This window comes from Bradyrhizobium sp. P5_C12, assembly GCF_054049735.1.
In genome coordinates this window covers 56,048-102,085 of sequence record NZ_JBFULU010000028.1, presented here as the reverse complement: position 1 = coordinate 102,085, position 46,038 = coordinate 56,048, and the positions used below count along the sequence as shown (strand labels likewise).

General features: G+C 64.5%; 38 protein-coding genes (1 of these 38 running past the window's edge). 16 read left to right on the top strand and 22 right to left on the bottom strand.

Annotated elements, in window-relative coordinates; all coding sequences use genetic code 11:
• The coding region (locus ACXJMY_RS23910; RefSeq protein WP_456621798.1) for an ABC transporter permease subunit at positions 1-280 on the bottom strand (280 nt) is incomplete at its 3' end.
• A 7-nt stretch (positions 281-287) separates the two neighbouring features.
• A complete protein-coding gene (locus ACXJMY_RS23905; protein ID WP_456621797.1) occupies positions 288-1,328 on the bottom strand; it encodes a branched-chain amino acid ABC transporter permease in 1,041 nt (346 codons plus the stop codon).
• Between the two features lie 174 nt (positions 1,329-1,502).
• Between ACXJMY_RS23905 and ACXJMY_RS23900 the strand changes: the two genes are divergently transcribed.
• Positions 1,503-2,012, top strand: a complete 510-nt coding sequence (locus ACXJMY_RS23900) for a MarR family winged helix-turn-helix transcriptional regulator (protein ID WP_456621796.1) — start codon at positions 1,503-1,505, stop codon at positions 2,010-2,012.
• Between the two features lie 267 nt (positions 2,013-2,279).
• Here ACXJMY_RS23900 and ACXJMY_RS23895 read toward each other — a convergent pair whose 3' ends face one another.
• The 9 genes from ACXJMY_RS23895 to ACXJMY_RS23855 all read right to left on the bottom strand — a co-directional run bounded on the left by ACXJMY_RS23895 (position 2,280) and on the right by ACXJMY_RS23855 (position 12,216).
• Entirely contained in the window at positions 2,280-3,563 is a 1,284-nt protein-coding gene (locus ACXJMY_RS23895; RefSeq protein WP_456621795.1) for a glycerate kinase type-2 family protein, read from the bottom strand.
• A gap of 194 nt (positions 3,564-3,757) precedes the next feature.
• Positions 3,758-4,987 carry an ABC transporter substrate-binding protein gene (locus ACXJMY_RS23890; RefSeq protein WP_456621794.1) on the bottom strand — a complete coding sequence of 410 codons (1,230 nt, stop codon included), beginning with the start codon at positions 4,985-4,987 and terminating at the stop codon, positions 3,758-3,760.
• Between the two features lie 249 nt (positions 4,988-5,236).
• Positions 5,237-6,463 carry an ABC transporter substrate-binding protein gene (locus tag ACXJMY_RS23885; protein ID WP_456621793.1) on the bottom strand — a complete coding sequence of 409 codons (1,227 nt, stop codon included), beginning with the start codon at positions 6,461-6,463 and terminating at the stop codon, positions 5,237-5,239.
• A 130-nt stretch (positions 6,464-6,593) separates the two neighbouring features.
• Positions 6,594-7,829 (bottom strand): ABC transporter substrate-binding protein, encoded by a 1,236-nt coding sequence (locus tag ACXJMY_RS23880; protein ID WP_456621792.1) that lies wholly within the window; start codon positions 7,827-7,829, stop codon positions 6,594-6,596.
• A gap of 36 nt (positions 7,830-7,865) precedes the next feature.
• Positions 7,866-8,882 carry a branched-chain amino acid ABC transporter permease gene (locus tag ACXJMY_RS23875; RefSeq protein WP_456621791.1) on the bottom strand — a complete coding sequence of 339 codons (1,017 nt, stop codon included), beginning with the start codon at positions 8,880-8,882 and terminating at the stop codon, positions 7,866-7,868.
• 2 nt (positions 8,883-8,884) lie between these two features.
• The gene (locus tag ACXJMY_RS23870; RefSeq protein WP_456621790.1) at positions 8,885-9,763 is read right to left on the bottom strand and encodes a branched-chain amino acid ABC transporter permease; all 879 of its coding nucleotides are present in this window, start codon (positions 9,761-9,763) and stop codon (positions 8,885-8,887) included.
• Positions 9,764-9,775: 12 nt separating this feature from the next.
• Positions 9,776-10,489, bottom strand: coding sequence for an ABC transporter ATP-binding protein (locus ACXJMY_RS23865; RefSeq protein WP_415025699.1), 714 nt, complete (start codon positions 10,487-10,489; stop codon positions 9,776-9,778).
• Positions 10,486-11,283, bottom strand: a complete 798-nt coding sequence (locus tag ACXJMY_RS23860; RefSeq protein WP_456621789.1) for an ABC transporter ATP-binding protein — start codon at positions 11,281-11,283, stop codon at positions 10,486-10,488. Before ACXJMY_RS23860 ends, ACXJMY_RS23865 begins: the two co-directional genes overlap by 4 nt.
• Before the next feature lie 66 nt (positions 11,284-11,349).
• A complete protein-coding gene (locus ACXJMY_RS23855; RefSeq protein WP_456621803.1) occupies positions 11,350-12,216 on the bottom strand; it encodes an IclR family transcriptional regulator in 867 nt (288 codons plus the stop codon).
• Positions 12,217-12,346: 130 nt separating this feature from the next.
• Between ACXJMY_RS23855 and ACXJMY_RS23850 the strand changes: the two genes are divergently transcribed.
• The 6 genes from ACXJMY_RS23850 to ACXJMY_RS23825 all read left to right on the top strand — a co-directional run bounded on the left by ACXJMY_RS23850 (position 12,347) and on the right by ACXJMY_RS23825 (position 21,009).
• A complete protein-coding gene (locus ACXJMY_RS23850; RefSeq protein WP_456621788.1) occupies positions 12,347-14,443 on the top strand; it encodes a 3-hydroxyacyl-CoA dehydrogenase NAD-binding domain-containing protein in 2,097 nt (698 codons plus the stop codon).
• A gap of 132 nt (positions 14,444-14,575) precedes the next feature.
• The gene (gene pimA, locus ACXJMY_RS23845) at positions 14,576-16,258 is read left to right on the top strand and encodes a dicarboxylate--CoA ligase PimA (RefSeq protein WP_456621802.1); all 1,683 of its coding nucleotides are present in this window, start codon (positions 14,576-14,578) and stop codon (positions 16,256-16,258) included.
• Positions 16,255-17,442, top strand: a complete 1,188-nt coding sequence (locus ACXJMY_RS23840) for an acetyl-CoA C-acyltransferase (protein ID WP_456621787.1) — start codon at positions 16,255-16,257, stop codon at positions 17,440-17,442. The genes pimA and ACXJMY_RS23840 overlap by 4 nt, the downstream gene beginning before the upstream one ends.
• 138 nt (positions 17,443-17,580) lie before the next feature.
• Positions 17,581-18,771, top strand: a complete 1,191-nt coding sequence (gene pimC / locus ACXJMY_RS23835) for a pimeloyl-CoA dehydrogenase large subunit (RefSeq protein WP_456621786.1) — start codon at positions 17,581-17,583, stop codon at positions 18,769-18,771.
• Positions 18,772-18,963: 192 nt separating this feature from the next.
• A complete protein-coding gene (pimD, locus tag ACXJMY_RS23830; RefSeq protein WP_456621785.1) occupies positions 18,964-20,106 on the top strand; it encodes a pimeloyl-CoA dehydrogenase small subunit in 1,143 nt (380 codons plus the stop codon).
• A gap of 129 nt (positions 20,107-20,235) precedes the next feature.
• Entirely contained in the window at positions 20,236-21,009 is a 774-nt protein-coding gene (locus tag ACXJMY_RS23825; RefSeq protein ID WP_456621784.1) for an SDR family NAD(P)-dependent oxidoreductase, read from the top strand.
• A 15-nt stretch (positions 21,010-21,024) separates the two neighbouring features.
• Here ACXJMY_RS23825 and ACXJMY_RS23820 read toward each other — a convergent pair whose 3' ends face one another.
• Positions 21,025-21,747 carry a hypothetical protein gene (locus ACXJMY_RS23820; RefSeq protein WP_456621783.1) on the bottom strand — a complete coding sequence of 241 codons (723 nt, stop codon included), beginning with the start codon at positions 21,745-21,747 and terminating at the stop codon, positions 21,025-21,027.
• Positions 21,748-21,920: 173 nt separating this feature from the next.
• Complete coding sequence (locus ACXJMY_RS23815) at positions 21,921-23,279, bottom strand: MBOAT family O-acyltransferase (protein WP_456621782.1); 1,359 nt, start codon at positions 23,277-23,279, stop codon at positions 21,921-21,923.
• Between the two features lie 193 nt (positions 23,280-23,472).
• On the opposite strand from ACXJMY_RS23815, the gene glpK reads away from it, so the two are divergent.
• Both glpK and ACXJMY_RS23805 read left to right on the top strand, forming a co-directional pair.
• Complete coding sequence (gene glpK, locus ACXJMY_RS23810) at positions 23,473-24,975, top strand: glycerol kinase GlpK (protein ID WP_456621781.1); 1,503 nt, start codon at positions 23,473-23,475, stop codon at positions 24,973-24,975.
• A gap of 235 nt (positions 24,976-25,210) precedes the next feature.
• A complete protein-coding gene (locus ACXJMY_RS23805; protein ID WP_456621780.1) occupies positions 25,211-25,804 on the top strand; it encodes a GNAT family N-acetyltransferase in 594 nt (197 codons plus the stop codon).
• A gap of 100 nt (positions 25,805-25,904) precedes the next feature.
• Here the strand turns inward: ACXJMY_RS23805 and ACXJMY_RS23800 are convergent, their stop codons facing one another.
• From ACXJMY_RS23800 to ACXJMY_RS23785, 4 genes are all read right to left on the bottom strand, one after another.
• Complete coding sequence (locus ACXJMY_RS23800; RefSeq protein WP_456621779.1) at positions 25,905-27,059, bottom strand: BBP7 family outer membrane beta-barrel protein; 1,155 nt, start codon at positions 27,057-27,059, stop codon at positions 25,905-25,907.
• A 199-nt stretch (positions 27,060-27,258) separates the two neighbouring features.
• Complete coding sequence (locus ACXJMY_RS23795; protein WP_456621778.1) at positions 27,259-27,486, bottom strand: hypothetical protein; 228 nt, start codon at positions 27,484-27,486, stop codon at positions 27,259-27,261.
• A 2-nt stretch (positions 27,487-27,488) separates the two neighbouring features.
• The gene (locus ACXJMY_RS23790; protein ID WP_456621777.1) at positions 27,489-27,911 is read right to left on the bottom strand and encodes a DUF6636 domain-containing protein; all 423 of its coding nucleotides are present in this window, start codon (positions 27,909-27,911) and stop codon (positions 27,489-27,491) included.
• Between the two features lie 10 nt (positions 27,912-27,921).
• On the bottom strand, positions 27,922-28,869 hold the full coding sequence (locus ACXJMY_RS23785) for a threonine/serine dehydratase (protein WP_456621776.1): 948 nt from the start codon (positions 28,867-28,869) through the stop codon (positions 27,922-27,924).
• Positions 28,870-29,024: 155 nt separating this feature from the next.
• Between ACXJMY_RS23785 and ACXJMY_RS23780 the strand changes: the two genes are divergently transcribed.
• Positions 29,025-29,654: a glutathione S-transferase family protein gene (locus ACXJMY_RS23780; RefSeq protein ID WP_456621775.1), complete on the top strand. Its 630-nt coding sequence runs from the start codon at positions 29,025-29,027 to the stop codon at positions 29,652-29,654.
• A gap of 22 nt (positions 29,655-29,676) precedes the next feature.
• On the opposite strand, the gene ACXJMY_RS23775 is transcribed toward ACXJMY_RS23780, so the two are convergent.
• From ACXJMY_RS23775 to metF, 3 genes are all read right to left on the bottom strand, one after another.
• Positions 29,677-30,684, bottom strand: a complete 1,008-nt coding sequence (locus ACXJMY_RS23775; protein WP_456621774.1) for a DUF3592 domain-containing protein — start codon at positions 30,682-30,684, stop codon at positions 29,677-29,679.
• A gap of 458 nt (positions 30,685-31,142) precedes the next feature.
• Positions 31,143-35,003 (bottom strand): methionine synthase, encoded by a 3,861-nt coding sequence (metH, locus tag ACXJMY_RS23770; RefSeq protein WP_456621773.1) that lies wholly within the window; start codon positions 35,001-35,003, stop codon positions 31,143-31,145.
• A gap of 6 nt (positions 35,004-35,009) precedes the next feature.
• Positions 35,010-35,951 (bottom strand): methylenetetrahydrofolate reductase [NAD(P)H], encoded by a 942-nt coding sequence (gene metF / locus ACXJMY_RS23765; protein WP_456621772.1) that lies wholly within the window; start codon positions 35,949-35,951, stop codon positions 35,010-35,012.
• A gap of 397 nt (positions 35,952-36,348) precedes the next feature.
• On the opposite strand from metF, the gene ACXJMY_RS23760 reads away from it, so the two are divergent.
• Complete coding sequence (locus tag ACXJMY_RS23760; RefSeq protein WP_456621771.1) at positions 36,349-37,365, top strand: LLM class flavin-dependent oxidoreductase; 1,017 nt, start codon at positions 36,349-36,351, stop codon at positions 37,363-37,365.
• 142 nt (positions 37,366-37,507) lie between these two features.
• Here the strand turns inward: ACXJMY_RS23760 and ACXJMY_RS23755 are convergent, their stop codons facing one another.
• Together ACXJMY_RS23755 and ACXJMY_RS23750 are read right to left on the bottom strand one after the other, a co-directional pair.
• Positions 37,508-38,365, bottom strand: coding sequence for a prephenate dehydratase (locus ACXJMY_RS23755; protein ID WP_456621770.1), 858 nt, complete (start codon positions 38,363-38,365; stop codon positions 37,508-37,510).
• A 37-nt stretch (positions 38,366-38,402) separates the two neighbouring features.
• Positions 38,403-39,143, bottom strand: coding sequence for a 3-deoxy-manno-octulosonate cytidylyltransferase (locus tag ACXJMY_RS23750; protein WP_456621769.1), 741 nt, complete (start codon positions 39,141-39,143; stop codon positions 38,403-38,405).
• 219 nt (positions 39,144-39,362) lie between these two features.
• On the opposite strand from ACXJMY_RS23750, the gene ACXJMY_RS23745 reads away from it, so the two are divergent.
• The 5 genes from ACXJMY_RS23745 to ACXJMY_RS23725 all read left to right on the top strand — a co-directional run.
• Positions 39,363-39,917 (top strand): c-type cytochrome, encoded by a 555-nt coding sequence (locus ACXJMY_RS23745; protein WP_456621768.1) that lies wholly within the window; start codon positions 39,363-39,365, stop codon positions 39,915-39,917.
• 210 nt (positions 39,918-40,127) lie between these two features.
• The gene (locus tag ACXJMY_RS23740; protein WP_456621767.1) at positions 40,128-42,029 is read left to right on the top strand and encodes an extracellular solute-binding protein; all 1,902 of its coding nucleotides are present in this window, start codon (positions 40,128-40,130) and stop codon (positions 42,027-42,029) included.
• A gap of 14 nt (positions 42,030-42,043) precedes the next feature.
• Entirely contained in the window at positions 42,044-43,918 is a 1,875-nt protein-coding gene (locus ACXJMY_RS23735; RefSeq protein ID WP_456621766.1) for an extracellular solute-binding protein, read from the top strand.
• Between the two features lie 2 nt (positions 43,919-43,920).
• Positions 43,921-45,030, top strand: coding sequence for a microcin C ABC transporter permease YejB (locus tag ACXJMY_RS23730; RefSeq protein ID WP_456621765.1), 1,110 nt, complete (start codon positions 43,921-43,923; stop codon positions 45,028-45,030).
• Positions 45,030-46,038, top strand: partial view of an ABC transporter permease gene (locus ACXJMY_RS23725; protein WP_456621764.1) — the 5' portion only. 170 nt of this gene lie beyond the right edge of the window; 1,009 of the gene's 1,179 nt are visible here — the first part of the coding sequence; it begins with the start codon at positions 45,030-45,032; its stop codon lies beyond the right edge, outside the window. Before ACXJMY_RS23730 ends, ACXJMY_RS23725 begins: the two co-directional genes overlap by 1 nt.

Below are 46,038 nucleotides of genomic sequence, written 5' to 3'. Positions count from 1 at the left end.
GCAATCCGCTGACCACGAGCGACAGCGGCAGCGTCAGCCACGGCGACAGGCCATAGGTCGTCGACAGCACCGCCGTGGTGTAGGCGCCGAAGCCGACGAAGGCGGCCTGCCCGAACGAGGTGAGGCCGCCGACGCCGGTGAGCAGCACGAGGCCCATCGCGACCAGCGCGGTGAGGCCGATATTGTCGAGCAGCACGATCCAGAACGGCGGCATGCCGGGGACAAACGGGATCGCCGCCATCACGAGCGCGAAGATGAGAATGGGAAGTCGGCTCTGCATCTTGGCGTCAGTCCTTCTCTTCCTCGACCGCGGGCGCGGCGAGCGAGCGCAGCAGCAGCACGGGGATCAAGAGCATGAAAACGATCACTTCCTTGTAGTTGGAGGCATAGAAGGACGAGAACGCCTCGACGATGCCGACGACGAGTGCGGCGACCGCCGTCAGGGGATAGCTGACGAGGCCGCCGATGATCGCGGCGACGAAGCCTTTCAGGCCGATCAGGAAGCCCGAGTCGTAATAGAGCGTGGTCATCGGCACGATCAGAATGCCCGAGAGCGCGCCGATGACGGAGGCGAGCAGGAAGGCGATCTGTCCCGACAGCGTGGTGCGGATGCCGGCGAGCCGCGCGCCGAGCCGGTTGACGGCGGTGGCGCGCAGCGCCTTGCCGTAGAGCGTCAGGCCGAAGAACAGCCACAGGCCGACGATGAAGGCGATGGTGATGCCGTAGACCGTGATGCTCTGGCCGGTGAAGCGCAGCGAGCCCGCGGTGAAGGCGCCGGACAACACGGCAGGGCCGCGCTGGCCTTCGGCGCCGAAGAACAGGAGGCCGAGCCCCTGAAGCGCCAGATGGACGCCCACCGATGCGATCAGCAGCACCAGCACGGAGGTGTGCGCCAGCGGCTGGAACGCGATCCGGTAGAGAAACAGGCCGATCATCGCCACGATCACCAGCGACAATGCGATGCAGATCGCCACCGGCGGCTTCTGGCCGGCGAAATACAGCGTCACCGCCAGCACGATCGCCGGCAGCACGATGTTGGTGAGGAAGGCGCGCAGGACCAGCCGCGCATGCAGCGCCTTGCGCGCCACGAACAGGTCGAAGGCGAAGGCGCCGATGCCCATGGCAAGCGCAAGCTTGGCCGTGCCCGGCATCTGGCCGGCGGCCAGGGAGGCATAGGTCAGCGCGCCATAGGTGACGAATTCGCCCTGCGGGATCAGGATGACACGGGTGACGGCGAACACCAGCACCAGCGCCAGGCCGAGCAGCGCATAGATCGCGCCATTGGTGATGCCGTCCTGCAGCAGGAACAGCATGATGGTGGTGTTCAAGACCGGACGCTCCCCCTCAAGATCCGGACCCGTCCCCCGATTGCGGTGGATGGTCCGACTACAGCCATTGAAAAACGCTGACGATATTTGATATGGTCCATAACAATTATCAAATATAATCTCAAGGGTGGCGAACGACCCTCCCGAACTTAACGGGATTGCGAGCACGAGGCGATGACCGTTTCCAAAACCTCCGAAAAACCCGCCGACGCGGCCAAGGGCCGCAAGGACGCGGCCGAGGCCCTGCCTGAAGCCCTCCAGCTCGGCGAGCTCTCCGAGCAGCTCGGCTATGTGCTGAAGCGGGCGCAGCTCAAGGTATTCGAGAATTTCCTGCGCTGCATGGCCTCGCTCCAGCTCACGCCGGCGCAGTTCTCCGTGCTGCTGCTGGTCGAGAAGAATCCGGGGCGCAATCAGACCGAGATCGCTTCGACGCTGGGCATCCTGCGCCCGAACTTCGTGGCCATGCTCGACAATCTCGAGAGCCGCGACCTTTGCACGCGGATCCGCTCCACCAACGACCGCCGCTCGCACATCCTGGTGCTGACCGACAAGGGCAAGGCCGTGCTGACCCGGGCCAAGAAGCTCGTCGCCACCAAGCACGAGTCGCGGCTGAACGATTTGCTCGGGCAAACCAACCGCGAAGCCCTGATCGCGATGCTGTCGAAGATCGCCAACGAGTTTTGAGGCCCGGCTGTCGGGCCGCTCGGCAAGCCGGCTTGTGGCAAGCCTAATCCACACCCTCCGCTGTCATCGCCCGCCTTGTGCGCAATTGCGCACTGGGGCGGGCGATCCAGTACTCCGAGACGGTTGTGATTGAATCGATAGGCCGCGGCGTACTGGATTCCCCGCCTGCCGCCTACGCTAAAGCTTCGCCGCCCCTGGACCTCAACCTCGGCGAAGCCTTGGCGTAGCCGGGGCGCGGGGAATGACAGTGAGACCTGGGCAGGCGCCTCAATCCACCAAAATCACCCGGATGTCGTTCACGTTGGTCAGCGTCGGGCCGGGCTGCAGCAAATCACCCGTCGCCTCGAAGAACGTCGTCGCGTCGTTGTTGTCGAGATAGGCCTGCGGCACCAGCCCCTGCGCCGTCATCTTCGCGAACGTCGCCGCGTCGATCAGCGCGCCGGCGGGGTCGGTGGGGTTGCCGGCGCCGCCGTCGGCGCCGTCGGTATCGCCGGCAAGCGCTGAAATGCCGGCCGTGTCCTTCAGCAGGTCCGCGAGCGCCAGCGCGTATTCCTGGTTCGGACCACCGCGCCCATTGCCGCGCACGGTCACCGTGAGCTCGCCGCCGGAGAGGATAGCGATACGCTTGCCCTGCGCGCGCGCCTGAAGCGCGAGCCCGGCGTGATCGGCGGCGACCTCGCGCGCCTCGCCCTCGAGATCGGCGCCGAGATCGATGGTCTCGTAGCCGGCGTCGCGCGCGAGCTTCACCGCGGCGTCGAGCGATTGCTTCGGCCGCGCGATCAGCTCGAACTGCGCGCGCGCAAAGGCGGCTTCGCCCGGCTTGGCGCTTTCGTTGCGCTCGTCGTCGAGCGCGCGGCGCACGGCATCGTCGATGTCGAGCCTGTACTTCGCCACGATCGCCCGCGCATCCGCCAGCGTGGTCGGGTCCGGCACGGTGGGGCCGGAGGCGATCGCGGACGGGTCGTCATGCGGCACGTCGGAGATCGCGAGCGTGACGATCTCGGCGGCATTCTTGCCGGCGCGCGCCAGCCGCCCGCCCTTGATCCGCGACAGATGCTTGCGCACCGTGTTCATCTCGCCGATCGGCGCGCCGGAGCGCAGCAGCGCCTTGTTGACCGCCTGCTTCTGCGCGAAGCTGATGCCGTCCGCCGGCGCGATCCAGTTCGCYGAGCCGCCGCCGGTGAGCAGCACCAGGAGCAGATCGTCCGGGCCGGCCTCGCCCGCGAGCGCGAGCGTATCGGCCGCGCCCTTCAGGCCGGCTTCATCAGGCACGGGATGGCCGGCCTCGACGACGCGGATGCGGCGCGTCGGCAAGCCGTAGCCGTGACGGGTGGTGGCGATGCCGACCAGCCGCTCCGGCGCGAGCTTGAGCGTGTCGAGATAATGCCGCTCCGCGGCCGCGGCCATCGCGCCCGCGCCCTTGCCGGCGGCAAGACAAATCACGCGTCCTTTGGGCGCGGGCCGCAGATGCGGCGCCAGAATCGTGCTCGGATGGGCGGCGGCAACGGCGGCGTCGTAGAGCGCGCGGAGCAGGGGACGTCGGTCGGTCATGACGATGGCCTTGAGCAGACTGAAGAGACTGGCGGCAAGCGCGCCAGTCTCCTGCCTACCGCATCATGCGCCAAAGCGTAAGCGGGCTTTACCATCATTCGATTGTGCAATCGCGTGATCATAATCGCTGCACAAGCAAAAACCCCCTGCGAGACCCGCGCAGGGGGTTTTCCGTTGTCGCGTCCGTCAGGCGGCTAGCCGCCGACGTCGGCGCTGATCACGTCGCCGAACAGCTCCCACTTCTCGCCCTTGAACTTCTCGAGCTGAAGCTGGCTGATCGGCGCGAAATCGGTCGGCGAGGTGTTGATCTTCACGCCCGGCAGCAGCGCCTCGGTGCGGAAGTCCTTCAGGTTCGCCGCCTGCTTCATGACGTTCTCGCGCGTGAGATTGTCGCCGCACTGCTTCAGCACCTGGACCAGCGTCTGTGCCACGGCATAGCCGACGATGGTGCCCTTATCGAGCTTGTCGCCGTCGGGGAAGTATTTGGCCATGAACGCCAAAAACTCCTTCATGCCGGGATCGTTGTTCCACGCGGGATCCGACACGTCCTTCAGATAATCGGCCGAGATGATGTCCTGGCCGTTCTCGAAGCCGGCCGGCTTCATCACGCTGCCGACGGAGGCCGAGACGTTGTTGAGGAAGTGCAGCGGCTTCCAGCCGATCTCGGCGTTCTTCTTGATCGCCTGCGCTGCGAATTTCGGCGTCGTGATGTTCATGAAGACGTCGGCGCCGGTCGACTTCAGCTTGACGATATGGTTGTCGATGGTCGGCTCCGAGGTCTCATAGCTCTCTTCGATGATGATCATCGAGGCGGCCTTGGCGCCCAGGCCGTCCTTCAGGCCCTTGAGATAGTCCTTGCCGTAATCGTCGTTCTGGAACAGCACCGCGATCTTAGCGTCCGGCTTGTTCTTCAGGAGCCACTTCGCGTAGATCTGCGTCTCGCTCTGGTAGTTGGGCTGCCAGCCCATGGTCCACGGGAAGGCCTGCGGATCGTTCCACTTGGTGGCGCCGGTGGCGACGAACAGCTGCGGCACCTTCTTCGAGTTCATGTATTTGTGGATCGCCGAGTTCGGCGGCGTGCCGAGCGAGTTGAAGATGAACAGCACCTCGTCGCTCTCGACCAGCTTGCGCGCCTGCTCCACCGTCTTCGGCGGCGAATAGGCATCGTCATAGCTGATGTAATTGATCTTGCGGCCGTTGATGCCGCCTTCGTCGTTGATCTTCTTGAAATAGGCGGCTTCGGTCCGCCCGATGATGCCGTAGGCGGAGGCCGGTCCGCTGTAGGGCATGATGTTGCCGATCTTGATCTCGGTATCGGTCGCGCCGGTATCGTATTTCTTCTGGGCCGATGCAGTGGTGGCCGAGGCCGCAATGAGCGCAAGCGCCAGTGACGCGGCCGCAAGTTTGCCGGTGACAGCGGGCATTCCTATCTCCCTATTTTCTTGGTGTGTGCGCCCCTTTTCTTGTCTTGATTGTTTTTGGCGACGCTGCCCGCAATTGAATACGATTTGTCCTGCGCCTTCAACAGAAAGCCCCTGCGACGGCGTCGCAGGGGCTGCTCCTTTAGTAGCCATTAACCGGCCTGGAGACCGCAGCCTTGGTGTGCGACTGCGAGACAGCGCGACTGTCTTGAGTTGCTTAACGAGCGAGTGTCGATTTTTAGTTGAGTCAGCTCAATGACCTATCTCGCTCGAGATGATGTCGCCGAACGGCTCCCATTTTCTGCCCTTGAACCGCATCATCTGGAGCTGCTCGATCGGAGCAAAATTGTCCGGCGCGGTGTTGATCCTGATGCCGGGCAAGAGCGTATCGGGCGCGAAATCCTTGAGACTTGCCGCCTGCCTCATGACGTTCTCGCGGGTGAGGTCGTCGCCGCACATCTGCAGCACCTTCACCATGGTCTGCGCGGCGGCATAGCCGAACACCACGCCGGCATCGAGCTTGTTGGCCTTGGGATCATACTGGGCGAGGAAATTGTAGAACTTCTTCATGCCGGCATCGGCATTCCATTGCGGGTCGGAGCCGTCCTTGATGTAGCTCGCCGACAGGATGCCCTGCGAGATCTCGAGGCCCGCCGGCTCGATCACGCCGCTGACCGAGGCCGAGACGTTGGAGATGATGTGCATCGGATGCCAGTTGATCTCGGCAGCCTTCTTGATCGCCTGCGCCGCGAATTTCGGGGTGGTGATGCTGATGAGGACGTCGGCGCCGGCGGCCTTCAGCTTCACGACGTGCTCGTCGACCGCCGGCTCCGAGGTCTCGTAGCTGTCCGCGAGCACGATCATCGACGCCCTGGCGCCGAGGCCGTCCTTCAATCCCTTCAGATAGTCCTTGCCGAAATCGTCGTTCTGGTAGAGCACGGCGATCCTGGCGTCCGGCTTCTCCTTCATGATGTACTTGGCATAGATCCGCGCCTCGCTGACGTAGCTCGGCTGCCAGCCCATGGTCCAAGGATATTGCTTGGGATCGTTCCACTTCGAGGCGCCGCTCGCCACGAACAATTGCGGCACCTTCTTCTCGTTCATGTATTTGCGGATGGCGCCGTTGGTGGAGGTGCCGAGCGAGCCGAAGATCAGCAGCACCTCGTCGCTCTCGACCAGCTTGCGCGCCTGCTCCACCGTCTTCGGCGGCGAATAGCCGTCGTCATAGGAGATGAACCTGATCTTGCGGCCGTTGATGCCGCCCTCGGCATTGATCTTGTTGAAGTAGGCCTCCTCGGTCTTGCCGATCGCGGCATAGGCGGAGGCCGGGCCGCTATAGGGCATGATGTTGCCGATCTTGATCTCGGTATCGGAAGCGCCGCTGTCGTATTTCTTCTGCGCAAGAGCCGGGCTGCTCATCGCAGTGCACAACGCGAGCACGGCCGAAAGGACCGCAACCTCTGAACGAACGGCAGCCATTTATCTCCTACCCCGAATTGGATGGGCGCCGCATTGAACAAGATTGACGCCCGACGTCAACAAAAAGCCCCCGCGATCGCTCGCGGGGGCCTGCCGGCTTGAATTAGGCCTGGACTAATACGTCAACGGGTCACTCGGAGGCGACGTCGCCGCTGATGATCTCGCCGAACAGTTCCCACTTCTCGCCCTTGAAGCGCTGCATCTGGAGCTGCGCGATCGGGGCGAAGTCGGTGGCGCCGGTGTTGATCTTGACGCCGGGCAGCAGGGTGTCCGGTGCAAAATCCTTCAAGGACGCCGCCTGCTTCATGAGGTTGGCGCGGGTGAGATCGTCACCGGACATTTCCAGCACCTTGGCGAGCGTCGAGGCGGCGCCATAGCCRTAGACCATGCTGGTGTCGGACTTGTCCGCGCCCGGCATGTACTTGTCGACGAACTCGTTCCACCGCTTCATGCCGGGGTCGTTGTTCCACTGCGGATCGGTGGAGTCCTTGGCATAGGCCGCCGACAGCACGCCCTGCGCGTTCTCGAAGCCGGCCGGCTTCATCACGCTGCCGACCGAGATCGACACGTTGGTGAGGATCTGGAGCGGCTTCCAGCTGAGCTCGGCGGTCTTCTTGATGGTCTGGGCTGCGAACTTCGGCGTCGCATAGATCAGCAGCACGTCGGGATTGGCGGCCTTGATCTTGACGATGTGGCCGTCGATCGACGGCTCGGACACCTCATAGCTCTCCTCCATGATGATCATGGAAGAAGCCTTGGCGCCGAGGCCGTCCTTGGTGCCCTTGAGGTAGTCTTTGCCGAAATCGTCGTTCTGATAGAGGATCGCGACCTTGGCGTCGGGCTTCTCCTTCATCAGCCATTTCGCGTAGATCTGCGCTTCGCTCTGGTAGGAGGGCTGCCAGCCGATGGTCCAGGGGAAGTTCTTCGGGTCGTTCCACTTGGTGGCGCCGGTCGCGACGAACAGCTGCGGGATCTTCTTGGCGTTGAGGTATTTCTGGATCGCGCTGTTGGAGGGCGTGCCAAGCGGGTTGAACACGGCGAGAACCTCGTCGCTCTCGACCAGCTTGCGGACCTGCTCGACCGCCTTGKGCGGCGAATAGCCGTCGTCATAGGTGACGAAGTTGATCTTGCGGCCGTTGATGCCGCCCTTGTCGTTGATCATCTTGAAATAGGCTTCCTCGGTCTTGCCGATGATGCCATAGGCCGACGCCGGACCGCTGTACGGCATGATGTTGCCGATCTTGATCTCGGTGTCGGTCGCGCCGGTGTCGTATTTCTTTTGAGCAAATGCCGCGCCGGAGTTGAAAGTGATGGCCGCCGTTGCCGTGACCAGCGCGGCGGCTCGCAGTGTTCTTCCAAAAAGCAATTCGGTCTCCTTCGTCGATGACAGTGTTGGTGAGAGTTAGTTCTTTCTGAGCTTGCCGAGGAGCTGCTGGCCCATGATCGCGACCTGCCTTGCGCCATGCGGCACGAGGTAGATGACGAGGAACAGGAGCACGCCGAACACCGCGCCGGAGAGGCCCTTGGAGATGCCCTCGGCGATGTTCGGCACGAAGATGATGAAGGCGGCGCCGACGATCGAGCCGGGCAGCCAGCCGACGCCGCCGACGACCATGCCGAGGAACAGCTGGATCGAGAGTGTAATGGTGAAGCTGTCCGGTGCCACGAATTGCACCGCGATTGCACTGAGGCCGCCGGCGACGCCGGTGATGCCGGCGGAGACGCCGAAGGCGAGCGTCTTGTAGAGCGCGACATTGACGCCCATCGAAGAGGCCGCGATCTCGTTGTCGCGGATTGCCATGAAGGCGCGGCCCGAGCGGGAGCGCAGCAGGTTCACCGAGAAGATGTAGATCGCAAGCACGATCGCGAGCGTGAAATAGTAGAGCCACATGTCTTGCGACATCGGCAGGCCGAATGGCGCGTCGGGCTTGGTCACAACGAGGCCCTGCACGCCGCCGGTCCAGTGCTCGAGGAAGTTCAGCTTCAGGAGCTGCGGCATGGCGGTGGCGAGCGCGAAAGTTGCGAGCGCAAGGTACACGCCGGATAGCCGCAACGCCGGCTGGCCGAACAAGAAACCGAAGCCGAAGCAGAGCGCGCCCGCGACCGGCAGGCAGAGCACGTAATTGATGTTGAACGCCTCCATCATGACCGCGGTGACATAGGCGCCAACGGCGTAGAACGCGCTCTGGCCGAGCGAGAACTGGCCGCTGCCACCGGTCAGGATGTTCAACGCCAGTACGGCGAGCCCGAGATACAGCAACTGGGTCAGCTGGAAGATGATGAAGTTCTTGGCGAACAGCGGCACGGCCAGGAGCAGCAGCAGCACCACAACCGAGGTGCCGGTGCCCAGGGTCATGGCCCGCTTCGGAACGGCCTCGACCGCCTGGTGGCCTTCAACGACTTCTTCTACAGCGCTCATGATCAAACTCGCTTGACGATGTGCCGGCCGAACAGACCAGCGGGTTTGACGACCAGGACGGAGATGATCAGCGCGAGCGCGATCGGAAGCTTCAGCTCGTTGCCGACGCCGGGGATGTAGGTGCCGGCGAGATTCTCGAAGACGCCGACCAGGAAGCCGCCGACCACGGCGCCGAACGGGCTGGTCAGGCCGCCGAGCACGGCTGCTGCAAAGCCGTAGATCAGCACGCCGCCCATCATGTTGGGCTCGAGGAACACGACCGGGGCGATCAGCATGCCGGCGATCGCGCCGATCGCCGACGCCATGCCCCAGCCCAGCGCAATCATCCAGGAGGTGTTGATGCCGACGAGGCGAGCCGATTCAGGCACCGAGGCGGCGGCCCGCATGGCGAGGCCGATCTTGGTGTACTGGAAGAAGAAGTAGAGACCGATCAGCAGCAGCACGGTGACGCCGATCATCCCGGCCTGGTGGGTCGAGATCAGCTGGCTGCCGAGGAACGGCGAGGAGCCGAACGGGGTCGGATACTGCTTGATGGTGAAGTCCCAGATCAGGCCGGCCGATGAGTTGATGATCGCAAACAGCGCGATGAAGCCGGCGACGTTGGTCAGCACCGGCGCCTTCGCGAGCGGCTTGAACAGGATGCGCTCGATGGCGATGCCGCCGACAAAGGACAAGGCCAGCGTGATCACGAAGGCGGCCCAATAGGGTATGCCCCACTGCATCAGCTGCCAGGAGATGAAGGTCGAGAACATCGCCATCTCGCCCTGCGCGAAGTTGAGATGGTCGATCGCCTGGTAGATCATGACCACGGCGAGCGCCATGCAGGCGTAGATCGCGCCGGTGGCAATCCCCGCCAGGACCTGGTTGGTGAAAAGCTCCATCGTGCCGGCTCCTCAGTAACCCAGATAGGATTTGCGGATTTCTTCGTTGTTCGCGATGTCCTTGGCGTTGCCCGACATCACGATGCGTCCGGTCTCGATCACATAGGCCTGGTCGGCGAGCTCGAGCGCGAGCTGCGCGTTCTGCTCGACCACCAGGATCGATACCTTGTCCTCGCGGTTGATCTTGCCGAGGATGCCGAACAGGTCGCGCACCACCAGCGGCGCCAGCCCGAACGAGGGTTCGTCGAGCAGCATCAGCCGCGGCCGCAGCATCAGCGCGCGGGCGACCGCGAGCATCTGCTGCTCGCCGCCGGACAGCGTGCCGGCCTGCTGGGTGTGCCGCTGCTTCAACACCGGGAAATGCGCATACATCCGCTCGATGTCGGAGATGATGCCGGCATTGTCCTTGCGGGTGATGGCGCCGAGCTGGAGGTTTTCCTCCACCGTCATGGTGGTGAAGGTGCCGCGGCCCTGCGGAACATGGGCGATGCCGAACCGCACGATGCTTTCGGTGGAGCGGTTGTTCAGCGGCTTGCCGTCGAACTCGATTCCGCCGGTGGAGCGCACCATGTTGCAGATCGCGCGCAGCGTCGTGGTCTTGCCGGCGCCGTTGGCCCCGAGCAGCGTCGTCAGCGAGCCCTCGTTGAGCGAGAAGGACAGGCCGTGGAGCGCCTGGACCTGGCCGTAATAGGCGCGCAGGTCCTTGACGTTGAGCAGCGTCGTCATTGGTCCTTGCTCCCGAGATAGGCCTTGATGACGTCGGGGTCCACCTGCACCTGCGCGGGCGTGCCTTCCGCGAGCTTCTTGCCGAAATTCAATGCGACGACGTGGTCGGCGATCGACATCACCAGGCCCATGTGGTGCTCGACCAGCAGCACGGTCATGTGGCGCTCGTCGCGGATGCGGCGGATGAGGTCGCCGAGCACGTAGACTTCCTCGTGGTTGAGGCCGCCGGCCGGCTCGTCGAGCAGCAGGATCTTCGGGTCCGCCGCGAGCGCCCGCGCCAGCTCGACGCGCTTCTGCGTGCCGAAGGGCAGGCCGGAGACGACGGTGTGGGCGACGTCCTCGAGCTTGAGATAGGCGAGGATCTCGTGGACCTTGTTGTTGACGCTGGCCTCGCTGCGCCGGACCCACGCAAGCCGAAGCGAGTCGCTGATGATGTCGCTGGAGGTCTTGGAATGGGCGCCAACGCGGACGTTGTCCATCACCGAGAGGTTCGGAAACAGCGCCACGTTCTGGAAGGTGCGGCCGATCCCGATCTCGGCGATCCGGTGCGGCGGCCGCGACAGGATGCTCACGCCTTCCATCAGGATGTCGCCGGACGACGGCTGGTAGAGCCGGGACAGGCAATTGAAGAGCGTGGTCTTGCCGGCGCCGTTGGGGCCGATCAATCCCAGGATCTGGCCCTTGTGCATGTCAAAGGACACGCCGTTGAGCGCAATGATGCCGCCGAACACGACGCTGACGTCGCGAACCGCGAGCAGGGGCGATGTCCCCTGCGCGAGCTGTGCCTGCGTCATCTCGTCTCGCCCAACTTGTTCAGTGAGCGGAGGAGCGATGCGAACCGCTCCCTGCAATGACGAAGGCTATCTGATCCCCTCGACCACACGCGCAACTTTTCCTCCTGATTTCAGCTTTTTGCTGTCTTGTTTTTTTGAATGCGGCATCAGACCCCCGAGTGCCGCTTCGATGTTCCTTACCATCGCCAGCAGACGCGGTCCAATGTCGTTGATCAAGCGCTCTTCCGTGAAACGGAATGCGGGCGCACCGCAGTTGAAAGCATAGGGCCCGGTTCCGTCGTTCAGCTTGAGTGCTACTCCGGCGGCGCCGATATCGTCGTGCCAGTCGCCGACCGAAATCGCAAAACCGTGTTTCGCGACGGTCTCGCCGGAACGTTCCAGTCCGTCGCGCATCTTGGGCCAGCGGCTGCCGTAATGTTCGCGCAGGACACGCGACAATTCTGCGCGATCGTCTTCGTCGAGCGCCCAGAAATAGGCGCGCCCCATCGCGCTGGTTGCAATCGGCACGCGCGAGCCGACGTCCAGTTGAACGCCGACCGTCTCGCTACCGCGGCTCTGGCCGAAATAGATCATGCTGTGACGGTCGCGGCCGCCGACGGCGACCGCGCCTCCCGTCGCGCGCATCAGTTCCTCGCGAAACGGCTCGGACAAATGCCGAACACCGAGATTGGCCAGCGCCGCGTAACCAAGCGCCATCGCGGCCGGCGCGAGCTGATACTTCTCGAACCGGGGAACCGGTGTAAGATAACCGAGCTTCGTCAACGTATAGGTCAACCGCGAGACGGTCGGCTTGGGCAGGTTGGTGCGGGCCGCGATCTCCTGATTGCCGAGAAGACCGTCGCTGGGCTGGAATGCGCGCAATACATCAAGTCCGCGGGAAAGCGCGACGACGAAATTCCGATCGGTCGCAGTCTTCTTTCCTGTACGCTTCATCCCTGATCTGCTTCTTGCGCGGAGTCGTTGACAACGTCCGTGCTTCAAAATAACCCTGCCGTCAAGATGCGGAATTAAATTCCGCAGTGCGAAATCGAATAAAAGTAAATCCCCACCAAGGAGGGACACCGTGAGCGAAGTGGTCAAGCTTGAGCGTCATGACGAAATCGGGATCGTCACGGTCAACAGCCCTCCGGTCAATGCGCTGAGCGCCGCAGTCCGCGGCGGTATTCTCGAGTGCATCAAGGCCGCGGTTGCGGATCCCGCGATCAAGGGCATCGTGCTGACCTGCGCCGGCCGCACCTTCATTGCCGGTGCCGACATCACCGAATTCGGCAAGCCGCCGAAGCCGCCCGCCCTCAACGACGTGCTCTCCGAGATCGAGAATTCACCGAAGCCGGTCGTTGCCGCGATCCACGGCACCGCGCTTGGCGGCGGCCTCGAGGTCGCGCTGGCCTGTCATTTCCGCGTAGCGGTCAAGGAGGCCAAGCTCGGCCTGCCCGAGGTCAAGCTCGGCCTGCTGCCGGGCGCCGGCGGCACCCAGCGCCTGCCGCGCGCGGTCGGGCCGGAGCTCGCGGTCAAGATGATCGTCGGCGGCGATCCGATCGGGGCGACCGAGGCGCTCAAGAACGGCCTGATCGAGGAGATCGTCGAAGGCCCGGCCTCCGGCGGCGAGGCTTTCGTCCGCAAATTGCTGGCCGAGAAGCGTCCGCTACGTCGCCTGCGCGACGACGATTCCAAGATCGCCGCAGCCAAGGCCGACCGCTCGATCTTCACCAATGCGGTCGCTGCCATGACCAAGAAGTCGCGCGGCCTGGAAGCGCCGTTCGCGGCGGCCGATGCCGTCGGCTACGCCATCGACCTGCCGTTCGACGAAGGCCTGAAGAAGGAGCGCGAGGGCTTCCTCAAGCTCGTCGCCAGCGACCAGTCCAAGGCGCAGCGCTATGCCTTCTTCGCCGAGCGCGAGGCCAGCAAGATCGCCGGCGTCCCTGAAGGCACCAAGTCGCGCCCCGTCAACCGTGTTGCCATTCTCGGCGCCGGCACCATGGGCGGCGGCATCGCGATGTCCTTTGCCAATGCCGGCGTTCCCGTCACCCTGATCGAGACCGGCGAGGAGCAGCTCAAGCGCGGCATGGGCATCATGCAGAAGAACTGGGAAGCAACTGCCGCGCGGGGCGGCATTCCCGCTGATGCGCCCGCCAAGCGCATGGCGCTGATCAACGGCGTCGTCGGCATCGAGAACGTCGGCGATGCCGACCTCGTCATCGAAGCCGTGTTCGAGACCATGGCGGTGAAGAAGGAAGTGTTCGGCAAGCTCGACCAGTACGTTAAGCCGGGCGCGGTGCTCGCCTCCAACACCTCCTATCTCAACATCGACGAGATCGCGAAGGCGACCAAGCGTCCGCAGGACGTCCTGGGCATGCACTTCTTCTCGCCGGCCAACGTCATGAAGCTGTGCGAGATCGTGCGCGCCGACAAGACCGCGCCGGATGCGCTGGTGACTGCCGTGACCATCGCGCGAAAAATCGCGAAGGTGCCGGCCGTGGTCGGCGTCTGCGACGGTTTTGTCGGCAATCGCATGCTGGCGCAGCGCGGCAAGCAGTCCGAAAAGCTGTTGTTCGAAGGCGCCCTGCCGCAGCAGGTCGATGCCGTCGTAACAAAATTCGGCATGCCGATGGGACCGTTCGCGATGGGCGACCTCGCCGGCCTCGATATCGGCTGGCGTTCGCGGAAAGACCGCGGCATCAAGTCGGAAATCGCGGACGCGCTGTGCGAAGCCGGCCGCTTTGGCCAGAAGACCGGCAAGGGCTATTACAAATACGAAGCCGGCTCCCGCGCGGCGCTGCCCGATCCCGAAGTCGAGAAGCTGATCGACGAGACGCTTGCCCGTCTCGGCCGCAAGAAGCGCGTCGTCAGCGACGAGGAGATCCTCGAGCGCATGATGTATCCGATGATCAACGAGGGCGCGAAGATCCTCGAAGAAGGCATCGCGGCGCGCCCCTCCGACATCGACGTGGTCTGGCTCTACGGCTATGGCTGGCCGATCTACCGTGGCGGCCCGATGTTCTGGGCCGACACCGTCGGCCTCAAGCACATCGCCGACCGCCTGGCGTTCTACGCCAAGGAGACCAACGACCCCAGCCTCGAGCCCGCGCCGCTGCTGAAGAAGCTCGCGGCGGAGGGCAAGACCTTCGCGTCCCTGGCGGCGGCGTCGAAGGCGGCGTGATGGCGGTTCGCGTCATTCCGGGGCGATGCGTAGCATCGAACTATGGTGCGCAGTTGCGCACCTGAGAATCTCGAGATTCCGGGTTCGCCCTCCGGGCGCCCCGGAATGACGTCCGTGTGGTTTAAGGAAGCGATGACCCATCCCGGCGAACAGTTCTATCCCGAGGGCGTGCGTTGGGACGACACCATCGTCCAGGGCACGCTGCCTGACCTGCTGTCGAAAGCCGCCGCCGATTACGGCCCGCGCACCGCGCTGGAATTCCGCGACCGTCCGATCAGCTACACCGAGCTCGCCGCKATGGCCGAGCGTGCTGCGGCGGCTTTCCTGCGCGCCGGCTATGGCAAGGGCGCGTCGATCGCGCTGTTCCTCGGCAACACGCCGGATCATCCCGTCAATTTCTTCGGCGCGCTGAAGGCAGGCAGCCGCGTTGCCCATCTGTCGCCGCTCGACGGCGAGATCGCGCTGACCCACAAGGTCTCCGACTCCGGCTCGCGGGTGCTGGTCACGTCCAACCTCGCGGCGCTGCTGCCGACCGCGCTGAAATTCCTGGACAAGGGCCTGATCGACCGCCTTGTCGTCTGCGAGGACGACAATTGGGGCAAGGTCGGCACGCCGCAGGCCGCGATTCCGAACGATCCCCGCATCGTCACCTTCAAGGCCTTCGTCGAGGGCGCCGCCGCCCCGGCGCGATGGCCGGAAGTCTCGGCGGACGACGTCGCGCTGCTGCAATATACCGGCGGCACCACCGGCCTGCCCAAGGGTGCCATGCTGACGCACGGCAATCTCACATCGGCGGTGTCGATCTACGACGTCTGGGGCAAGCCGACGCGTGCCGCGCGCGGCGACGTCGTCGAGCGCGTGATCTGCGTGCTGCCGCTGTTCCACATCTATGCGCTCACCGTGGTGCTGTTGTCCTCGCTCAGCCGCGGCAATCTGATCTCGCTCCACCAGCGCTTTGATGTCGAAGCGGTGATGCGCGACATCGAAGTGAAGCGCGCCACTTATTTCCCGGGCGTGCCGACGATGTGGATCGCGATCGCGGCGCTTCCCGATCTCGACAAGCGCGACTTCTCCTCGCTGGCCACCATCGGCTCCGGCGGCGCGCCGCTGCCGGTGGAGATCGCAAACTTCTTCGAACGCAAGGTCGGCAAGAAGCTCCGCAGTGGCTGGGGCATGACCGAGACCTGCTCGCCCGGCACCGGCCATCCGCCGACGGGTCCGGACAAGCCCGGCTCGATCGGCCTGATGCTGCCCGGCATCGAGCTCGACGTCGTCGCGCTGGAGGACCCGACACGCGTGCTGCCGCCCGGCGAAGTCGGCGAGATCCGCATCAAGGGTCCGAACGTCACCAGGGGCTATTGGAACAAGCCCGGGGGATCCGCGGAGGCTTTCATCGACGGCCGCTTCCTCACCGGCGACATCGGCTATGTCGATACCGACGGCTATTTCTTCCTGGTCGACCGCAAGAAGGACATGATCATCTCCGGCGGCTTCAACGTCTATCCGCAGATGATCGAGCAGGCGATCTACACCATATCAGGCGTGCACGAAGTGATCGTGCTCGGCATCCCCGACCCGTACCGCGGCGAGGCCGCAAAAGCCTTCATCAAGCTCAGGCCGGATGCAAAACCGTTCTCCCTCGACGAGCTGCGCACGCGGCTCGCCGGCAAGCTCGGCAAGCACGAATTGCCGGCGGAGGTCGAGTTCGTCGACGACCTGCCGCGCACGCCGGTCGGAAAACTGTCGCGCCACGAATTGCGCCAGCAGCAGAAATCGTCACAATCCACCAAAACCGTATCAGGAGGTCGCTCGTGACCGACGCCGTCATCGTTTCCACCGCACGCACGCCGATCGGCAAGGCCTATCGCGGCATGCTGAACAACACCGAGGGCGCAACCCTGCTCGGCCACGCCATCGGCGAGGCCGTCGCGCGCGCCAAGGTCGATCCGAAGGAGGTCGAGGACGTCGTGATGGGCGCAGCCCTCCAGCAGGGTTCGACCGGCGGCAACATCGCGCGCAAGGCGCTGCTTCGCGCCGGCCTTCCCGTCACCGTCGCCGGCACCACCATCGACCGGCAATGCGCCTCGGGCTTGCAAGCCATCGCGCTCGCCGCGCGCTCGGTGATCTTCGACGGCGTCGAGATCGCAGTCGGCGGCGGCGGCGAGTCGATCAGCCTCGTGCAGAACGACAAGATGAACGGTTTCCACGCCCAGGACCCGGCGCTGCTCAAGATCAAGGGCGAGGTCTACATGCCCATGATCGACACCGCCGAAATCGTCGCCAAGCGCTATGGCATCTCGCGCGAGAAGCAGGACGAATATTCGCTGGAGAGCCAGCGCCGCACCGCCGCCGCCCAGCAGGGCGGCAAGTTCAAGGACGAGCTGGCGCCGATCACGACCCAGATGGCGGTGACCGACAAGGCCACCGGCGCAGTCTCCTTCAAGGACGTGACCTTGTCGCAGGACGAAGGCCCGCGCCCCGAGACCACCGCCGAAGGCCTCGCCGGCCTCAAGCCGGTGCGCGGCGAGGGTTTTTCGATCACCGCCGGCAATGCCAGCCAGCTCTCCGACGGCGCCAGCGCCTCCGTGATCATGAGCGACAAGGAAGCTTCCAGGCGCGGGCTGAAGCCGCTCGGCATCTTCCGCGGCTTCGTCTCCGCCGGCTGCGAGCCGGACGAGATGGGCATCGGCCCGGCGTTCGCGGTGCCGCGCCTGCTCAAGCGTCACGGCCTCACCGTCGACGACATCGACCTCTGGGAGCTCAACGAAGCCTTCGCCGTGCAGGTGCTGTATTGCCGCGACAAGCTCGGCATCGACCCCGACAAGATCAACGTCGACGGCGGCGCGATCGCGGTCGGCCATCCCTACGGCATGTCGGGCGCGCGGCTGACCGGCCACGCCCTGATCGAAGGCCGCCGCCGCAAGGCCAAGTACGCGGTCGTCACCATGTGCGTCGGCGGCGGCATGGGCGCGGCGGGGTTGTTCGAGGTGTTGCAGTAGCCGTCGTCCCGGCGAAGGCCGGGACCCATACTCCGCAGGAGTGTGGGGCACAGGCGATAATGGCCTGTGCAGGACAATGAAGATTTGTGGTTATGGGTCCCGGCCTTCGCCGGGACGACGAGGAAACAGGAGGATCCGATGGATCTCGCATTCACGAAGGAAGAGCAGGCGTTTCGCGAGGAAGTGCGGGCATTCTTCCGCGACAACGTGCCGCCGGATACGCGGCGCAAGCTGGTCGAAGGCCGCCACCTCTCGAAGGACGAGATGGTGACGTGGTGGCGCATCCTCAACAAGAAGGGCTGGGGCGTCAGCCACTGGCCCAAGCAATATGGCGGAACGGGGTGGACCTCCGTGCAGCACTACATCTTCAACGAGGAGCTGCAGTCCTATCCGGCGCCGCAGCCGCTCGCCTTCGGCGTCAGCATGGTCGGCCCGGTGATCTACACCTTCGGCAACGAAGAGCAGAAGAAGCAGTACCTGCCGCGCATCGCCAATGTCGACGACTGGTGGTGCCAGGGCTTCTCCGAGCCCGGCTCCGGCTCGGATCTCGCCTCGCTCAAGACCAAGGCCGAGCGCAAGGGTGACAAGTGGATCATCAACGGCCAGAAGACCTGGACCACGTTGGCCCAGCACGCCGACATGATCTTCTGCCTCTGCCGCACTGACCCGTCTGCGAAGAAACAGATGGGCATCTCCTTCATCGTCTTCAGCATGAAGTCGAAGGGCGTCACGGTGCGCCCGATCCAGACCATCGACGGCGGCGTCGAGGTCAACGAAGTGTTCTTCGACGACGTCGAAGTTCCCTACGAAAACCTGATCGGCGAGGAGAACAAGGGCTGGGATTACGCAAAGTTCCTGCTCGGCAATGAGCGCACCGGCATTGCCCGGGTCGGCGTCTCCAAGGAGCGGCTGCGTCGCATCCGCGACCTCGCCTCCAAGGTCGAATCCGGCGGCAAGCCGATCATCCAGGACGCCGCGTTCCGCGACAAGCTCGCGGCTTGCGAGATCGAGCTGAAGGCGCTCGAGCTGACGCAGCTCCGCGTCGTCGCCGACGAGGGCAAGCACGGCAAGGGCAAGCCCAATCCGGCCTCCTCGGTGCTGAAGATCAAGGGCTCCGAGATCCAGCAGACCACCACCGAGCTCTTGATGGAAGTGATCGGTCCGTTCGCCGCGCCTTACGACGTGCACGGCGACGACGGCTCCAACGAAGCCATGGAGTGGACCGCCCAGATCGCGCCGAGCTACTTCAACAACCGCAAGGTCTCGATCTACGGCGGCTCCAATGAGATCCAGCGCAACATCATCGCCAAGGCGGTGCTGGGGCTGTGATGCTTTCTTCCCCCTCTCCCCGTTCTTACGGGGAGAGGGTTGGGGTGAGGGGCCTCTCTCCGAGCAGGGACTGTCGAGAGAGCGGTACCCCCTCACCCGGATCGCAAGGGCGATCCGACCTCTCCCCGCAGGCGAGGAGAGGTGAAGAGGCACCCCGCGCAACGCAGACATTTGTGACTTGAGGAAACAGAAATGGATTTTGATTTGACCGAGGAGCAGCGGCTTCTCAAGGACAGCATCGACGGCCTCTTGACCGACTCCTACGATTTCGAGAGCCGCAAGAAGTACATGAAGGAGAAGGGCGGCTGGAGCCAGGCGGTCTGGGGCAAGCTCGCCGAGCAGGGCCTGCTCGGTCTGCCGTTCAGCGAGGCCGATGGCGGCTTCGGCGGTGGCGGCGTCGAGACCATGATCGTGATGGAAGCGCTCGGCAAGGCGCTGGTGCTCGAGCCTTATCTCGCCACCGTGGTGATCGGCGGCGGCTTCCTGCGCCATGCCGGCAGCGATGCGCAGAAGGCCGCGCACGTGCCCGGCATCGTCGACGGCAGCAAGACGCTGGCGTTCGCCCAGCTCGAGAAGAACTCGCGCTACGATCTGTTCGACGTCACCACGACGGCGAAGAAGAAGGGCGACGGCTGGATCATCGACGGCGAAAAATTCGTCGTGCTCAACGGCGAGAACGCAGACACGCTTCTCGTCACCGCCCGCACCAAGGGCGACCGCCGCGACAAGACCGGCATCGGCGTGTTCCTGGTGCCGGCGAATGCCAAGGGCATCACCAAGAAGTCGTACCCGACCCAGGACGGCCTGCATGCCGCCGACATCACCTTCACCGGCGTCGAGGTCGGCGCCGATGCCGCGCTCGGCAATCCCGACGACTCGCTCGCGCTGATCGAGCGTGTGGTGGACGAGGCCCGCATCGCGCTCTGCGCCGAGGCGGTCGGCCTGATGGACGAATCGCTGAAGACCACCGTCGAGTACATCAAGACACGCAAGCAATTCGGCGTCGCGATCGGCTCGTTCCAGTCGCTGCAGCACCGCGCCTCCGACATGTTCGTCGCCGCCGAGCAGGCCCGCTCGATGTCGATGTTCGCGACCATGGCCGGTGATTTCGAGGACGCCAAGGAGCGCGCCAACGCGATCGCCGCGGCCAAGGTGCAGATCGGCAAGTCGCTGAAATTCGTCGGCCAGCAGGCGATCCAGCTCCACGGCGGCATCGGCATGACCATGGAGGCCAAGATCGGCCACTACTTCAAGCGCCTCACCATGATCGAGAACAGCTTTGGCGACACCGACTATCACCAGCGCCGCGTGGCCGATGGTGGCGGGTTGATCTAGGTCTCTCCACCGTCATTGCGAGCGAAGCGAAGCAATCCAGACTGTCTCCGCGGCGACATCTCTGGATTGCTTCGTCGCAAGAGCTCCTCGCAATGACGGAGTAAATGGCCTCAACGGAGCCCAACAACAATGAAAAACACCCCGTTCGGTCTCACCGGAAAAGTCGCGGTCGTCACCGGCTCCAGCCGCGGCATCGGCCGCTCCTCGGCTGAACTGCTGGCAAAGTTAGGCGCCAAGGTCGTCATCTCCTCGCGCAAGGCCGAGGCCTGCCAGGAGGTCGCCGACGGCATCATTGCGGCCGGCGGCGATGCCACCGTCATCCCCTGCAACATCGCCCGCAAGGCCGAGGTCGAGGCGCTGATCGCGGGCGCGACGAAGCATTACGGCAAGATCGACATCCTCGTCTGCAACGCCGCGGTGAACCCGTATTACGGCCCGCTGCTCGACATCACCGACGAGGCCTTCGACAAGATCATGGGCAGCAACGTCAAGAGCAACATCTGGCTCTCGGCACTGGCAATCCCGCAGATGGCGGCGCGCGGCAACGGCTCGGTCGTCATCATCTCCTCGATCGGCGGCTTGCGCGGCTCCACCGTGATCGGCGCCTACGGCATTTCCAAAGCCGCCGACTTCGCGCTGTGCCGCTCGCTCGCCGGCGAATGGGGCCCGAAGGGCGTCCGCGTCAACTGCATCGCGCCCGGCCTCGTCAAGACCGATTTCGCCCGCGCCCTGTGGGAAGACGAAGCCCTGCTCAAGCGCCGCACCGCCACCACGCCACTGCGCCGCATCGGCGAACCCGACGAAATCGCCGGCGCCGTCGCCTATCTCGCCTCCGACGCCTCGAGCTTCATGACGGGCCAGACCATCGTCATCGACGGCGGCGTGACCACGGCGGCGGTGTAGTCGTCGTCCGTCCTGCTATGGCCGCCGCGCGTCGCTGCGCTCGGCCAGCGCGCTTTCGATGCTTTGCACGACGATCAGGGCGGATCGCTCGTCGAGATGCACGCCGTCGGCCCAACGCAACTCGCTCCGCGGTGGATTGAGCGGCAGCCACAGCTCCCGATCCGGGAAGGCATCCTGGACGATCGCCTTGCTTGTCCTGACGAGGTGCGTGTCCTCGATCTCCGCCGCGAATGGAACCTCGATCAGGAAGGCGCGGGACCCGCGCCCCTGGATATCGTCGATGAGCTGTCTGATGCGAGCCACATTCGCGCGCGCCGGCAGGGTCGGGTCGCCTTCGTTCATCTGTTCCACGGCGCGGTCGAGATACACCTTGTTGTCGAATGTGCTGGGCGGTTGGCTGAGCAGGCGATCCCGCTCGGCGCGCGCCTGGGCGGGATTCGGCGGGCCGTGATTCCACGTTTCATAGGCTGCAATCGCCGTGCGCACCGGGCGCAGAAGCGGCCCTTCCGCGCCTGCGCCGCGTGTAAATCTCTCGATCAGCGCGTCGTCGGGCGCGCGCGTAAGAACGTTCGTCTCGATGAGAATGATCTTCGGCAAGCTCGGCTGTTTTGCGACGATCTCCAGGCTGGTCACCGGCGAGCCGGCGGCGAGCGCGAGATTGCGGACGCGGGAACGCGAGAGATGTTCCTCCTTGAGGCGCCAGGTGACCGAGCTGCCGACCAGCACGATATCGGGCACGGGCTCTCTCACATAGCGATTGAGGGTGAGGAGGCTGCCGTCACGGGTCGTGACGGTCGGCTGCTGGAGTGCGGAGCCGAACCGCGACGTCGTGAGGCCGCAGGCCAGCAGCAGCGCCGCAGCGGTGCCCGCGCATTTCACCAGCCATGTAAGTCCCGAAATCTGTCGCATCGTCAGAACTGGAAATAGATGAAGGCGGCGTCGGGGCCGGCCTCGAGACAGGCCAGGGCCGCGAGCGCGCCATAGAGATACGGCTCCCATCGTCGCAATTTGCTGTCGACGAGCACACTGATGCCGACATGCTGGATGATGACGGGCAGGGCGTAGAGCAGAGCCAGATTGTAGAACAGCTTGGTCGGATTGGGATTGTCGGTCGCCTTGAACATCCCTGCGAGGTAGCCGAGCGCGTGATCGACGTTCGGCAGCTTGAAGAAGATCCAGAGCATCGTCACGCAGAAAAAGACGACGCCCATGCGGGCGACCCGCACGACGGGGCCGGCCTCGCCCAGCACCTTCAGAAAGGGCCGTTCGATGACGAGCATGAGGCCGTGCAGCATGCCCCACAACGCGTAGCTCAGGCTCGCGCCGTGCCAGAGCCCTCCGAGCGTCATCACGATCATCAGGTTGAGGCAGGTTCTGGCCGGTCCCTTCCGGTTGCCGCCGAGCGGGATGTAGAGATAGGTCCTGAGCCAATTGGACAATGAAATGTGCCAGCGCGTCCAGAACTCGGAGAACGATACCGAGATGTAGGGCAGGTCGAAGTTGACAGGCAGGCGATATCCGAACAGCAGCCCGAGGCCGAGCGCGATCGCCGAATAGCCGAAGAAGTCGGCATAGATCTGGTAGCTGTACAGGAACACGAGCAGCCAGCGGTCCTGCGTACGCACCGTCTCGTAGAGCGGATAGTCCATGTAGGACGTCATCTCGTTGAGATTGTTCGCGACGTAGAGCTTGAAGAAGAAGCCGGCCAGGACCCATTTGGCCGCGTCCACGAAGTCGACATCGGTGAGCCGCTTGGGCGCGATCTGCGGCATGAACTGGGACGCGCGCGTGATCGGCCCCGAAACCAGCTGCGGAAAGAAGATGATGTAGAGGAAGACGTCGCGCAACGGCGGCGGCCGCTTCTCGCGCGTGAGGTCGACCAGAAGGCTGATGTTGTGAAACGCGAAGAACGAGATGCCGATCGGCAGCGGCAGCCGCAGCAGGAAATCGAGCGGCGCCACGCCGGTCGGATGGGCCGAGGCGGCGTCGACGAACAGGAATTTGTATTTGAAGAACGCCAGCAGCGCGAGATTGAAGACGATGCCGGCCGGCATCCACATTGCGCGGTTGTCGAACGCCAGCACCAGGCAGACATAGGTTCCGAGCACGGCGAGGAACAGCAGCGGCAGCAGCTCCGGCTGGCCGGAGCCATAGAAGATCAGGCTCGCGACCACGAGCAGCTGGACCTGGAAGTGGCGCAAGGGCGGCAGGTAATAGGCGCCGAACACGGCCGCGACGAATACGCCAAACTGAAAAGAGGTGAAAGTCATGCCGCCCCGTCCGCCTGTTCGGCATGTACCATTTTCGCTCCCGCTGGCCTAGTCTTTGGGCGGGAATTGGATGCACTGCCACCCGCCTCGATCAGGGCGGCGGCCTTGACCTTCCCGCCCTAATCCGCTCCCTTTGGCGCGACACAATGATCCCCCTCGGGGAAAACGCCAAGAAAACGCCAAGGTAGCTTCCATGTCTTTCGTCCTCGCCATCGACCAGGGCACCACCTCCTCGCGCGCCATCGTGTTTCGCAGCGACATCTCGATCGCCGCCCGCGCGCAGCAGGAATTCCCGCAGCATTTTCCGGCTTCGGGCTGGGTCGAGCACGAGCCCGAGGACATCTGGACCTCGACCGTGATGGTGTGCCGCGACGCGATCGAGCGGGCCGGCATCACCGCAAAGGACATCGCCGCGATCGGCATCACCAACCAGCGCGAGACCACCGTGGTGTGGGACCGCGCCACCGGGCAGGCCGTGCACCGCGCCATCGTCTGGCAGGACCGCCGCACCGCCGACATCTGCGCCAAGCTGAAAGCCGACGGCCGCGAGCCCGTGATCTCGCAAAAGACCGGCCTGATCATCGATCCCTATTTCTCCGGCACCAAGGTCGCCTGGATCCTCGACCACGTCCCCGGCGCGCGGGCGCGTGCCGCGCGCGGCGAGCTGATGTTCGGCACCGTCGATTGCTATCTGCTGTGGCGCCTCACCGGCGGCAAGGTGCACGCCACCGACGCCACCAACGCCTCGCGCACGCTGCTGTTCAACATCCACACCGGCCAGTGGGACGACGAGCTGCTGGAGATCATCGGCGTGCCGCGCTCGATGCTCCCGGAGGTCAAGGATTCCTCCGCCCGTTTCGGCGAGAGCACCCCTGATCTGTTCGGCGGCACTATTGCGATATCAGGCATCGCCGGCGACCAGCAGGCCGCGACCATCGGCCAGGCCTGCTTCCGCCCGGGCATGATGAAGTCGACCTACGGCACCGGCTGCTTCGCGCTGCTCAACACCGGCACGACGCCGGTGGTCTCGAAGAACAAGCTGCTCACCACCATCGCCTATCAGCTCGGGGGAAAGCGCACCTACGCGCTCGAAGGCTCGATCTTCGTCGCAGGCTCAGCGGTGCAGTGGCTGCGCGACGGGCTGGGCATCATCAAGCACGCCGCCGAGACCGGACCTCTTGCCGACCAGTCCGACTCCATGCAGAGCGTCTATCTCGTCCCGGCCTTCGTCGGCATGGGCGCGCCCTACTGGAATCCGCGCGTGCGCGGCGCGCTGTTCGGCCTCACCCGCAACACCGGACCTGCCGAGCTCGCCCACGCCGCGCTGGAAAGCGTCTGCTACCAGACCTTCGATCTGTGGGCCGCGATGCGCGCCGACTGGCCGAGCTCGGAGGTGGCCAGCGTCGTGCTGCGCGTCGACGGCGGCATGACCGCGTCGGACTGGACCATGCAGCGCCTCGCCGATCTGCTCGACGCGCCGGTCGACCGCCCCGTGATCCAGGAGACCACCGCGCTGGGCGCCGCCTATCTCGCCGGCCTTGCGGCCGGCGTCTATCCCGAGCCGACAAAGTTCGCCGACAACTGGCGGCTCGAGCATCGCTTCAAGCCGAACATGAGCCAGGCGACGCGGGAGCGGAAGCTCGCGGGCTGGGCGCGGGCGGTGAAGGGCGTGCTGGCGAGTGACGAAGGGGAATAGCGGACGCGAACGACGCGCTCGCTGACGCCCAGATGAGCGAGGCGGAGAAGGTACGCTGCCCCAAACCCCACTGTCGTCCCGGCGAAGGCCGGGACCCATACTCCGCAGCAGATGTCACGAACGGGACTCGTCGTTCCAGCGTCGCCAAGCAATCTACCTTCGTGGTCATGGGTCCCGGCCTTCGCCGGGACGACATAGAATATATGGCTCGCGCTCGGCTCCACAGGAAACCGCCATGATCCTCCCCAACGGCTATTCCGACGTCCCCGCCGGCAAGATCGCCGCCGTCGTCACCCATCTGGAGATGACCGCGCCTCCCGCGCGCCGCGACGATCCGCTTGGCGCGTGGGCCCTGCGCAAGGTCGATGCGCCCGCGCCCGACTGGTATCGCGACCTCCATCGCCGCGTCGGCGAGGAATGGCTGTGGTTTTCGCGGGCGCGGATGAACGACACGGAGCTCGCCGCGATCATCCACGCAGCGGGTGTCGAGGTCTATGCACTGGCCGTGGACGGCCGCGATGAAGGCCTGCTCGAGCTGGATTTCCGCGAGGCCGGCCAATGCGAGCTGGTCTATTTCGGCGTCACCGCAAGCTTGATCGGAACTGGCGCCGCGCGCTTCCTGATGAACCGCGCGCTGGAGCTCGCGTGGTCGCGCGAGCTGCGCCGCGTCTGGGTGCACACCTGTACCTTCGATCACCCGTCGGCAGTTGCGTTCTATCAGCGCTCCGGCTTCCGCCCGTTCCGCCGCCAGATCGAGATCGCCGACGATCCGCGTCTCGACGGCACGGTGCCGCGGACGGCGGCGAGGCATGTGCCGATTGTCGCGTGATGCTCGCCCGTAGCCCGGATGGAGCGCAGCGCAATCCGGGACTTTCTCGCCCGCTGACAGAATCCCGGATTACGCTGCGCTCCATCCGGGCTACACGTCGTCAATAATTATACCGCACGCCGAAGCTGAACCCCTGCGCCAGCAGGTTCGTCGTGTTGAACACCGGCGCGGGCCGGTTCGGCCCGCCGCCGGCCGCCGGCGGAACCAGGTTCGGATTGACGGTGGTGTCGACCAGCCCGCCGGCGCGCTGCACGCCGGTCCAGTACATCACGTCGTAGCCGGCGATCAGCCGCCATCCCGGCGCAACCTGGTAGCCCGCCTTCAACGACAGCTCCGGCACCACCGCGAAGCGGGTCTGGTTGTAATGGCCGATATTGCTGGACAGCGCGAGGAAGCCGCCGGGGGCCGTCGTGGTGACGCCGGCCACGGTCGAAATCGTCGAGCCCGAAATGTCGGCGCTGTTGAGATTGGCGCCGAGCGCGACCTTGCCGCGCCACTCCAGCGACCACGGGCCATTGCGCCAGTCGCCGGTGAGGCCGAGATCGAGGCCGTGGAAATTGCTCGCCGCCTTGAAATTGTCGGTGGGACTGAAGGTACCAAAGGCAGGAATTGTCGCGGTGTCCGAGATCGTCAGCGTGTCGGACGACCGCAGATAGCGATAGCCAATCAGCGCGCTGACGCGCTGTCCGCTCCACGCGCCGAGATCCCAGCGATAGAGCGCGCCGGCGCCGAGCAGGCGCGAGGTTTCGCTTGCATTGACGCTGCCGGTGGCGAGCCCCGGAAATCCGGCGAATAATGCGTCGGGAAGTCCCGTCAGCGCGTTGGTGAAGGGCCGTGCCAGGATCGGATTGGCGTTGGTATCGGTCGCAAATCCGGTCGAGAGGTTCTCCAGCCCGAAGAACGACGCCTCGACGCCGCTTCTGCGCTGCGGATCGAACCAGTAGCCGGCGGTGATCCGGCCGCCAGAGCGCCAGTCGTTGTTGACGCTGGAATTGCCGAACAGCACGGTCGTCGCAGGCTGGCCGAGCACACCGGCCAGGCCCAGCGGCGTGCCGACCGGGCTCGTCGTCACCAGCGCCGGCAGCTTGTCGCCCGTCACGCTCCAGGCGAGATAATCGGCCTCGGCCCAGAACGGATTGAAGTCGGCAGGTTTTGGCGGTGCCTTCACCGGCAGATCGGCGGCAAGTGCGCCGCCGTTCAGCGAGATCGTCGCAAGCGCCGCGCCGACCGCTGCCGCCCCCAACCGCCGATTCATCTGCCGTCCCCAAGCTTCCACGGAATGAACCATGCGACACTTTGTTCGGCAAGGTGGAGTTGAGGCGGGCGGTGCGCGAATACGTCCGGCTGTTGCCGTTGGGCACCGCTCGTCCGCCACGGCGCGGCAGCCTTGTAGCCCGCATGAGCGAAGCGATATGCGGGGCCGTCTGTCCCGCATGTCGCTACGCTCATGCGGGCTACGCCTGGTTCACCGTGGCTCCCTTCACCTCTTCGCTGAAATTGGGCGGATCGTGGGAATCGATCAGCTCCCGGATGACGCGGGCGTAGGCAACCTTGTCCGCGCTGAAGGAGTAGGCGCCAAGGATACTGAGCGAGGGAGGTTTGTCGGCAGTCACGTCGTTCTGGCCCAATGCGGTGCCCATCGTGATCGACACCATGCAAATGATCAAGAGCGCGCGGAGCATGCTCAAAACACCTTCTGCTCCGCCCGCGCCAGCGAAAACCCGTGCTGCATGGCGTTGAAGCACGTCAGCCCGGTCTGCTCCGACCGGCACGTAAATCCCGCGCGCTGCCACACCTCGCCATAGGCGAGCACCGGCAGCGAGGCATCCATCACGGTGTCGCCGGCGCAGATGCGCCCCGCGGCTCCCTTCGCGCTCATCTCGAAGGCGTGGCCGTAGTCGAGCTCGCAATCCGCCGGCCGGCGCGGGCGCGTCTCCAGGTTCATGATGTCGCAGCGGAGCACGCCCTGGCCGTTATCGGCATAGAACTGGCAGACGATGTTCTTCGACGGCGTCAGGAAGCCGATCGGGCGGTCCTGCGCGCGAACATCGTTGCTGGGAAGCGCAAGCAGGATCAGCGTCAGGATGAGTCCGCGATACCCGATCATGCGATGCTCGCTAGCTGTCGAAATTCACCGCCGTGGTGTTGGCGCCGCAAACCAGCACCGCGACCCGCTCGCCGGACGATGGACGATAGCGGCCGGAGAGCAAGGCGGCAAAGGCGGCCGCGCCGCCGGGCTCGGCCACCAGGCGCAGGCTCGACCACAACGCCGCCTGCGCCTGCCGGATGGCATCATCGTCGACCAGGACGACCCGCTCGACATGGGTCCGCGCGATCGGAAACATCAATTCGCCGACGCGTCGCGGCGCGAGGCTGTCGGCGGCGATGCCGCCCGCGGGCGCATCGACCGGCGCGCCCGCCGCGAAGGCGGCGTGCAAGGTCGGCGATTGCTCCGGCTCGACTGCCACGATGCGCGTCCTGCCGGCGCTCCACGCCGCGATGCCGCCGATCAGTCCGCCGCCGCCGACCGCCACCAGCAGCGTGTCGATGCCGGGGGCGTCCTGCTCCAGCTCCAGGGCGACGCTGCCCTGGCCGAGCAAGGTCTCGACCTGGTCGTAGGCATGGACTGCAAGCGCGCCGGTCTGCGCGACATGGGCTTCGCTCGCCGCGAGCGCATCTGCGTAGCGGCTGCCCGCAATCACGAGTTTCGCGCCATAGCCCCTGATCCGCTCGGCCTTGGCCGGCGAGGTGATGTCAGGCACGAAGATCGTGGCCGGGATGCCGAGCCGCTGCGCGGCATAAGCCACCGCCGCGCCGTGATTGCCGCCGGATGCGGCGACGACACCAGCCTCCGGCACCCGCCGCAGCAGCAGGTTGGCAAAGGCGCCGCGCGCCTTGAACGATCCTGAATGCTGCAGCATCTCGAGCTTGAACGTGACCGGCGAAGCCGGCAGGCCGAAATCGGCAAGATTAGCCTCGAGCAGCGGCGTGCGCCGGATGTGGGGGCGGATCACCGCCTCGGTCGCCGCAATCTGCTCGCGCGTGATGTCTATTGTCGCTGTCATGATAGCCGCCTTGATAGCGCATCCGGGAGACGCTGTCCCGGCGTCGTTGCGTCCGGCGCAATGCTCCATTTCCAAGATCCTCCTTGCGTCGCGCCGATCTTGCCGTGGAAACTGATCGGCCCTGCCGTGTCCAACGCCAGAGATGAGCGGTTACCATGTTCCTGATCGGCCAATACGATTCCCCCTTCGTCCGCCGTGTCGCGATCGCGCTCCGGCTCTACGGGCTCGCCTTCGAGCACAGGCCGTGGTCGACCTTCGGCGATGCCGACAAGATCGCGCCCTATAATCCGCTGCGCCGCGTGCCGACGCTGGTGCTCGACGACGGCGAGGCTTTGATCGAGAGCACGATCATCCTGGATTATCTCGACGAGCTCGTGGGTGCGGAGCAGGCGATGCTGCCGCGCAGCGGCGCCGAGCGGCGGCGTCACTTGCGCATCTGCGCGCTCGCCTCAGGCCTCGGCGACAAGGCGGTCAGCCTGCTCTACGAGCGCGTGCTGCGGAAGGAGCAGCTTGCGCTGTGGGTCGAGCGCTGCGAGGCGCAGATCGGCGACGTCCTGAGGGTGCTTGAGGCTGAGCGTGCCAAGGTGACGACGCCATACTGGCTGGGCGATCGTATCGGTCACGCCGACATCGCGGTGGCCTGCGTCGTCCGCTTCACCCGCGAGGCGCATCCGCAATTGTTCGATGTGGCGCGCTATCCGGCGCTGTCGGCCCACGCCGGGCGCTGCGAGGCGCTGGCGCCGTTCAGGGAGATCGCGCAACCGCTGGCACCGCCGAAGGGGTGAGCCATCAAGCGCCGCTACACTGCTACGCAAACCCGATCTTGAGCAGGATCGTCAGAAAGATGCCGCCGACGATCGCACAGACCGCGGCGCCGATCAGCGGACCCAGCGCGCCTTCCCGGCTCGCAGGCTCCAGCACGGCTTGTCCCGGCTGGTCCGGATCGTAATAAACTTTGACATTCTGCCCGGGGTGATGCTGCGCCGCGGCCTTTTCCGCGACCTCGCGCAGCCCGGAGATCATGGTGCCGCCCCAACTGACTTCGGTGCCGATGAAGTCGCGCTTGCCGACCCTGTAGGCGTAGCGCAGGTCGACCTGATAGCGATGCCGGAGCTTGGTGGTCGTCGGCTTGTCGTCGTTATCGCTCCTCTCCTCGATGATCTCCTCGATCACATCGCAATGGGTAATCCTGCCCGCCGCGGTCGGCCAGCGCAGGCTGGCGCTCGCAAGCCGGCGCGTCCTGACATACTCGGCGACGCAGAACACGCCGCCGATGAGCACGATGATCGGCAGCGCGAACGCGAACAGCGGAACGTTATGATCGGCGTAGAGCACGCGACCCGCGAGCGAATGCGCGGTCAAGGTGGCGGCAATGAAGCCGAACACGATCGTGAACGCCACGAGGGCCGCGACGTTCTGCGCAGCGGCCGGCTCCAGCAGCGCCTCGGTCGGGTGCTTCGGATCGACATGGACGTCGACATGGGCGCCGACCGGATATCGTCCGGCCAGTTTTTCGGCGAGCACCCCCGTCGTCATGACGATGCCGCCGACAAAGACCTTGTCGCCTTCCAGCTCCTGGCCGCCGACATGATAGCGATAGCGGATGATGGGCCTGGCATCGTTCCGATCGTCCGAGGCGTGCGTCGCCGGCCGATCGACCCTGGAGACCGTGATGATGCCCTCGACCTTGTCCCAGCTCCGCGCGGCCTGCATCCGGCCCCACATGCGGACCAGATTGAACAGCATCAATCCAAACAGCAGCACCGAGATGCCGGCGGCAATCTGCGTCCACATCAATTGATGGGCATTCAGCATCTGATTTTCCCTGCTCCCCGACGGCGGACCCGCCATTGGTCGCGGCGAGCGCGCGTTGCGTTCACGGCGCCGCGGCAGCACATGCGAAGCCGTGCGAAGGGCTGAGGCCTCTTACCCTCCCCTCCAGGGGAGGATGGGCACCGCGCGTGGGCCGAAGAGGTGAGAGAGCACTCGCATCCGCCGGAGTGCAAAACTGACGCAGCAGGGGATGATGGAATATTACAGGTGTTTTGCCCGACGGAGTAACCGCCGCACCACACATGAAATTCCTCAAGCCTTTCAACCCCATCTCTACTGTGCATGGGGTTGTTTTTCAGTTTTTGTCGTCCCGGCGAAGGCCGGGACCCATAACCACAGGGAGCAGTTTGACGGAGGCTCGTCGTCCGGTACGGCGATCGATCTCCACGGAGAGACCTCGCGGTATGGGTCCTGGCTTTCGCCAGGACGACACCGAGAGCCTACCCCGCTCCCGCGCGCTTCTTCTGCCAGACGAGATGCACCGCGCAGGTGCAGCCGGGCGGATGCGAGGCGAGGTCCTTGGACGTCTCGTCATTCGCGGGCGTCGCCGCGAAGGCCTTGTCGGCCGCAGCCGCCTGCGCCGGGATGTAGTTCAGCACCGGCGCGAGCCAGCGCTCGGTTTCCGCGATCGTCATGCCCTTGCGCACGGCATAGTCCTCGACCTGGTCGCGCTCGATCTTGCCGACGCCGAAATAATAGCTCGCGGGGTTCGCGAAATAGAGCCCGGACACGCTGGAGCCCGGCCACATCGCAAAGCTCTCGGTCAGCGTCACGCCGGACGTGGCTTCCGCGTCGAGCAGCTCGAACAGCGTCGCCTTCTCGGTGTGATCGGGCTGCGCGGGATAGCCGGGCGCGGGGCGGATGCCCTGGTACTTCTCTAGGATCAGATCGTCGGGGGAGAGGGTTTCGTCCGGCGCATAGGCCCAGAACTCGCGGCGCACGCGGGCATGCATGCGCTCGGCGAAGGCCTCGGCGAGGCGGTCGGCCAGCGCCTTGCACAGGATCGAGGAATAGTCGTCATTCGCCATCTTGAAGCGGTCGGCAACCACATCCTCGCCGATGCCGGCCGTGACGACGAAGCCGCCGACATAGTCGGGCACGCCGGTGCCTTCAGGCGCGATGAAGTCGGCGAGCGCGGCGTTGAAACGGCCCTCGCGCTTCTCGAGCTGCTGGCGCAGCGTGTGCAGCGTCGCAATCGTCTTGGTCCGGCTCTCGTCGGCATAGAGCACGATGTCGTCGCCCTGCGCATTCGCCGGCCAGAAGCCGACCGTCGCGCGCGCCCGGAACCATTTCTCCTTGACGATCAGGTCGAGCATTTTTCGCGCGTCATCGTAGAGCGAGCGCGCGACCTCGCCGACCTTGGAATCGTCTAGGATGGCCGGAAAACGTCCAGCGAGCTCCCAGGTCTGGAAGAACGGCGTCCAGTCGATATAGGGCACCAACTCGGCCAGATCGTAATCACCAAAACTCTTGATGCCGAGGAAGGTCGGCTTCACCGGCCTGGTCGCCGCAAAATCGACCGGCACGCGGTTGGCGCGGGCGGCACTCAGCTTCAGCCGCTTCTTGTCGGCCTGCGCGCGGAAATGCGCATCCGAGATCTTTGCGTATTCGGCGCGCACGTCGGCAGCATAGGCCTCGCGCTTCTCAGGGCTCAGCAACGAGGAGGCGACGCCGACGGCGCGGCTGGCATCATTGACATGCACCACGGGACCTGCGCGATAGCTCGGGTCGATCTTGACGGCGGTATGCACGCGGCTCGTTGTGGCGCCGCCGATCAGCAGCGGCAGCTTGAGGCCTTCGCGCTGCAATTCGCCGGCGAAGAACGCCATCTCGTCGAGCGACGGCGTGATCAGGCCGGAGAGACCAACGATGTCGGCCTTCTCGGCTTTCACGGTCTCGACGATCTTGGCCGCCGGCACCATCACGCCGAGGTCGATGACCTCGAAATTGTTACACTGGAGCACGATGCCGACGATGTTCTTGCCGATGTCGTGGACGTCGCCCTTGACGGTGGCGAGGACGATCTTGCCGGCGGACGAGGAGCCCTCGGTGCCGATGCCGTTGGCGAGATTGCGCGCCTTTTCCTCTTCCATGAACGGCATCAGCCAGGCCACCGCCTGCTTCATCACGCGCGCGGATTTCACCACCTGCGGCAAGAACATCTTGCCGTCGCCGAAGAGATCGCCGACCACGTTCATGCCGGCCATCAGCGGCCCCTCGATCACGTCGAGCGGGCGCTTCGACGCCTTGCGGGCTTCCTCGGTGTCGGTTTCGATGAACTCGGTAATTCCGTGCACAAGCGAGTGCGACAGCCGCTTCTCCACCGGCCATTCGCGCCAGGCGAGATCGGCCTCCTTGGTCTGGGTCTTGTTGCCGCGGAATTTTTCCGCGAGTGCCAGCAGCCGTTCGGACGCGCCGGGATCGCGGTTGAGGACGACGTCCTCGCAGACCTGACGCAATTCAGGGTCGATGTCGTCATAGACGATCATCTGACCGGCATTGACGATGCCCATGTCCATGCCAGCCTTGATGGCGTGATACAGGAACACCGAGTGCATCGCCTCGCGCACCGGCTCGTTGCCGCGGAACGAGAACGACAGGTTGGACACACCACCGGAAATGTGCGCGCCCGGCAGGTTCTTGCGGATCCAGCGCGTCGCCTCGATGAAGTCGACGCCGTAATTGTTGTGCTCCTCGATGCCGGTCGCGATCGCAAAGATATTCGGATCGAAGATGATGTCTTCCGGCGGGAAGCCGACGCGGTTCACCAGGATGTCGTAGGCGCGCTTGCAGATCTCGGTCTTGCGCGCGAACGTATCGGCCTGGCCGACCTCGTCGAACGCCATCACCACGACCGCCGCGCCGTGGCGCCGCGCGATCTGCGCCTCAAAGATGAATTTCTCCTCGCCTTCCTTCATCGAGATCGAATTCACGACCGGCTTGCCCTGCACGCATTTCAGGCCGGCCTCGATCACCGAGAATTTCGAGGAATCGACCATCACCGGGACGCGGGCGATGTCGGGTTCGGCGGCGACGAGGTTGAGGAAGGTCCGCATCGCGGCTTCCGAGTCCAGCAGACCCTCGTCCATGTTGACGTCGATGATCTGCGCGCCGTTCTCGACCTGGTCGCGGGCGACCTGAAGCGCGGCGGTGTAGTCGCCGGCGGTGATCAGCTTGCGGAAGCGGGCAGAACCCGTGACGTTGGTGCGCTCGCCGACGTTCACGAAGGGGATCGCGTCCGTCAGGATGAAGGGCTCGAGACCGGAGAGCCTCAAGCGAGGCGCGATCTCCGGCACGATGCGCGGCTTGTGCGGGGCCACGGCCGCGGCGATCGCGGCGATATGGTCCGGCGTGGTGCCGCAGCAGCCGCCGACGATGTTGACGAGGCCGTCGCGCGCGAACTCGCCGATCAGGCGGGCCATGTACTCCGGTGTCTCGTCATACTGGCCGAATTCGTTGGGCAGGCCGGCATTGGGATAGGCGCAGACCAGCGTGTCGGCGACGCGGCCGATATCGGCGATGTGCGCACGCAGATCCTCGGCGCCGAGCGCGCAGTTGAAGCCGATGGTGACGGGCTTTGCGTGCCGCACCGAATGCCAGAACGCTTCCGGCATCTGTCCGGAGAGAAGACGGCCGGATTTGTCGGTGATGGTGCCGGACACCATCACGGGCACGTCGATGCCGCGCTGTTCCGTGATCTCGGCGATCGCATAAAGCGCCGCCTTGGCGTTGAGCGTGTCGAAGATGGTCTCGACCAGCAGCAGGTCGACGCCGCCGTCGATCAGGCCGTTGATCTGCTCGCCATAGGATTTGCGGAGATCGTCGAAGGTGACCGCGCGGTAGCCGGGATTGGCCACGTCGGGCGAGATCGAGGCGGTGCGGTTGGTGGGGCCGAGGGCGCCGGCGACGAAGCGCGGCTTGCCGTCCTCGGCCTCGACGCGCCGGGCCGCATTGCCGGCGAGGCGGGCGCCTTCGCGCGCCATCTCGTAGACGATGTCGGCGAGGTCATAATCGGCCTGCGCGATCGAGGTCGTGGAGAAGGTGTTGGTGGCGACGATGTCGGCGCCGGCGCGCAAATAGGCGGCGTGGATGTCCTCGATCGCCTGCGGCTGGGTCAGGATCAACAGATCGTTGTTGCCGCGCAGGTCACGGTGGAAATCCCTGAAGCGCTCGCCGCGGAAGGCGGCCTCGTCGAACTGGAGGTTCTGGATCATCGTGCCCATGGCGCCGTCGAGCACGAGGATGCGGTCGCGGGCGGCGTCGAGCAGGGCAGTTCGCTTGGGAGAGGTGGGTACGGTCATCTGATCCTAGGCCGCCTTCTGCGCGCTCTTGGCGCGAATGCCGAGCAAATGGCTGATCGCGAACACGAGATCGGCGCGGTTCATGGTGTAGAAATGGAAGGTGTCGACGCCGCGCTTCGCGAGCTTCTGCACCTGGCCGGCGGCAACGGTGGCCGCCACCAGCTTGCGGGTCTCGGCGTCGTCATCGAGGCCCTCGAATTTTTCGGCAAGCCAGTCCGGCACGCTGGTGCCGGCGCGGGTGACGAAGGCTCTCGCCTGCTTGAAATTGTGCATGGGCATGATGCCCGGCACGATCGGAATGTTGATGCCGCGGGCGCGGACGCGATCAAGATAGCGGAAGTAGAGGTCGTTGTCGAAGAACACCTGGGTGATCGCGCGGGTCGCGCCGGCATCGACTTTTGCTTGCAGCGTGTCGATATCGTCGTCGAAGTCGCGGGCTTCAGGATGCTTCTCCGGATAGGCCGAGACCGACACCTCGATATCGGCATGCCGCTTCTTGATGCCCGCGACGAGGTCGGCAGAACTCTGGTAGCCGTCGGGATGGCTGGAGTAGGGCGTGCCGATGCCGCCAACGGGATCACCGCGCAAGGCCACGATGTGGCGGACGCCGACCTCGTGATAGCGGTCGACGATCTCGTCGATCTCGCCGCGCGAGGCACCGACGCAGGTCAGATGCGCGGCCGGCAGGAGCGCGGTCTCCTTCAGGATCCGCGAGATGGTCGAATGGGTGCGCTCGCGGGTCGAGCCGCCGGCGCCATAGGTCACCGAGACGAATTTCGGCTCGAGCGGCGCGAGGCGGTTGATGGTGTCCCAGAGATTCCGCTCCATCTCTTCGGTCTTGGGCGGAAAGAACTCGAAGGAGATCGCAGGACGCTTCGAGGAGAGCTGTCCATTTTGGAGGCGCGCGTCTTGCCCGTCGGCTGTCGCAGGCGTCGTCAACTCGGTCATGGCACCACTCACTCCAGATTCTTGCCAGACTTCGGCGTTCGGCAGTCAGGTCCAGCCTGAGACGGCCTAAGATAAGCCAAAGGCGGTCGCCCCGACAGCCCATCGATTATGGGAAATTGCCCACTATTGTATAATATCGTCGAGAAATTGTGGATATTACGAATTTTGTGGGAACTGCGGATGGAGGATAATTGTTATATAAATCAGTATTTTATGCCATTTCTGTACTTCCGGTCGATTAGAAGTGCCGTTGGGCAACACGAAAGCGAGTTGAAGGCGCCTGTCTTCGTCCCAACGTCAGGCGCGGGGCCCTGCGTACCCCCTTCGCGGCAAGCTCACGCCAGCTCTGCTCCCTCGCCCCATTGCCGCGGCCGCGCGGTGCTTTAGCTTAGCCGCCATGATTCCGCTCTCAGTCCTCGACCTCTCCGTCGTCACCACAGGCACGAAACCCGCCGCGGCGCTGCGCAACAGCATCGATCTGGCGCGCCATGTCGATGGGCTCGGCTATGTCCGCTACTGGCTCGCCGAGCATCACAACCTCGCTTCCGTCGCGAGCCCGGCGCCCGACGTCATGATTGGGCAGATCGCGGCGGTGACGAAGCATATCCGCGTCGGCTCCGGCGGGGTGATGCTGCCCAACCATGCGCCGCTGGTGGTGGCCGAGCGCTTCAAGATGCTGGAAGCGTTGTTCCCCGGCCGCATCGATCTCGGCCTCGGCCGCGCGCCCGGCACCGACGGCGCCACGGCCTACGCGCTCAGAAGCCGGCTCGACCGCCGCGAGGGCGACGATTTTCTGGAGCGGCTGCATGAGCTGATCCTGTGGGAGACCCGCGAATTCCCTTCGGGGCATCCGTATAACAACGTCGTGGCCATGCCCGACGACACCAAGCTGCCGCCGATCTGGCTGCTTGGCTCCAGCGACTATTCGTCGGAATTGGCCGCGCAAGTCGGCATGGGCTTCGCCTTCGCCCATCACTTCGCGTCCCATGACGCGATCGATGCGATGGTGCACTACCGCAATCGTTTCCAGCCCTCGGCCTGGAGCGCGAGACCGCAGGCGATCCTCGCCGTCGCCGTCATCACCGCTGACACTGATGCTGAGGCCGAGAAGCTCGCCACCTCGTTCGACCTCAACCGATTGCGCCGCGACCGCGGCCAGTATCTGCCGCTGCCGAGTGTCGAGGAGGCGCTGGCCTATCCCTATACGGATTCCGAGCGCACCTCGATCCTGCGCAACCGCTCGCGCCTGTTCGTCGGCAGCCCTGCGACGGTGCAGAAAAAGCTTCAGCCGTTGATCGATGCCAGCAAGCCGGACGAGTTGATGGTGATCACCGCGGTGTACGATCACGAGGCGCGGAAGAAATCATATTCGCTGCTGGCGGATGCGTTCGGGTTGGCGAAGGTGGCGGCTTAGATCGTCGTCCCGGCCTAGTGCGCAATTGCGCACGGGGGCCGGGACCCATACCGCGGAATCTCTCGGTGAAACTCGGTATCTGCGACCTTCCGCAACAACGCGCCGCGGTGGTTATGGGCCCCGGCCTTCGCCGGGGCGACGACTAATCCTGCGTCTCGCTGAACGTCGCGCGGAACGGATGCCCGGGATACACGCCGACGATGCGGAATTCGCGCGAGAAGAATTTCAGCTCATCGATTGCGAACGCCAGCCCCTTGTCCTCGGGATGGCCGTCGACATCGGCGTAAAATTGCGTGGCGAAGAAATTGCCGTCGACCATGTAGCTCTCGAGCTTGGTCATGTTGACGCCGTTGGTGGCAAAGCCGCCGAGCGCCTTGTAGAGCGCGGCCGGCAAATTGCGCACCCGGAATACGAAGGTGGTGACCAGGGAGCCGGAGCCCTGGGCCGCCCATTTCGGCTCGCGCGCCAGCACCACGAAGCGCGTGGTGTTGTGAGCCTCGTCCTCGATGTCCTCGGCCAGAATGTCGAGGCCGTAGATGTTGGCGGCAAGACGCGAGGCGATCGCGGCGACACTCTTGTCCTTGCGCTCGGAGATGTCGCGGGCGCTGCCGGCGGTGTCGGCATGCACGATCGGCTTGATGCCGAGCTTGCGGATGATGCGCCGGCACTGGCCGAGCGCATGCACGTGGCTCTCGACGCTCTTGATGTCTTCGAGCTTGGTCCCCTTCACCGCCATCAGCTGGTGACGGACCGGCAGAAACCATTCGCCGATGATGAACAGGCCGGAGGCCGGCAGCAGATGATGGATGTCGGCGACGCGGCCCGCGACCGAGTTTTCGATCGGGATCATGCCGAGATCGGCCTCGCCCGACGAGATCGCCGACAGCGCGTCTTCAAAAGTAGCGCAGGGCATCGGCTCGGCGTCGGGATAGGCCTCGACGATGGCGATGTGGGAATTGGCTCCGGGTTCGCCCTGGAATGCGATCTTCATCTTGCTCATGTCTTGAAGTGCTCCTGGTCGGCCTTGTAACAGCGGCTCAGGATTTGGAAAGGATGCTGCGGGCGGTCTCTAGGTCGGCCGGGGTGTCGACCCCGCGGGGGACGGTGTCGACGATGGTAAAGTCGATCCGCATCCCGGCCTCCAGCGCACGCAACTGTTCGAGCTTCTCCTGCAATTCCAGCGGGGACGGCGGCAGCGACACGAACCGCTCCAGCGCGGCGCGGCGATAGGCGTAGAGGCCGATATGGTGGTAGCGCGGTCCGTCGCCGGTCGGCGCCGTGGCGCGGGTGAAATAAAGTGCGCGCATGCGCTTGCCCCCGAGCGAGGTTCCCACCGCCTTCACGACGCTTGGCGCGAGATCCTCCTCCTCGGTATGGATCTGCGAGGCTAGCGTTGAGATATCCACGGCCGGGTCCGCGAGCGGGGGCAGCACGTCGCGAATGTTGCCGGTCGTGATCGTCGGGAAATCGCCCTGGAGATTGACCACGATCTCGGCCTTGCCGTCCGGATCGAGCTTCTGCATGGCTTCGTGGATGCGATCGGACCCGGAAGGGTGCTCGGGGCGGGTCATCACCGCCTCGCCGCCATGGGCCGATACGACGGAGGCGATCTCGGCCGTATCGGTTGCGACCGCGACCCGGCCGATGCCGGCGGCCTCGGCGCGGCGCATCACATGCACGATCATCGGCAGGCCGGCGATATCGGCGAGCGGCTTGCCGGGCAGGCGGGTGGCGGCCATGCGGGCCGGGATCAGCACCAGGATGCGGGGATCGGTCATCGGTTCAAGGGCCTGGAAATGGAGCGTTTTCCGCGTCGAGAAATGGGGTGGGGATGGGCCGAAAGCCGGGTCGCTTATACGGGTTGCCAGACCCCGGGCAAACCGATATCTCAATGGCAAAACTCGGGGAAACAATAAGGAACGTTTGATTCTCCCGAGGCTCGTCCTGGCGGCCGCTCGGTCGCTGTTTCCTTCTTGCGGTGTGGGGCCTGGCCGGAAATGGACTCTTTCGAACTCAATAAGATTCTCGGTGCCGTGCTCGGCACCTGCCTCATTCTGCTGGTGACGAACTTCACCGCTCAGGCGCTGTTCTCGCCCAAGATGCCGGAAAAGCCGGGCTTCGAGATCGCCGTGAAGGAGGATGCCGGCCACGGCAAGGAAGGTGGCGCCGCCGCTGCGCCCTCCGAGCCGATCGAAAAGCTGCTCCAGACCGCCTCCATCGAGAAGGGCGCGGCCGCCGCCAAGAAGTGCGGCGCCTGCCACACCTTCGAAAAGGGCGGCCCGAACCGCGTCGGTCCGAACCTCTATGGCGTCGTCGGCGAGAAGAGGGGTGAGGGCCGTGGTGGCTTCAACTTCTCGGCGGCCATGAAGGGCAAGGGCGGCACCTGGACGTTCGACGACCTCAACAAGTTCATCGCCAATCCGAAGGGCTTCATTCCCGGCACCGCGATGGGCTTCGCCGGTATTCCCAAGGATTCCGAGCGCGCCGACGTCATTGCCTATCTGAATTCGCTGTCAGAGCATCCCCAGCCGCTGCCGACCGCGTCCAAGTAAGACGTTCGGCCTGCTCATCTACCCTAGCGGCCAGGCTGAAAAGCCTGGCCGTTTGCGTATCCGGGCCTCGCGGCGTTGTTATCGGGGCGTTTGGCCGCAGCGATCGGCCCAGCCGGGCTTCCAACATGAGGAAAAAGCAACATATTCGGTCGAAACCTCGCCTATATTGAGCACTTAAAGGGGTAACCTCCTTCAGACAGGAATGTTGATTTGGCCATTACCCGACGCGACCTCTTGCTCACCGGCACTGCTGCCGCCGCACTTCCCGCCCTCGGTTCCGCGGCGGGCTTTCCCGTCATCGGCGTGGCCACGGCGCAATCCGCGAGTGAACCGCCGTGGCGGCACGCGCTGTCGCTGTTCGGGAACGTCAAATACCCCGCCAGCTTCAAGCGGTTCGATTACGTCAATCCGGAAGCCCCCAAGGGCGGGGTCGCGCGCCAGATTGCCGTCGGCACGTTCGACAATTTCAACATCGTCGTCGCTGGTGTGAAGGGCGCGATCGCGGGGGCCGTCGCGTTCATCTATGAATCCCTGCTGACGCCCTCGCTGGACGAAGTCTCGACCGAGTATGGCGCGCTCGCGGAGGCCGTGAGCCATCCCGCCGATTTCTCCTTCGTGACCTATCGCCTGCGCGCCGAAGCCAAATGGCATGACGGCAAGCCGGTCACCGCCGATGACGTCATCTTCTCGCTCGACGCCTTCAAGAAGCACCACCCGATGTACTCGGCCTATTACAGCCACGTGGTCCGGGCCGAGAAGGTCGGCGACCGCGAGGTCAAGTTCGTGTTCGACGCGCCGGGCAATCGCGAGCTGCCGCAGATCGTGGGACAGCTCACCATCCTGCCCAAACACTGGTGGGAGGGCACCGACGCGCAAGGTCGCAAGCGCGACGTCTCCGCCACCACGCTCGAGGTGCCGCTGGGCTCGGGCCCCTACCGGATCAAGGAGTTCGTCGCCGGCCGCACCATCAGTCTCGAGCGCGTGAAGGACTATTGGGGGCGCGACTTCGCCGCCAATGTCGGCCGCAACAATTTCGACGAGCTGCGCTACGAATATTTCCGGGACGCGACCGTTGCGATCGAGGCGTTCAAGGCCGACCAGGTCGACTGGCGCACCGAGAACAGCGCCAAGAGCTGGGCGACCGCCTACGATTTCCCGGCCGTGGCCGAGAAGCGCGTGATCCTGGAGGAGTTCGCCAACCGCAGCTCGGGCGTCATGCAGGCCTTCGTGCCGAACCTGCGCCGCGCCAAGTTCAAGGATCCCCGCGTCCGCCGCGCGCTGAACTACGCGTTCGACTTCGAGGAAATGAACAAGCAGATCTTTTTTGGCCAGTACAAGCGCATCAGCAGCTATTTCGACGGCATCGACGAATTGATGGCGACCGGCCTGCCGCAGGGCAAGGAGCTGGAAATCCTCGAAACCGTGCGCGCGGATGTGCCGCCCGAGGTCTTCACGACGGCTTACACCAACCCGGTCGGCGGCAGCCCGGAAGCGGTGCGCGACAATTTGCGCGAAGCGCTGCGCCTGCTGAAGGAGGCCGGCTACGAGGTGCGCGACCGCAAGCTGATCGACGTCAAGACCGGGACCCAGCTCGCCTTCGAACTCCTGAGCGCGGATCCGAGCTTCGAGCGGATCGTGCTGTTCTACAAGCCGTCGCTCGAGCGCCTCGGTATTGCGGTCAGCGTGCGGACGGTCGATCCGACGCAATACGAGAACCGGCTTCGCGACTGGGATTTCGACATCGTCACCAACTCGTGGGGCGAGTCGCAGTCTCCGGGCAACGAACAGCGCGAGTTCTGGTCGTCCAAGACGGCCGACATCGCCGGTTCGCGCAATGTTGCCGGCATCAAGAATCCTGCGATCGACAAGCTGATCGAGCGGGTGATCTACGCCACCGACCGCGACGATCTCGTTGCCGCCACCAAGGCGCTGGACCGGGTGCTGCTCTGGAATCACTACGTCGTGCCGCAGTGGACCTACTCGAAGGTGCGCACCGCGCGCTGGGACCGCTTCGGCCGGCCGTCGGAGTTGCCCAAATACGGCCAGTCGGGCTTCCCGTTCATCTGGTGGTATGACGCGGACAAGGCGGCGCGGATCGCAAAGAAATCGTGAAGGACATTTTTCGCATGGCGCAGCCCTCACGCCGGCACGTGCTGGCCTTAGGTGTCGGTGGCGCGCTCGGCGCCGCCTGGCTCCGCGGCGTGCAGGCCTCGGAGATGGCGGCCGAGGCCCATGGCATTTCGGCGTTCGGCGATCTCAAATATCCCGCCGATTTCCATCACTTCGACTACGTGAATGTCGATGCCCCGAAGGGCGGCTCGTTCTCGCTCATTCCGTCGGTGCGCGCCTACAACCAGTCCTACCAGACCTTCAACTCGCTCAATGCCTTCATCATGAAAGGCGATGGCGCGCAGGGCATGGACATGACGTTTGCGCCGCTGATGGTGCGCGCGAACGACGAGCCGGACGCGATGTACGGGCTTGCCGCCAAGTCCGTGCAGATATCGCCGGACAGGCTGGTGTATCGCTTCACGATGCGGCCTGAGGCGAAATTTCATGACGGCACGAAGCTCACCGCCCAGGACGCGGCGTTTTCGCTGACGGCGCTGAAGGCCAAGGGACATCCGCTGATCGTCGTGCAGATGCGCGACATGGTCAGCGCGGAAGCTGTCGATGATGCGACGCTCGTTGTCACCTTTGCCAAGGGGCGGGCGCGCGACGTGCCGCTCTATGTCGCGAGCCTTCCGATCTTTTCGAAGGCCTACTACGCGTCTCGTCCGTTCGACGAAACCTCTCTGGATATCCCGCTGGGCTCCGGTCCGTACAAGGTCGGAAAGTTCGAGGTCAATCGCTACGTCGAATACGAACGCGTGAAGGACTGGTGGGCTGCCGACCTGCCGGCCTGCCGCGGCAGCTACAATTTCGACGTCGTTCGCTACGAATTCTATCGCGATCGCGATGTCGCCTTCGAGGGCTTCACCGGCAAGAACTATCTCTACCGGGAGGAGTTCACCTCCCGCATATGGGCGACCCGCTACGACTTTCCTGCGGTGAAGGACGGGCGCGTCAAGATGGAGGTGGTCCCCGACGATACACCATCGGGCGCGCAAGGCTGGTTCATCAACACGCGGCGCGACAAGTTTAGGGATCCGCGCGTGCGTGAGGCCCTGATCAATGCCTTCGACTTCGAATGGACCAACAAGACCATCATGTACGGCGCCTATGCCCGTACGGTGTCGCCGTTCCAGAACTCGGACCTCATGGCGAGCAACGGGCCTCCGTCGCCGGAAGAGCTGAAGCTGCTGGAGCCGTTTCGCGGTCAGGTGCCTGACGAAGTATTCGCCGCACCGTTTACGCCTCCGGTGTCGGACGGTTCCGGGCAGGATCGCAGCCTGTTGCGCAAGGCGCAGCAATTGTTGACCGAGGCCGGCGTGCCCATCAAGGATGGCAAGCGAGTGCTGCCGAACGGTGAGGTGTTCAGGATCGAGTTCCTGCTGGACGAGCCTTCGTTCCAGCCGCACCACGCGCCCTACATCAAGAACCTGGCCACGCTCGGCATCGAAGCGAGCGTGCGTCTCGTCGATGCCGTGCAGTACAAGGCGCGTCAGGAAGATTTCGACTTCGACATGACGATCCAGCGTTTCAGCATGTCGGCGACGCCGGGCGACGCGATGCGTTCGTTCTTCTCGTCGCAGGTCGCGGCAACCAAGGGCTCCTACAATCTCGCGGGCGTCGCCAGCCCGGCTATCGACGCCATGATCGAGAAGATCATGGCGGCCGACAACCGTGAGGATCTGACGGTCGCCTGCCGCGCCTTCGATCGGCTGTTCCGTGCCGGCCGCTATTGGGTGCCGCAATGGTACAACAAGACGCACCGGCTCGCTTATTGGGACCAGTTCGCTCATCCGCAGAAGCTGCCACGTTATGCCAACGGCGTCGGCGCTCCCGAAATCTGGTGGCATGATAGCGCCAAGGCGGCCAAGCTCGAGCAGGCGAAATAGCCATGAGCGCCTATATCGCCCGCCGCATCCTGCTGATGATCCCGACCCTGCTCGGGATCCTCTTCGTGTCCTTCGTCGTCGTGCAATTCGCACCCGGCGGTCCGGTCGAGCGCGTGATCGCGCAGCTCTCGGGCGCCGATACCGGCGGCAGCTCGCGCATCTCGGGCGGTGGCGACTTCGCGCAGCGCGCGCCGGGACAGCTTGGCGCCGGCGGCGACGCCATCAACTCGAAATATCGTGGTGCGCAGGGGCTCGACCCCGACTTCATCAAGAAGTTGGAGGTACAGTTCGGCTTCGACAAGCCGGCGCCGGAACGCTTCGCGCTGATGGTGTGGAATTTCGCGCGCTTCGATTTCGGCAAGAGCTATTTCCGCGACGTCAGCGTGATCCAGTTGATCAGGGAGAAGCTGCCGGTCTCGATCTCGCTCGGCATCTGGCTGACGCTCCTGACCTATCTGATCTCGATTCCGCTCGGCATCCGCAAGGCGGTCAAGGACGGCACGCGTTTCGACACCTGGACATCGAGCATACTCGTGCTCGGCTATGCCATACCCGGCTTCCTGTTCGCGATCCTCCTGATCATCCTGTTTGCCGGAGGCTCGTTCTTCAACTGGTTCCCGCTACGTGGGCTGACGTCGGACGGCTGGTCGCAATTTCCCTGGTACTGGAAGATCATCGATTACTTCTGGCATTTGACGCTGCCGCTGATCGCCATGGGGCTCGGCGCCTTCACCACCATGACGTTCCTGACCAAGAACTCGTTTCTGGACGAGATTCGCAAGCAATACGTGATGACCGCGCGCGCGAAGGGCTGCAGCGAAAATCGCGTGCTCTATGGCCACGTCTTCCGCAACGCGATGCTGATCGTCATCGCGGGCTTTCCAAGCACCTTCATCCACGCCTTCTTCTCGGGCTCGCTTCTGATCGAGACCATCTTCTCGCTGGATGGGCTGGGGTTGCTCAGTTTCGAGAGCGTGCTCAACCGCGACTACCCCGTGGTGTTCGGCACGCTCTTCATCTTTTCGCTCGTCGGCCTCGTGATCAACCTGATCTCCGACTTGACCTACATGTGGATCGATCCGCGGATCGATTTCGAGGCGCGGGAGGTCTGATGACGCTGACCGCCCCCACCCCGATCGAAACCACCATGAAGTCGCCGCCCGGCGAYGCCGTGCCGGTCGCGCGCAAGCCGTTCGTGCCATCGCCGCTGAACAGGCGCCGCTGGCAGAATTTCAAGGCGAACCGGCGCGGCTACTGGTCGTTCTGGATCTTCATGATCCTGTTCGTGGTGTCGCTGTTCGCCGAGCTGATCGCCAACGATCGGCCGTTCCTGATCAAGTATGACGGCCATCTCTACTGGCCGGCCTTCGTCACCTATTCCGAGACGACCTTCGGCGGCGACTTCGAAACCGCGGCCGACTATCGCGATCCCTATTTGCAGAAGCTGATCAAGGAGAAGGGCGGCAGCATCGTCTGGCCGCTGATCCGCTACTCCTACGACACCCACAATCTCGATCTGCCGACGCCGGCGCCGTCGCCGCCAACCTGGATGTTGACGGAGGCGCAGTGCAAGCCCGTGGTCGAGAAGAAGGGCCTCAAGAGCTGCCGCGACCTCGAATACAACTGGCTCGGTACCGACGATCAGGGCCGCGACGTGGTGGCGCGGCTGATCTACGGCTTCCGCATCTCGGTGCTGTTCGGCCTCTGCTTGACCATTATCTCCTCGATCATCGGCATCGCGGCGGGCGCGGTGCAGGGCTATTTCGGCGGCTGGATCGACCTGTTCTTCCAACGTTTCATCGAGATCTGGACCGCGATCCCTTCGCTCTATCTGCTGCTGATCCTGTCGTCGGTGCTCGTGCCGGGATTCTTCGTGCTTCTTGGCATCCTGCTGTTGTTTTCCTGGGTGTCGCTGGTCGGACTCGTGCGCGCGGAATTTTTGCGCGGGCGCAATTTCGAGTACATCCAGGCGGCGCGGGCGCTCGGCGTGTCGAACGCGGTGATCATGTTCAAGCATTTGCTGCCGAACGCGATGGTCGCGACGATGACGTTCCTGCCGTTCATCGTCTCCTCGTCGGTCATGACGCTCACGGCCCTCGACTTCCTCGGCTTCGGGTTGC

Coding starts and splice junctions, on each gene's coding strand:
- ACXJMY_RS23900 (WP_456621796.1), top strand. CDS start 1,503: ATGACCGTTTCCAAAACCTCCGAAAAACCCGCCGACGCGGCCAAGGGC.
- ACXJMY_RS23890 (WP_456621794.1), bottom strand. CDS start 4,987: ATGCCCGCTGTCACCGGCAAACTTGCGGCCGCGTCACTGGCGCTTGCG.
- ACXJMY_RS23885 (WP_456621793.1), bottom strand. CDS start 6,463: ATGGCTGCCGTTCGTTCAGAGGTTGCGGTCCTTTCGGCCGTGCTCGCG.
- ACXJMY_RS23875 (WP_456621791.1), bottom strand. CDS start 8,882: ATGAGCGCTGTAGAAGAAGTCGTTGAAGGCCACCAGGCGGTCGAGGCC.
- ACXJMY_RS23870 (WP_456621790.1), bottom strand. CDS start 9,763: ATGGAGCTTTTCACCAACCAGGTCCTGGCGGGGATTGCCACCGGCGCG.
- ACXJMY_RS23865 (WP_415025699.1), bottom strand. CDS start 10,489: ATGACGACGCTGCTCAACGTCAAGGACCTGCGCGCCTATTACGGCCAG.
- ACXJMY_RS23860 (WP_456621789.1), bottom strand. CDS start 11,283: ATGACGCAGGCACAGCTCGCGCAGGGGACATCGCCCCTGCTCGCGGTT.
- ACXJMY_RS23855 (WP_456621803.1), bottom strand. CDS start 12,216: ATGAAGCGTACAGGAAAGAAGACTGCGACCGATCGGAATTTCGTCGTC.
- pimC (WP_456621786.1), top strand. CDS start 17,581: ATGGATCTCGCATTCACGAAGGAAGAGCAGGCGTTTCGCGAGGAAGTG.
- pimD (WP_456621785.1), top strand. CDS start 18,964: ATGGATTTTGATTTGACCGAGGAGCAGCGGCTTCTCAAGGACAGCATC.
- ACXJMY_RS23825 (WP_456621784.1), top strand. CDS start 20,236: ATGAAAAACACCCCGTTCGGTCTCACCGGAAAAGTCGCGGTCGTCACC.
- ACXJMY_RS23815 (WP_456621782.1), bottom strand. CDS start 23,279: ATGACTTTCACCTCTTTTCAGTTTGGCGTATTCGTCGCGGCCGTGTTC.
- glpK (WP_456621781.1), top strand. CDS start 23,473: ATGTCTTTCGTCCTCGCCATCGACCAGGGCACCACCTCCTCGCGCGCC.
- ACXJMY_RS23805 (WP_456621780.1), top strand. CDS start 25,211: ATGATCCTCCCCAACGGCTATTCCGACGTCCCCGCCGGCAAGATCGCC.
- ACXJMY_RS23800 (WP_456621779.1), bottom strand. CDS start 27,059: ATGAATCGGCGGTTGGGGGCGGCAGCGGTCGGCGCGGCGCTTGCGACG.
- ACXJMY_RS23795 (WP_456621778.1), bottom strand. CDS start 27,486: ATGCTCCGCGCGCTCTTGATCATTTGCATGGTGTCGATCACGATGGGC.
- ACXJMY_RS23790 (WP_456621777.1), bottom strand. CDS start 27,911: ATGATCGGGTATCGCGGACTCATCCTGACGCTGATCCTGCTTGCGCTT.
- ACXJMY_RS23785 (WP_456621776.1), bottom strand. CDS start 28,869: ATGACAGCGACAATAGACATCACGCGCGAGCAGATTGCGGCGACCGAG.
- ACXJMY_RS23780 (WP_456621775.1), top strand. CDS start 29,025: ATGTTCCTGATCGGCCAATACGATTCCCCCTTCGTCCGCCGTGTCGCG.
- ACXJMY_RS23775 (WP_456621774.1), bottom strand. CDS start 30,684: ATGCTGAATGCCCATCAATTGATGTGGACGCAGATTGCCGCCGGCATC.
- metH (WP_456621773.1), bottom strand. CDS start 35,003: ATGACCGTACCCACCTCTCCCAAGCGAACTGCCCTGCTCGACGCCGCC.
- metF (WP_456621772.1), bottom strand. CDS start 35,951: ATGACCGAGTTGACGACGCCTGCGACAGCCGACGGGCAAGACGCGCGC.
- ACXJMY_RS23760 (WP_456621771.1), top strand. CDS start 36,349: ATGATTCCGCTCTCAGTCCTCGACCTCTCCGTCGTCACCACAGGCACG.
- ACXJMY_RS23755 (WP_456621770.1), bottom strand. CDS start 38,365: ATGAGCAAGATGAAGATCGCATTCCAGGGCGAACCCGGAGCCAATTCC.
- ACXJMY_RS23750 (WP_456621769.1), bottom strand. CDS start 39,143: ATGACCGATCCCCGCATCCTGGTGCTGATCCCGGCCCGCATGGCCGCC.
- ACXJMY_RS23745 (WP_456621768.1), top strand. CDS start 39,363: ATGGACTCTTTCGAACTCAATAAGATTCTCGGTGCCGTGCTCGGCACC.
- ACXJMY_RS23735 (WP_456621766.1), top strand. CDS start 42,044: ATGGCGCAGCCCTCACGCCGGCACGTGCTGGCCTTAGGTGTCGGTGGC.
- ACXJMY_RS23730 (WP_456621765.1), top strand. CDS start 43,921: ATGAGCGCCTATATCGCCCGCCGCATCCTGCTGATGATCCCGACCCTG.